This is a genomic window from Maricaulis sp. D1M11 (assembly GCF_047308265.1).
Taxonomy (GTDB): Bacteria; Pseudomonadota; Alphaproteobacteria; order Caulobacterales; family Maricaulaceae; genus Maricaulis.
In genome coordinates this window covers 1-57,671 of the sequence record NZ_JBKQWY010000003.1, presented here as the reverse complement: position 1 = coordinate 57,671, position 57,671 = coordinate 1, and the positions used below count along the sequence as shown (strand labels likewise).

Genomic DNA, 57,671 nt, shown 5'->3' with positions numbered 1-57,671 from the left:
TCGTCCGCGCTACACCGCTCCAGAATACCGGGCGTTCACTCTGGTTCGCTTCGATCCTGCCAATTTCGCCCTGGATATCGAGATCGATGAATCCCTACTGCGCGACACCTATGATTATGAAGTCGAAAGCGGAGCCATTGGTACACCGGCCACGCGCAGCTTCGAACAGGTCACAGCGACAGATGAAGCCGAAGCCCGTGCCTTGGCCGCCCGAGCTGACGCCGGTGAGACCCTGACCGACCTGGCAGCGGAGGCTTCACTCGGCTTGCCACTGGAGCAATCCGAAGTCCAAGCCTACCAGATCCCTGATGAGGTCATTGCGGAGGCCGTCTTTGCAGCGCCTGCCGACGAGATTTTGGTCGTCGAAGGGAGTTTCGGAGGCTGGCAGGTCATCCGTATCACGGCCGCTGTAGAGCCCAGCACGCCGAGCTTCGAGGAGCGGGAAGACGAGCTACGGACCCAACTGGCGGAACAGGATGCGCAAAATGCCATGTACTCCGCTTGGTCAGAGTATGAAAATGCCCGGGCCCAAGGCATGAGCCTGGAAGAAGCCGCTTTTGAGGCGGGCATGTTTGTCGAGGTCTTCCCACCAGTCGATCCTCTGGGCGTGGATCAGAATGATCAGTGGACAGCCCACTACAACCGGTTGGGCCAACCCGAGGGCCTGCCGCAGGAAGTGCTGAGCACGCTGTTTGAACAGATCCCCGGCTTTGCAACCGAGAGCCTGGAATACGGCAATGGATCCTTCTTCGCACTGCGTGTTGACGAGGTCATCGCGTCCCGTCCACGCGAGCTGGACGAGGTCCGCGAGGTCGCAGAAGATGAGTGGCGCCGCGAGCAGGTGAATACGCTTTTGACCCAACGGCTCGCTGATGCGCGCGCCCGTGTCGAAGCTGGAGAAGATCTTGAGCTCGTGGCCGCGAGTAGTGGTGGCCGTGTCGAGCTGGCCTTCCTCACCCGTACCGAGACAGCCGGTCTGTTTGGCCGTCAAGCCGTGCAAACGGGTTTCGGCCTCGCACCAGGAGAGTGGACGGAAACACAGGCCGATGACGGGGTGTCTCAGATTCTTCTGACCGTGGATGAGATCATCGTCGTAGATCCAACGGCCCAGCCCGTCGACCAACGCGTCGCCATGGCCCAAACCCTCGAGCAAATGCTGATCAATGATCTGGCCGAACAGCTTCAATCCGCCCTGCTGGAGGAGTATGGCCCGATCAATATTGATGCGGAACTGCGCGCCACCGCTCTGGGTGAAGCTCAACCGAGCCTTCAGTGATGAAGGTTTCGCCAAGCTTTGAGGACGCCCGCACCCAGCTGAACGCGGGTGAAACGGTTATACTGACGGCCGTTCGTGCGGACGATCTTCTCACCCCGGTCGCAGCCTATCTCAAACTGGGTGGGCTAGATTCCCATACTTTCCTCCTGGAATCCGTAGAAGGTGGAGCCTGGCGCGGACGTTATTCGGCCGTGGGGCTTGATCCCGATCTGATCTGGCAATGCCGCGACGGCGAAGTTCGTGAAGCGCGCGGACCGGACGCCGTCGCCCAACGGACCTTCACGCCTGTGTCCACCGACCCGATGCAGGCCTTGCGCGACGTCATCGCGGATGCCCGCTGCCCTCTTCCCGAAGGCGCACCCTCTATCGCGTCTGGCCTGTTTGGATATCTGGGCTATGACATGGTGCGTTACCTCGAACGCCTGCCGGACGGGGCTGCAGCAGACCCTCAGGATGTTCCCGAAGCCTATCTCATGCGTCCTCGCACGATGGTGGTGTTCGATGCCCTGAAACAGGAGATCCAGATCTTCGCACCGGTCCGCCCGGGGGGTGAGGATACGGAAACCGCCTACAAGGCGGCCGTGGCCCGTATCGAAGCGGCGCTGGCGGCGCTGGACGGCGAACTGGCCGATATCGGCCCGGCCAATGGCGGGCTGGGTGAGATTCGTTCCAATCGTACGCCGGAAAACTATGGCGAGGCGGTGAATGCGGCCCGCGATTACATCCGGGCGGGCGATGCTTTCCAAGTCGTGCCCAGCCAGCGATTTACGGCCGATTATCCGGCAGATCCCTTTCATCTCTATCGCACCCTGCGCCGGTTAAACCCCTCGCCTTTCCTGTTTTTCTTCCGTCTCGACGGGTTTGCCATTGCAGGATCCAGCCCGGAAATCCTGGTCAGGCTTCGCGATGATGTGGTGACAGTTCGCCCCATCGCCGGCACGCGCAAGCGCGGCGCAACACCCGCCGAGGATGATGCCCTTGAAGCCGATCTTCTGGCCGATCCCAAGGAGCGCTCCGAACACCTCATGCTGCTCGATCTGGGCCGCAATGATGTGGGTCGTGTTGCGGCACCGGGCTCCGTTCGCATTACGCAGCGCGAGATCGTCGAGCGCTACAGCCATGTGATGCATATCGTGTCCAATGTCGAAGGCGATCTGGCCGAGGACGAGGATGCGGTCTCTGCCCTGTTTGCCGGTTTCCCGGCCGGTACAGTCTCCGGCGCACCCAAAGTACGCGCGATGGAGATTATTGACGAGCTGGAACCGCATCGTCGCGGCATCTATGCGGGGTGTGTGGGCTATTTCTCTGCCGATGGCGGTATGGACACCTGTATCGCGTTGCGCACTGCGGTGATCAAGGACGGAAAAATGAACGTCCAGGCCGGCGCCGGCGTGGTGCTCGATAGCGATCCAGTCGCGGAACACGATGAATGCGTCAACAAGGCCGCAGCCCTCTTTCGTGCCGCCGATGTCTCGCTGGGTGGTGAGCGCTAGGGCGGTTTACTCGGCCAGGGCCGCGTTCAGCCAGCTCGGCTCAGGGTCGGGCGTATCCACAGCTGTGCGGGCCGTCACAAACTCGAAACCGCGTTCACGGGCCTCGTCGATCCAGGTTTCGAGTACGTCCAACGTCACCGTGTGTGGATGGCCGATCATGACCGCCAGCCCGTCACGACGCGCCAGAGCTTCGGCATCATCCAGTCGCTCGCGAATAGCCGTTTCCGTCTGGACATTATCTAGGAAGACATGGCGGCGCAGCACAGGCAGGCCCAGCCCGTCGGCCACGGCACCGGCCCGACTGTCGGCAATCGTCACGCTGTCGAGAAAATACATGTCATGATTGACCAGAGGCAGTAATGCCCGGCGCAGCGCACCGGCATCGCGTGTGAACCGGCTGCCCATATGATTATTGAGACCGGACGCCCCGGGCACACGCTGGATGGCCCATTGCACCCGCGCCGATAACTCCTCTGCACTGAGTCCGAGGCGCAGCGCGTGAGGACCGGGATCTTCCAGACCCAAAGGCTCCATCGGCATGTGGATGATGACATCCTGACCCGCCTCACGTGCCATCTCGGCGATCTCCGGTGCTGCGGTCGCATAGGGTAGAACAGCCAAGGTCACCGGCGCATCCAGCGCGATTGCGCGCTCGGCGCGGGTCCGATCCAGCCCGATATCGTCCAGCACAATGACCAGGCGCGGTGCGCCAGAGGATGTGGCTGTGAAGGCTTGGTTCGATGAGCCGGAGACGAGCTGAGCTTCGCGCTCGGCACGCCCATCCCCTGCCCGGGCGGTAATGGCCCGACTTTCGGGCGCGGGCCCAATATCTTCCACATACGCCAAACCGGACACGCTTTCGCGTTGCGAAACCGCCCGATCGACCAGACCTTGTGCGCGTGCAAGATCAAGATCCGATACGTGGTCGGCACTTGCCGGTTCCGACATGTTCGCTGTCAGAATCATGTTCGATGGGTCCTGAGGTGGTCCGGACACGTCATGGCTCGACGCAGCGTTTGACGGTTCAGCAGAGGCCGACATCATGATCGCTCCGACCATAAACACTAGCGCTCCGGCCGCTCCAGACAGGGCCGTGACGACCGGATGCGGTCCGCGAATCAGCGAAGGTCGATCAGTGTTCATGCTCACAGGAGGCTCTGAAAGGGTTAACACGCGTTAAACCCTGATTCCGCCTGCGCGAACCGCATTGGCTCCGGCCTATCAACAGTCTATTTTCCCGCCATACGGAGGAGCTCATGCTGCTGATCATCGATAACTACGACAGTTTCACCTTCAATCTCGTGCATTACGTCCAGGAGTTGGGCGCCGATACACGTGTGGTGCGCAATGATGCGCTGACTGTCGACGAGGTCTGGCGAATGAACCCTTCCGGCATTCTGCTGTCCCCCGGACCGTGTGACCCGGATCGCGCCGGCATCTGTCTGGACCTTCTCCGATCTGCGCCCGAGGACATGCCCATTCTGGGTGTGTGTCTGGGACATCAGTCCATTGGTCAGGTGTTCGGCGGAACCGTGATCCAGGCCAAGGACATCATGCACGGCAAAACCAGCCCGATTGAGCACACCGGAACGGGCGTGTTTTCCGGCCTGCCCTCGCCGTTTACAGCGACGCGCTATCACAGCCTGTCGGTTCGTCGGGAGGATTTGCCCGAAGACCTCACGGTGACCGCCTGGACAGAGGATGGCGAGATCATGGGCCTGTCCCATGCCCATCGCCCCATTCACGGCGTTCAATTCCACCCCGAATCGATCGCGTCTGAACATGGTCATGCCCTGCTGGCGAATTTCCTCGCCCTTACGGGTCTCGACACGCAAGCGGCCGCCTGAGCCTTCCGGAGATCGTCATGTCCGCATTGAATGCCTGCCTGCAGGCCTTTTCCCGTGCCGAACGCCCGGCCGCCACCGATATCGAGGCCGCCTTTGGCGAGCTGATGGATGGCGCCGCTAGTAACATCCAGATCTCTGGCTTCCTTATGGGGCTCGCCGCCCAGGGTGAACAACCGGAAGATATTGCAGCCGGAGCGCGCGTCATGCGCAGCCGCATGACATCGATCACGGCACCCGAAAACGCCATTGACACCTGCGGAACCGGCGGGGATGGCAAAGGGGCGTATAACATCTCGACCGCAGCTGCGATCGTTGCGGCAGGCGGTGGCGCCAAGGTCGCCAAACATGGCAACCGGGCGGCCTCGTCAAAATCGGGCTCGTCCGATGTTCTGGCCAGTCTGGGGGTCAATCTCGATGCCGGTCCCGACCTCGTGCAACGTTCGCTCGAGGAAGCGGGAGCCGGATTCCTGTTCGCACCCGCCCATCATTCCGCCGTCCGTCACGTCGGAGAAGCGCGCAAGACGCTCGGCGTGCGCACCGTGTTCAACCTTCTCGGTCCGCTGTCCAATCCGGCCGGAACCCGACGTCAATTGCTGGGCGTCTATCACAAGCGCTGGCTCGTTCCCATGGCCCGGGCCCTGGAGGCGCTGGGATGTGAACACGCCCTTGTCGTGTGCGGCCAGGACGGAATGGACGAGATCACCACCACGACCCAGACAGATGTGGTGGAACTCAAGTCAGGTGAAATTCGCGAATACATCATTGATCCGGGCCAGTTCGGGATTTCGCTGGTCGAGGAAGCGGACCTGAAGGGCGGTGATGCTGACTACAATGCGGCCGCCATCCGCCGCTTGCTGGACGGCGAACACTCCGCCTATCGCGATATTGTTCGCCTCAATGCGGGTGCAGCCCTGTATCTGGGTGGTCTCGCCGAGGACCTCGCGGCCGGGATTGAGGGAGCCACAACCGCCATCGACAGCGGCGGCGCCCGCACTGTCCTCGATCAGATGATCGCCATTTCCAACGCCTGAGACCGGGAGAATACCATGTCCGACACCCTGACCCGTATCGGTGCGTACAAGCTGGACCATATTGCCGCCTGCAAGGCGCGCCGCAGTTATGATGACGTCGCCGCGGCCGCGCGCGATGTTGCGCCCGTGCGAGGTTTCCGCCAGGCCCTGATCGACTCTTCCAAAAACGGCAAGATGGGGCTCATCGCCGAAATCAAGAAAGCCAGCCCGTCTAAAGGATTGATCCGCGAAGATTTCAATCCGCCGGAACTGGCCAAGGCCTATGAGGCCGGGGGTGCGACATGTCTCTCTGTCCTCACTGACGGCCCCAGTTTTCAAGGCGCCGATGAATTCCTGACAATGGCACGTGATGCGGTCGCCCTGCCCGCCCTGCGCAAGGATTTCATGTATGACATCTATCAGGTCGCCGAGGCCCGGGCCCTGGGGGCGGACGCCATTCTTCTCATCCTGGCCGCCATTAATGATGACTGCGCCCGCACCCTGACCGATGAGGCTGAAAAATGGGGTATGGACGTTCTGGTTGAAGTGCATGACGGTCCGGAGCTGGATCGTGCCATTGCCCTCAATGCCCCGCTCGTGGGCATTAACAACCGTAATCTGCGCACGTTCGAAACAAGCCTGCAGACCTTCGAAAACCTGGCGCCACGCGTTCCGGAAGATCGCCTTCTAGTCGCGGAGAGCGGTATTTTCACTCCCGCCGACGTCGCCCGCCTCAAGGATGCCGGAGCTGAAGCTCTGCTGGTCGGCGAAAGCCTGATGCGTCAGGATGATGTCACGGCCGCGACTCGGCGCCTGCTGGGCTAAAACACGCCTGCTAGACCATGGCATTCGCCGGACGTGCCCCGCCGCGCGCCGGACCAAAAGCCCCTCGCTTGACCGATGTGCGGAACACTTGTAGAACACAGGTGATTCCTGCTTTGTTCCGTGCGCTTCGGCACTGATGCGCACAGGCTGAGCAGGGTCTGACAGGACAATCCCTGATGGCGCAAGGGTTTGGGGCATGCCCACTCCCATGGCACCAGGGTCCGGCTGGAAGGAATGCGCCATGCTGACGCGGAAACAACACGAGCTTCTTCTGTTCATTCACGAGCGGATTCGAGATACGGGCGTGTCTCCCTCTTTTGACGAGATGAAAGGCGCCTTGAACCTCGCCTCGAAATCAGGGGTTCACCGCCTGATCACGGCTCTGGAAGAGCGCGGCTTTATCCGGCGCCTGGCTCATCGCGCTCGCGCGCTTGAAGTCATCAAGCTTCCCGAAGATGCTGTTCGTGGGGCCCAGAAGACCGAACAGGTCGAGGATACCCGCAATGTGGTTCGCCCGGACTTCCAGCGCAAAACCGTTGATGAGCCCGGATCTGATGCGAGTGTGGACATCCCGATCCTGGGCCGGATTGCCGCCGGTGTGCCCATCGCGGCCATTCAGCATGAAACGGACCGCCTTCCCGTTCCCGCCGACATGATCCAGGGCGGCGAGCATTTCGCGCTCGAGGTCAAGGGCGATTCCATGATCGAGGCCGGCATTCTCGATGGTGATCTGGTCCTGATCAAAAAGGCCCAGTCCGCCGAGAATGGCACGATTGTCGTGGCTCTGGTTGATGATGAAGAGGCCACGCTCAAACGTCTGCGCAAGAAGGGCGGATCCATCGCCCTGGAGGCCGCCAATCCGGAGTATGAAACCCGCATTTTCGGCCCGGAACGTGTAAAGGTTCAGGGCACGCTGGTGGGGCTGATCCGCAAATATCACTGAGCGGAGTGTCGTCCTCGCTCTTCAGCTCCAGCCCAGATCCGGTATCGCCGGGTGTCTTCGACCCAGACGTGATCGCGGATGTCGTCATTGCGGATCCACAGGGCCAGACTGCCCTGCGTCACACGTTCCTCCACGCCGATAATTCGGGCTGAACAGGACTGCCGCCGCCAGTCCGGCAAGGATTGGGGCAGGACCAGAATGTCGGCCCGTTCACAGTCCTCGAACCAGACAGACATATCGCTCGGCCGTGCAATCCGGATTTGGCCGAGGAAATAAACGCAGCCTGAAGCGTCACACCTCTGGGGCGCCGGACTGAGGGTCTCTGACACCGCAGCGCGCTCGGCAAAAACCCGGCGCGCAAAACGGCCCTGACGAGGGTGTGAGGTCCACAGATTTCCATCCTCCTGCGCCACAATAACGCCCTCTTCCGTAATCACCAGGTGGGGAGGAGTGCTGGCGAACCAGATGATCACACTCACGAGAAAGACCAGGCTTGGCGCAATCAGGGCGCGTAGCCCCCGTACGACGAGAAACCAGACCACAGATGCGGACAAACCGGCCAATAGCCAGGGAGGCGCGGCTGCGATGGGAATGAGAACGCCCTCCCCCCCTGAGGTCCATCGCGCGAACGACAGGCACAGCCGCAAGCCAAACCCCATCACCTCGAATACAGGGCCATCCCATCCCAACGGGATCAAGACGAGGGCGAGAAACCCGACCGGCATCACAATCAGGGAAAAGATCGGCATGACTAGCACATTGGCAAAAAAGCCGGTCTTGGCGAGGTGATGAAAATGAAAGGCCGAAAAGACGGATGTTGCACTCCCGGCTATGGCGCTGGTGAAGGCGACACCGCCGGGAAGTGTCACGATAATCGGCCAGCGACGGGCCTGAACAACCGGGCGTGCCAGTTCATAGGCCCGGATCAGGGCACCGGTGGCCGCAAAACTCATTTGGAAACCGACTGACAGCACACTGTGCGGCGCCAGGATCAGGATCATCACACACGCTAGGCCCAGAGCATTCATGGACAAAGCCCGCCGGGAGACCAGAACAGCGCCCAGTAAACAGGCGGTCATGATAACCGCCCGCTGTGTCGGCAGGCTGGCTCCGGTCAGCACGAGATAGGCCAGGGCAGCGACAAGTGCGCAGAGGATGGCCGGATAACGTGCATCAAAGGCGCGTCCAAAGGGCCGTATAGCAGCACCGACCAGGCGCGCGACGCCATAGACGGTGCCGGCCAGCAGGGCCATGTGAAGCCCCGATATCGCCAGGATATGGCCCAGTCCACCGGATCTGAGAATCTCGATCACATCGCGATCAAGGGCCGATCTGTCGCCCGTCAGGAGCGCGGCGGCAATCCCGCCCGTTTCATCAGGTAATCGGCGCTGAATATGAGCCGAAAGACCATAACGCAGACGCACAAGATCAGCCGCAAACCCGGTTTCACGTCCGGTTATCGCGCTTTCAAGCCGAAACCCGGAAGCCTGAAGACCGGAAAACCGGGCATGGAAGGCTGAATCATAGGCTCCGGGTACAACGGGTCGTCCCGGTGTGAACAAAACGGCCCTCACCCGTACCCGGTCGCCCGGTTCCGCCACTCCCTCGGAGGCCAGAACCCGGATCCAGCCTGTGTCGGTGCGCACATGCCAGCGCAAACGCCCATTGGCCGACCGGCTCAGACCTTCGATCCAGCCCGTCACCTCGATGGACTGCCCCTCCCGAAATCGAAGATTGGAGACGTCAGGAATCCGGCTCTGGGCCCACATTATCCAGACCAACACCATGGCCATAAAGACGATGACCGCCCGAGGCTTCCGGCTAGGCCAGCTGGCATGCAGCACGGCGAGCAGTGCCAGACTGGACACCACCACGCCCCAGCCCCACATGCCGGTTATGTCGACGGGCAGGATATGGGCCAGGCTACAGCCCAGCAATCCGGCACAGGCCAGTCCGACAAATGGTCTGCCTACGCCAAAAGCATGAGATCGAAAACGGGAGAACAGATTGACACCCGACAGGACGCGGGGTTTGTGTAACGCCGATTCCGGTGTGTTCACAGGGCCCTCCAGCGTGTGACATACGGGCCTCTGGCGTTTGACAACGCATTCATGTTAACACCGCCCATCCTTCTGCACTGCAGCAAAAATTCGCAATCGCAATAGAGACTGATGATCCGCACTCGCTTCGCACCTTCGCCGACCGGCTTCCTTCATATTGGAGGCGCTCGCACAGCCCTGTTTTCCTGGCTGTTTGCCCGTCACCATGGCGGTGAATTCCGTCTGCGGATCGAAGATACAGACCGGGCACGCTCGACCGATGCCGCCATTGATGCGATCAAGGACGGGCTGGACTGGCTGGGCCTGGACTGTGATGGCGAGATTGTCTCGCAACACGCCAATGCGCCGCGCCATGTTGAGATTGCCCAGCATCTTCTGGACACCGGCAAGGCGTTCAAATGTTTTCTGACAGCAGACGAAACCGAGGCGCTGCGCGATGACGCGTTCAAGGCCGGCCGTGCCTTGCGCTCACCCTGGCGCGACCGGGATGCTTCCGAGGCTCCGGAGAATGCCCCGTTTACCGTGCGGTTCCGCGCCAGTGATGATGACATGATCCTCTCCGACGCGGTTCAGGGCGACGTGCGCTGGGCGGCCAAGGATTTCGACGATCTGATCCTGCTGCGCAGTGATTCTAGCCCGACCTATAACCTTGCTGTCGTTGTCGATGATCACGACATGGAAATTTCACACATCATTCGCGGCGATGACCACCTCGTGAATGCCGGTCGGCAGTGCCAGATCTATGACGCCTTGGGCTGGGAGCGTCCGGTCTTTGCCCACATCCCGCTTATTCATGGTGATGATGGCAAGAAACTGTCGAAACGCCATGGCGCACTGGGTGTCGAGGCCTATCGCGATATGGGCTATCTGCCCGAAGGTCTTCGCAATTACCTGTTGCGACTGGGCTGGTCCCATGGCGACCAGGAGTTTTTCACCGATGATCAAGCCCAGGCCGCATTTGGACTGGGCGGTCTCAACAAGGCCCCGGCACGCCTCGATTTTTCCAAGATGGCGCACGTGAATGCCCATCATATTGAAGCGGCTGATGATGAGCGCCTTCTGGAATTGGCAAGCCCGTTCATCGAAGCATTCGAAAACCGCGAAACTGACGCAGAATTGATCCGCAATCGGTATCTCGCGGCCATGCCCGTGCTCAAAACGCGCGCGTCCACACTGGAAGAGATCGCCGCACAGGGCTATTTTCTGATCAAATCCCGTCCTTTCCTGATTGAAGGAAAACCGGCCAAGGCTCTCAATGACGAGGCGCGAGACCGCCTCACCCGCCTGCACACCCTCTTGCAAGGGCTGGCAGAGTGGACCGAGCCCCTTTTGGCTGAGGCCTTGAAAGCATTCGCGGAAACCGAAGAGGTCGGTTTCGGCAAAATCGGTCAGCCCCTGCGTGCGGCGCTGACTGGCGGAGCCCAGGCTCCGGATCTGGCACACGTCATGGCTTTCCTGGGCCGTGATGAATCGCTGGCACGTATTCAGGACCAATTCCCGCCGGCTCACTGACCGGCAATGCCTCATGGGGAGACATGATGGAAAATAAAGCAAAGCCGAATGGTACGGCTCAACTGACGTATAACGGTAAGACGGTCGATCTTCCGGTGTATTCCGGTGAACTCGGTCCGGACGTGATGGACATCCGCGCGCTCTACAAAGAGACCGGCATGTTCACCTATGATCCGGGGTTCACTTCCACCGGCAGCTGTGAAAGCCAGATCACCTATATCGATGGTGATGAAGGCACGCTTCTCTATCGCGGCTATCCGATTGACCAGCTGGCCGAGAAATCCAACTTCATCGAGGTCTGCTACCTCCTGCTGCACGGTGAACTGCCGTCTGCGAAAGATTTCGAAGAGTTTGACTGGACGATCCGTCGGCACTCCATGCTGCACGATCAGTTTGACCAGTTTTTCCGCGGTTTCCGCCGCGACGCCCATCCTATGGCGATCATGGTCGGAACCGTCGGCGCCCTGTCGGCCTTCTACCATGACTCCACGGACATCAATGATCCGGTGGCACGCACGGTGGCCAGCCACCGCATGATCGCGAAAATGCCGACCATCGCGGCCCGGGCCTTCAAATACGCGATCGGACAGCCCTTCATCACGCCGCGCAACGAGCTGGATTATGCCTCCAACTTCCTGCGCATGTGTTTTGCCGTTCCGGCCGAGGACTACAAGGACAATCCGGTTCTGGCCAAGGCCATGGACAAGATCTTCATCCTGCACGCCGATCACGAGCAAAACGCCTCGACCTCCACGGTCCGCCTGGCAGGGTCTTCCGGTGCCAATCCGTTTGCCTGTATCGCAGCGGGCATCGCCTCGCTGTGGGGCCCGGCCCATGGTGGCGCCAATGAAGCGGCCCTCACCATGCTGCAGGAGATCGGTTCCGTGGATCGCATCCCGGAATTTGTCGCCCGCGCGAAAGACAAGTCCGACCCGTTCCGCCTGATGGGTTTTGGTCACCGGGTCTACAAGAATTACGATCCGCGCGCCAAAGTCATGCGCGAGACCTGCCACCAGGTGCTCGACGAGCTGGACGTTCGCGACGAGCCGCTGCTGCAGGTGGCCATGGAGCTGGAGCGCATTGCTCTGGAAGACGAGTATTTCGTCGAGAAAAAGCTCTACCCGAACATCGATTTCTATTCGGGCATTACGCTCAAAGCGATGGGTTTCCCGACAGAGATGTTCACGGTGCTCTTCGCACTGGCGCGTACCGTCGGCTGGATCGCCCAGTGGTCCGAGATGATCGAGGATCCGTCCCAGAAGATTGGCCGTCCGCGCCAGCTCTTCACAGGGGCACAATCGCGCGATTATGTGGATCTGTCGGCACGCTGATTTTGCGTCACAGCTCGCGAACAAGGCCGCCCTTTGGGCGGCCTTTTTTGTGGAGATGAAACGCTGTGTAACCTAATCCGAAACAGTTCAGGCGGTCAGGCATTGAGCAAGTCTATGACGGTCCGGGCTGCCCGCTCGCTGGCCTGACCTGCCCCGCGCATACCGTCTGTTGTCTCAATAAGGCGGCGTGACAGATTGGCCCGGCGTTCTTTATCTGAAACCAGCGCGCTGAGTGCGGGTACCAAATCGGAGGGTTCCGCGGCTGATTGCAGAAATTCACCGATCAATTCCTCATCCGCAGCGATGTTGACCATTGAAATATAGGGCGCCTTGAACACTTTGAACGTGTCCAGGATGAAATAGGTCACGGGTTCCAGCTTGTAGGCGGCCAGATGAGGAACCCCTGCCATGGCCAGTTCAGTGGTTACCGTGCCCGAACAGGCCAATGCTAGATCGCTGGCGGAAAACGCGTCGCGTTTTTCATCTTCATCGACAACCAGGAGATGGGCCAGGCGTTCATCCTGTTCCAGTCTCTCACGGGCAGTGTGTTCGATGGTTCCCGCCAGAATGGTGATGTGTCGAACCTCAGGATGGAGGGCCTTCATCTCACTCAGGGTTTGGGCAAAACTCTCATACATTCTCGAGAGTTCTGACGGCCGGCTACCAAACAGGGTGAGCATGACCGTGTCGTTGGCATCCAGCCCGTGGCGTTGACGAAACGCGGCACCATCTCCGGTTACGTCGCGTTCAAACGTGGGATTACCGACAAAGGTTGTGGGCAGCCCGGCCTTTTCGAAATAAGGCGCATCGAAGGAGTGGATACTCATCAGATGATCTACAGCGGCGGCCAGTGTCCGGGCACGCCCGGGCCGCGTCGCCCACACCTGCGGTCCGACATATTTGACCAGCTTGATCTCAGGCGCCAGCTTGCGAACACGTTGAGCCACTCTGAGCGTAAAGCCCCAACTATCGATCAGGACGACCATGTCGGGGCGTTTATCGAGTATATCGGCGACGGTTTGTTTCACGCGTCGAATGACACGGTTATAGGCTTTCACACCTTCCACGAGGCCGATGATCGACAGATCTGATATGTCAAAGGGGCTCTCCACCCCTTCGTCCGCCATGGAGGGTCCGCCGACCCCGGCAAAATTGAACACATAGCCGGGCGACTGCTTGAGCGCCTTGATCAGGCCGCCGCCCAACAAGTCACCGGACCGTTCGGCGGCGACAAGATATAGTCCAAACCGTTTCGGATCGGCCGGATCAGACATCCGTTTCGCGCTCCACACCCACTAGAAACAAACCGGCTTCGTCCAGGGCCTGACGAACGCGCTCGCGTCCCACGACCAGAGCCCCTCCCGCTTCAATCGCAATGCCCGCAAGACCAGCAGCCTCGACCCGACGAACCGTTTCCAGCCCGACCGTCGGCAGATCGACACGACGCTCCTGGATCGGTTTGGACATTTTGGCGATCACGCCGGCCTTTTGCCCTTCAGCCGTACCACGCAGTACCGGATCGAGTGTTGCAACACGATCCAGCATGGCATTCGTGCCTTCCTGTGCTTCGAGTGCCAGCACCAGACCGCCAGACACGACAGCTCCTTGTCCGATATCCAGCGCCCCGATGGTCTGGGCCACATGCACGGCCTTGCGCACATCTTCCCAGACCTCGTCAGTGGGTTGGATCGCCCCAAACACACCCGCATCCACCTTGAGCGGGGCCAGCACCTCATCGGCACCATGGACTGGCAGATCATGCTTGTCGAACGCATCCAGAATCACGCGCAGCAAGGCATCATCACCCTTGCGCGCCGCCAGGAGGACTTTGGGCATCAGTCGTGCGCCAACACCGTCCACACGCAGGGTTTTCAGATTGGGACGCGTGACATAGCCCGCAAAACACACACCGTCGCACCCCGCCTCCTTGAAGGCCTTGATGGCTTTGCCAATCTCGCCAATCGAAACAGTGATACCGTCGAACTCGGCGAAATCATCATCGGCGGCACCGTTGATCCGCAGCACAAAGGGACGGGTATCCGCAATGGCATTCACGATCTCCCGGGGCAGATGTCCTCCCCCGGCGATAATGCCCAGACGTGTCCATCCTGTTGGTTGTGCGCTCATGATCAATCCGGCATGCAGATCGGGCGATTGGCCGCCTGTCGGATGAACTCGACAATCTCCATCACCGGTTCATTCTCACCATAAAGAGACGCGGCATCGGAAATCCGCTCCTGGAACGTGCCTTCCTGGGCAAACAGGAGGCGATAGGCCGAACGCAGATCCCGAATGGTGGTGCGAGGCATGCCACGGCGTTTCAGTCCGATCACATTGAGGCCGGCCAGCTTGGCCTCATTCCCGTTGACTGAACCATAGGGAATGACGTCCGTCACCACTTTGGCCATGCCACCGAGGAAGGCATGTCGGCCTACGCGCACATATTGATGGACACCGGCATATCCACCCAGAATGACGTGATCTCCGATCTCGACCATGCCAGCGGCCGCCGCCTGATTGGAGAAGACGACCCGGTTTCCAACGATGCAGTCATGAGCCACATGCGTATTGCACATGAAATAACAATCATCGCCCACAACCGTTGTGCCGCGGCCCTTGCCCGTACCCGGGTGCATGGTCACGCCCTCACGCAGGATATTGCGCTGTCCCAGCACGAGCGTGGTTTCCTCACCCTGATACTTGAAATCCTGGGGCGGATGGCCAATCGATACATTAGGATAGAGCACACAATCTTCACCGACAGTGGTGTGACCATCGATCGAAACGTTGGAAATCAGGCGAACACGGTCCTTGAGGACCACATGCTCACCCACCGTACAGAACGGACCGATCTCGACCCCGTCACCAAGCTGGGCGGACGGATGGACAACGGCGTGCGGGTGGATCTTGATCGTGCTCATTCGTGGAAAACCGCCTTGGCAGAAAATTCGGCCTGAACTGCACGAACACCGTCAGCCAGGACTTCACCGCTAAATTTGAAAACCCCGTGACGGGCCAGCACGACCCGGACCGGCATGCGCAGCAACATGCCCGGACGAACGGGCGCGCGGAATTTGACCTTCTCACACCCCATAAAGAAAATCGTCACCTTGGCTGGGTCGGCTTGCAGGGTCTTGGACATCAAGATCGCGCCGGTTTGGGCCAGAGCTTCCAGCATCAACACGCCCGGCATCACGGGATTATTCGGGAAATGACCTGGAAAGAAGGGCTCATCATAGGTCACTGCCTTAATGCCCGTGATGGATTCATGTTCGACATAGTCTTCCGCCGCATCCACCAGCAAGAAGGGATGGCGGTGCGGGATCAAATTCATGATCTCCGGCGTTTCAATACGATCGCTCATAGGCGTGACTGCCCCATTTGATAGTCCGATTTCCAGGCCCACACGCGCCCCCGATGGCTGACCCTGTCAGCTCCTCTTTCCGCGATTCTTCGCAAGGCGTCGAACCGCAGAGACTTCCTTCATCCAGTCCCGCAGAGGTTGCCCGGGGGTGCCGCCCCAGGTCTCTCCTGCCGGTATGTCTCTCATAATGGCGCAGCCCGCTGCCAACTGGGCGCCATCACCAATCTTAAGATGATCTGCAATCCCGACACGCCCGCCACAGGCCACATTCTTGCCGATCGTCACACTGCCTGAGATACCGCCAAACGCGGCCATCATGAAATTCTCGCCAATCGTGCAGTTGTGTCCGACATGGCAGTGATTGTCGAACCGGCATCCATGACTGATTAGCGTGTCTCCAAATACCGATCTATCGACCGTCGAGTGCGCGCCCAGAGTGACATGATCGCCCAGGCGCACACCGCCTAGATGAGGCACTTCAATGGCACCACGCTCAGAGACTGCAATACCGAAGCCGCTTTCGCCAATCACGGCTCCTGCCAGAATATTGCAATCTTGACCGATACTTGCACAGTAAATGGTCACATTGGGTCCGATCCGGGTACGCGCGCCGATCGACACGCCCGGCCCGATCACCGCACCGGGTTCGATCACCACATCCGCACCGATCTGCGCACCCTCACCGATCGCGACATGCGCACACACCTGCGCGGAGGCATCAATGCGAGCCGTATCGTGAATAGGCGGTCCGGCATGAAGAGATTTCTTGCGATACAGCGCACCTGCCGACAGGGCAAAACTGGCGCGCGGCCGTTTGCAAACGAGGGCCACACCGCCCAGTTCAGCCACACGCGGTGCGGCCTCTTCCGAGCAGAGCACAAAGGCACTCGTCAATGCGCCGTCCGGCGCACTTCGCAAGGCGTCAAGCTTCTCCGCATAGACAAGAACGCCAGCGGCCGCCTCATCGAGAGGCGCAACATGGGTGACATGAAGGCTCGCCGCATCCGGATGCAAAATCGCCGCGCTTGAAAGCGCGGCGATCTGCGTCAGGGGAAGCGGGCCAAGCGGTTCAAAGAAACGCGGATCGGCCACTTCATTTCTCCCGAGGGCTTGCGCCCGTCTTACTGAGCCTGTTGCGGTGCCGCTTCACGCGGGATCCGCACGCGACTGACTGTAACAGACGGCAGCTCAGCATTGAGACGCTGGATAATGGTGTCGGAGATGTCGACGCTCTCACCGGCGAAGCGCACGGCGCGACGCTCAAGCAGAATGTCCACATTTTGCTCTTCGAGGATGGCCGGAATGATGACATTCAAGCGTTCCTGAACCGGACGCAGGGCCTGAGCCCGGGTCTGGTCCATCTCCTGGCTCGCATATTGTTCGGCCTGGCGAATGACACCCATGCCCTGAACAATCTGGTTATAGCGTTGCATCAGGTCCGGGCGAGCCTGGATGGCTTCCTCTGTCATGGAGGCCGTTTCAGCATTCCAGCGCTCACGTTCTTGCTGAACCGGAGCCGCAACCGCTTGCAGTTCGGTCTGCATTTCAGTGGCGATCTCGGTCAGGCGACCAGCGACATGCTGACCAACCTGGCTTTCAGACAGGACACGGTCCTCGCTGAACACAGCCACGCGCTGAGCCATGGCCGGAGCCGCAAAGCTCACAACGAGCAGCGGCAGAAGAAGGAAGGATTTGATCAGTTTCATTGGATTAGAATCCTGTACGCGTGGAGAAACGGAAGAATTCAGCGCGATCATACGTTTCACGCTGGAAGGCTTCGGCAAAGTCAAAGCGAACCGGGCCAAACGGGCTGTCCCAGAAGATACTCACACCCGCAGAAGCGCGCAGTGAGAAGTCATCGACCGTGAACGGAGAGGTCCCCGTTTCATCGATCAGATCATTGTCGTCCAGAATGCCCAGCGAGCCAAACTCGGTGAAGACACTGCCCGACACACCATATTGTTCGGGAAGTCCCAGCGGGAATGTCACTTCCAGGGCGCCGATGGCGTAGAGCTTGCCGCCCAACGCATCGCCCGCAATCAGTTCACCTGTATCCTGATCGCGTTGGACCACCCGAGGACCGAGACCGGCTGTTTCAAAGCCGCGGAACGTATTCCCGCCCTTGAAGAAGCGATCATTAATACGAACTGTGTCGCCACCCCAGGGTTGGGTAAATCCAGTCCGCATGGACAAGCTTGCAACAATCCCGGGATAGAGGCCGCGATAGAAGGTCGATTCCAGCTCGGAGCGCAGATAGCGCACGTCACCGCCGATACCGGCGAAGTCCTGGCTGAGCGAGACACGGAAACCACGGGTCGGTTCGATCGGGTCATTCACCCGGTTCCAGTTCAGGGAGTAACCGGCAACAGAGGTGGTACGAAGCCCGGAATTGCTCCGAAGCGCGGAAGATGCCGCCGTGAACACCTGAACATCATCACGACGCAAAGTGTAGCGCAGCTGGAGATTGGTCGAGCGGGTCAGCGGGAAACCGAGGCGCAGCGATCCCCCCGTACTCTCGGTCCGGAAGGAGGCTTCCTCGAGATAATCGGACACCACGCGGAAAATGTCGAAACCAGCCGCCAGGTTCCGGTCAAGGAAACGCGGTTCGGTGAAACGGATATCCACCTGTTCCTGACGGGAACTCGCTGAGACACGGAAACGCAGGAACTGTCCCCGACCACGCAGATTGCGCTGGGAGATCGAGAAATCGACGAGGAAACTGTCGGTCGAGGAGAAACCGGCACCAAACGCCAGCTCACCTGTCGGCTGTTCCGTGACAGCCACCTGGACACGCGCCCGGTCGGGAGCCGATCCAGGGACCTGTTCCACTTCAACATCTTCGAAGAAGCCCAGGCGGCGCAGATTATTCCGCGAGCGATCGAGAAGCGGCTGGCTGAACGCATCGCCTTCCACCGTTTCAATCTCCCGACGGATCACACGGTCCAGCGTGGATGTATTTCCGACAATATCAATGCGCTCGATATAGACCCGCGGGCTTTCATCGATGACAAAATTGATATCGACCGTCCGGGATTCGCGATTGCGCTGAACCTGGGGACGCACATTCACAAAGGCATAACCGGACGCGCCCGCCGCAAAGGTCAGACTGTCCACACTGTTCTCGATCAGCTCACCAACATACAGGTCGCCCGACTGAACCGGAACGATCGCTTCGAGGAATTCCTCGGACAGGTCCGCAATCTCCGTCGTGACGTCGATCTCACCGAAGGTATAGACCTCACCCTCATCGATCGTGAACGTGATGTAGAAGGCATCCTGGTCGGGCGTCAGCTCTGCAACGGCGTTGATCACCCGGAAATTGGCGTAACCCTGGTTCTGGTAAAACTGACGCAGCAGCTCGCGGTCATACTCCAGACGATCCGGGTCGTAGTTGTCGTTTGAGGAGAAGAAGCTCCACCAGCGCGATTGACGCGTTACGATTTCACGGGCCAGACGGCGGTCAGAGAACCGCTCATTACCGATAAAGTTAATCCGTCGAACGCCCGTTTGCGGACCTTCGGAGATTTCAAAGATCAGATCCACGCGGTTTTGCGGCAGCTCGATGATCTTCGGTGTCACAGTCGCAGCGAAACGACCGGAGCGCCGATAGACCTCGATAATCCGCTGGACATCAGACTGGGCCCGTGCGCGCGTGAAGATGGCGCGAGGCTGAGCCTGGATTTCATCGGTGATCTTGTCTTCCTTGATCGCGGAATTACCCTCGATCACAACGCGGTTAATGATCGGGTTTTCCTGAAGACGCACGGTCACGACGCCCAGGTTTTCCTCGATCTGCACATCTGCGAACAAACCGGTGGCGAACAGCGTTTGAATCGACAGGTTGATCAGGCGCGCATCAAGCGGCTGACCCTGCTGAAACACCAAATAAGACAAAACGGTATCGACTTCGACACGTTGATTGCCTTCCACCAGGATCTGACGGACCACCGTTTGTGCCGGAGCCACAGGCTGTGCTTGAGCCACAGGCTGGACTGCAGGAGCTGCGGGAGCCCCCTCCTGTGCCAAGACAGCCGCCGGTGCCACTAGAAGCAGAAGGGCCGACGCGAACGCACGCAAAACTCTCACCATCGAAGATCGCCGCTTTCTGAGCCCGTCAGAAAAACTGACTGAGCTTGTAATTAAGGTCATTCAGTGACGCTACAAGCATCATTCCGAGCACAAGTGCAAGACCTACTCGGAAACCAATTGCCTGTACCCCCGCGCTCAACGGCCGACCGACGACCGCTTCATAGGCGTAATACATCAGATGTCCGCCGTCGAGGATGGGTAACGGCAAAAGATTCACCAAACCCAGCCCAACGGAGAGCACAGCGCAGAAGTGGATCAACTGCACAAGAACATAGTAGGCGCTCTCGGCTGCATTCTCCCCTACCTCAGCCCCGGTCTGGGCGCGTTGCCCTGCCATTTCAACGATTCCGAGCGGTCCGTTGAGCAATTCCGGCGAGGTCCGCCCCGTGACGATGCGGCTTACATAACGCACGGTCATGGAGATGATTTCACCGGTTTGGGAGACGCCATAGCCAATGGCCGTGACGGGATTGTAATGATCCTGAAAGCGCTCTCCGCTCGGACGAATGCCCAGAACCCCCATAGGGCGCTCGCCGCCAAACTGATCTTCAATCAGGGTGCGACGCGGTGTGATCGGCAGAACAAGACGCTCGCCACCGCGTTCAATCCCGACCTGGAGCTCTTCGCCAGGGCGCCAGACCACCTCGGCCATGATCTCTTCAAAGGCTTCGATCTGCGAATCATTGATGCTGAGCACCCGGTCACCCGCCAGAACCCCGGCCTCCTCGGCTGCACTGTCAGCGATCACCTCGCCCACGATCGGTTCGTACCGCGTCGCGCCAAAGGCAAAGGCCAGAACAGCAAAGATCGTGATGGACAGGATGAAATTGGCAACCGGACCTGCGCCGGTGATTATGGCGCGCTGCCAGACCGGTTTGAAGTGGAAACACTTATTGGCATCCTCACCCATCTGTTTGCGCAGAACAGCGAGTTTTTCCTGATCCGGTTCACTGGCTGCACCCGCATCCCCCAGAAAGCGCACATACCCGCCCAATGGAAAGGCCGCCACGCGCCAAACGGTGCCGTTTTTGTCCCGGCGAGAAAACAGTGTCGGACCAAAACCCATGGAAAAGGCCTCGGCATGCACCCCGCACCACCGGCCCGCCCAGTAGTGACCGAGCTCGTGAAAGACCACGACCACGGAGATCACAAACACGAAGGCAAACGCCGTCAGCAGAAAATCGCCAATTAATTCCATGTCCTAAACCCTTGGTGTTCAGGCTTTAACGCGGCTGACAAAACGCTCCGCCACATCCCGGGCCAGCCGGTCGATGACAAAAACGTCCTCAAAGGCCGCAACGGATTGCGGCATGCCATCTTCATTCAAACTCTGCGCCAAAGCCTCTTCAACGCACGAGGATATGTCAAGAAAACCAATCTGTTCCCTTAAGAAGGCTGCAACAGCAACTTCATTGGCGGCGTTCAGCACAGCCGGTGCTATCCCGCCGGCCTCAATAGCCTGGCGGGCCAGTCTCAAAGCGGGAAAACGGTCCGGGTCCGGTAGCTCGAAATCGAGACGCGCCATCCGGGCGAGATCCAGGCGCTCAACCGGTGCCGTCATCCGGTCCGGCCAGGCCAAGGCACTGGCAATCGGAGTGCGCATATCCGGCGAGCCGAGCTGGGCCAGCACGCTGCCATCAGCGTATTCAACCAGGCCATGAATAATAGACTGTTTGTGGACCACCACATCGACTTTGGTGTGCGGCAGATCAAACAGCCAGCAGGCCTCGATGATTTCGAGCCCCTTGTTCATCATGCTCGCACTGTCGATCGTGATCTTGGCGCCCATCTCCCAGGTCGGATGAGCCAGGGCGTCCGAGCGGCGTGCGCGTGCCATACGCTCTGCGGACCAATCTCGAAAGGGACCGCCGGATGCGGTCAGGGTGATGGAGCGGATATGGTCGCGCCGCGCTGTATCAAAGACCTGGAACACCGCATTATGCTCACTGTCGACTGGCAATAGACGTGTGCCATGCCGACGCGCGGCGTCCATGAAAAGCGAACCGGAACACACCAGGCATTCCTTGTTCGCGAAGGCCAGGTGCGTGCCCTGCTCCAGAGCCGCCAGTGTCGGTTTCAGGCCCGCTGCGCCGACAATTGCCGCCATGATCCAGTCTGCCTCACGACAGGCGGCGTCGATGATCGCCGCCTCACCCACACCGATCTTGATATCGGGGTGAGCCTGCAAACTCTCCCGCAATTCCGCTTCAGCAGAGGCGTCGAGGATCGCGACAAAATCGGCGCTGTGTGCAATGGCCAATTCGGCCAGACGCCGTGCATTGGATTTGGCCGTCAACGCCACCACGTCATAGCGCCCCGGTTCGGCACGGGCGATCAGGTCCAGCGTCGCTTCGCCCACCGAGCCTGTCGCGCCCAGGACACTGATGCGTCGTGCGGAAGGTGAAATCATGCCCGTCATCCTGCGAGGCCTTCGCCCGACCAGGTCAGCGGGGCAAATCGGTTGAGAATGACCGCAATAATCACAGCCAGCATCAAGGCGTCTACCCGGTCCAGCACGCCGCCATGTCCGGGAATCAGCTTGCCACTGTCCTTGACGCCAAATCCGCGCTTGAAGATCGACATCGTCAGGTCCCCTCCGATCGCAGCGAGAGCGATCAAGGCTGACACCCAGATGGTCTGTTGCCAGGCCGCGCCCATCACATGGCCGGCCACCACACCGCCTGCGGTCCCCGCAGCAAGCCCGGCCAGGAGCCCGGACCAGGTCTTCTTGGGGCTGGCCTGGGGTAGAAGTTTGGGACCGCCGAGCCAGGTCCCGACCAGATAGGCGGCGCTATCCGTCAGCCAGACAATGGTGAACAGCAAAATCAGACTGGGCAGACCGTAATCGGGCCAGGCCCGCATCGCCGCCAGGAGGCTGGCAGACAGGGCGACATACAAAATGCCCAGGACATCCAGAGACCAGCCACGACGCCAGCGCTCTGCGCCCATGGCCAGCGTGCCAGCGGAGCCCCAGAACAGCGCATCGCTGACGCCGGTCTGCCCGGCCAGGAGCACCGCGCCCGACGCTGTGGCGCACGCGATCGCATAGGCCACAGGCGGGGCCTTGGGGTCAGACATCTGCAGCCATTCCCACGCCATCGCCGCGGCAAACGCCGCCACCCAGGCCGAGAAATAGATATCACCCAGAAACAAAAGGCCCGCGGCGCTGGGCCCGAGGATCAATGCCGAAATGAGTCGCCGCCTGAGGACCGGATCACGCGGCTCCGGCATCCAGGCCTCCATAACGCCGATTACGCGAGGAGAATTCTTCCAGCGCCTTGCGCAGGTGATCGCCATCAAAATCAGGCCACAACACATCCATGAAGATCATCTCGGCATAGGCTGCCTGCCACAGCAGGAAGTTGGAAATGCGCATCTCGCCACTGGTCCGGATCAAAAGGTCCACATCATCCAGATCGTGCGTATCCAGGGCCTGACTGAACACGTCTTCATCAATGACCTCTGGATCGAGTTGTCCGCAGCGGATCTTCTCGCCCAGTGTCCGCGTTGCCCGAACGATCTCGTCCCGGCCCCCGTAATTGAACGCGATATTGAGCTGGAATGCGGTATTGTCCTGGGTGCGTGTTTCCGCATCCTCGATAATACGCAACAGATCATCATTGAGGCCGTCCCGGCGTCCCAGTATGCGGATGCGCACGCCTTTCTTGTCGAGAGAGGCGAGATCTGCCCGGACATAACGCCCCATCAGATCAAACAGGGCGCCGACTTCTTCGGCCGGACGGTTCCAGTTTTCAGTCGAGAAACTGAAGACGGTGAGCTGAGTGATGCCCATATCGCCGGCGGCCTGGACAGTGGCCCGCACGGCTTCGACCCCGCGCGAATGGCCAAAGGCACGCGGCCGTCCTCGGGACTGGGCCCAGCGACCATTGCCGTCCATGATAATCGCAACATGGCGCGGGATCCGGAGATCCCCGCCTGTCGTGTCACTTGCAGAGTTGGCAGACGTCATGAGGTCGATTGCCCCCTGCCTGTTGGAGAAAAGATCAGACCTGCATGATCTCTTCTTGTTTGACCTTCAGCGCATCATCGATACGGGAAATCGCCCCGTCCGTCAGCTTCTGAACATCTTCTGCATAGGATTTGTGTTCGTCTTCGGACAAAACCCCGTCTTTTTCGAGCTTTTTCAGGCTGTCCATCCCATCGCGGCGAACATTGCGAACTGCCACACGGGCGTTCTCCGCATAGGTGCCGGCCAGTTTGGCCAGCTCGGCCCGGCGTTCCTCGTTGAGCGGCGGGATGGGAAGACGTAGCAGCTGCCCTTCTACCACCGGGTTGAGACCGAGGGGGGAATTGCGAATGGCACTGTCGACCGCCGAAACCATGCCCTTGTCCCAGACATTCACGGAAATCATGCGTGGCTCAGGCACAGACACCGTCGCCACCTGGGCGATCGGAGTCAGGGCGCCATACGCGTCGACCTTGATACTGTCCAGCAAGTTGGGAGAGGCCCGTCCGGTCCGAAGACCGCCAAATTCCTTTTTCAGGGAATCAAACGCACCGTCCATGCGGCGCTTGAGGTCGTCCTCGTCAAAATCGATCTCGTCACTCATGGCAAAGGCCTTTCTTTTGATATCCCGGCGTCAGGCGCCCGGTTTAGACGGTATCCGAAGGAGCATTCCCGATGACCGTGCGAACACCTTCACCGGCGAGCACGCGGGCCAGACCACCCCCTTCATGGATATTGAACACCACGATCGGAATGTCATTCTCGCGCATCAGCGTCACAGCCGATGCATCCATCACGCGCAGATCCTGCGTCAGAATGTCGAGGTAATTGAGATGGTCATAGCGTTTCGCGTTCGGGTTCACCCGCGGATCGTCGGAATACACCCCGTCAACCTGCGTTCCCTTGAACAGCGCGTCACAGCCCATCTCGGCCGCGCGCAAGGCAGCCGCCGTGTCTGTGGTGAAAAACGGATTGCCGCTGCCGGCTGCAAAAATGACCACCCGGCCCTTTTCCATATGGCGCACAGCCTTGCGGCGAATATAGGGTTCGCACACTGACATCATGGGAATAGCCGACTGAACCCGTGTCGGAATGCCCACCTGTTCCAAGGCGGATTGCATCGCCAGCGCGTTCATGACGGTGGCCAGCATGCCCATATAGTCGGCCGCGGCCCGGTCCATGCCCTTGGCCGCGCCAGACAGGCCGCGGAAAATATTTCCACCGCCAATCACAAGGCACATTTCGGTGCCGGCATTGACCGCCTGGGCCACCTCCCCGGCAATGCGATTGGCGACCTCCAGGTCAATGCCATAATTTTGAGACCCCATCAGGGCCTCACCGGATACTTTCAACAAAACCCGCTTGTATACGAGCGGGCTTGTCGGGCCATCCGGCATTGCCGGGGCAGGATCAATCAGGGAATCGGTCACAGCAAGCGCAGCATATACGAAGCCCCGGCACTTGAAAGTACCGGGGCTCCAACAAACTGTCCAAATCAGACTTAGGACTGGCCGGTTGCGGCCGCGACTTCAGCAGCGAAGTCTTCTTCTTTTTTCTCGACACCTTCACCCAGGGCCATCCGGACAAAACCGGTCAGCTCAACGGACGTGCCCAGCTCCTTGGACGCATTGGCCAGGACCTGTTCGATGGTGTTGTCCGGGTCCATGACGAAAGCCTGTTTCAGCAGCACAACTTCTTCGTAGAATTTGCGCATACGGCCTTCGACCATCTTCTCGATGATCTGTTCCGGCTTGCCGGACTGGCGAGCCTGGTCGGCGAACACTTCGCGTTCCTTGTTGGCAATCTCGGCGTCCACACCATCCACATCGATGGCCACAGCCACAGCCGGGGACCCGGCCGCCACGTGCATGGCAATCTTGCGGCCCAGCTCGGCCAGCTTACCGGCATCACCTTCAGACTTCAGGCCGACGAGAACGCCGATGGCGCCCAGACCGTCTGCAGCCGGATTGTGGACATAGGATGAGACCACACCCGGATTGGCTTCGACCGTAGCGGCACGACGCAGGGACATGTTCTCACCGATGGTGGCGATGAGATTGGTCAGACCGGATTCCACCGTTTCGCCAGACGCCATGGTCGCGGCCTTGATGGTTTCGACGTCAGACCCGGCGGTCATGGTCAGCGTGGCGATCTCCGCCACAGCGGCCTGGAAAGTTTCGTTGCGTGCGACGAAGTCCGTTTCGGAATTCACTTCAACAACGGCGCCCTTGCCACCGTCGGTGGCGACAGCCACCAGGCCTTCAGCCGCAACGCGGTCAGCCTTCTTCGCAGCCTTGGACAGGCCTTTTTTACGCAGCCAATCCACCGCGGCTTCAAAATCGCCATCGGTTTCAGCCAGGGCCTTTTTACAGTCCATCATGCCTACGCCAGTTTTCTCGCGCAGTTCCTTGACCAGTGCGGCAGTGATCGCAGCCATCGGTGTTCTCCTTGGGGAATCGATTACGTGTGACGAGTCTACGCGTCGGTTTTGTCAGAATTATCAGCGTCGTCAGCAGATGCTTCCGGTGCTGCGTCTTCAGAAGCCTCAACAGCCTCTTCACCGTCCGGCAGATCGATCAGGGTTTCGACCAGCTCGTCGCTTTCACCCAGATCCACGCCCAGCGCCATCTGGCCTTCAGCCATGCCATCGAGCACGGCATCGGCAACCAGGTCGCAGTACAGGCTGATGGCGCGCGAGGCGTCATCATTGCCCGGGATCGGCATGTCAACGACATCCGGGTCACAATTGGTGTCGACAACGGCAACCACCGGGATACCCAGCTTGCGAGCTTCCTGGATGGCGATGCCTTCCTTGTTGGTGTCGATCACGAACATCAGGTCCGGCGTACCGCCCATGTCCTTGATACCACCGAGAGAGCGCTCGAGCTTGTCCTTTTCACGGGTCAGCATCAGCTGCTCTTTTTTGGTGAGACCGGCCAGGCCGTTTTCACCATCGAATTTCTCTTCCAGCTCACGCAGGCGCGCGATGGAGTTGGAAATCGTCCGCCAGTTGGTCAGCGTACCACCGAGCCAGCGGTGATTGACATAGTACTGGGCGCAACGCGACGCAGCTTCAGCCAGCGGCTCGGAGGCCTGGCGCTTGGTACCCACAAACAGGACACGACCACCCTTGGCAGCGGTTTCGCGCACTTTCACCAGAGCCTGGTGCAGCAGCGGGACCGTCTGGGACAGGTCGATGATGTGAATGTTGGAACGCTCACCAAAGATGAAGTCCTTCATCTTGGGGTTCCAACGGTGGGTCTGGTGACCGAAGTGACAGCCAGCTTCGAGCAGCTGACGCATGCTGAATTCAGGGAGAGCCATAATGTATCCTTTTCCGGTTGGCCTCCACGGGGCGGAGCTGCCTGTTTTCACAAGGAAATTTCCAGGTTCCACAGAGCAACACCGGAGCGGACAGTCTTCCAGTCAAACCGGAACACAGACCGAAGCCCCGTGTGCGTGATCGCGCGGCTTATAGGCGTCTTGTTTTGTCTTGGCAAGCACCCGCCCTCAGCTGTTGCATATCAAGGAGTTTCACCCGGTCACGCAGGGCCAGTTCGCCTAGCTCAGACTGGGGTCACACGGGCGAGGAGACCGAGGCTCGAAGAGAGGTTCACAGGGAGGTTCAAAGGGTGTTTCTGAGGGAGGGTAAATCTCAAATCTGCCGCCCCCGCCCAAGCCTCCGATCCGGTCAGCACGATGCCCCGGACGCGTCTTATCCAGCGTCGACTGTTTCCACGCCCGGCACCGTTTTCAGCGCAGCCTGCAGCGCCGCATCCGCACTATGACGTCCGGGCAGACGCAATTGCGCCTCTCCGCCCTCACCCAAGGCGATAATCAGCTCCACGACCGAAGCGCGCTTGGCCTGTGTGCGACCATTGGCCCGATCCAGCTGGGCCTTCAGTCCGGCAACCGCCTCCGAACCGGCCAGTCGCACGGTCAGGGTCTGCGCTACAATCTGGGTATCCAGAACATCCACATGATCGGCAAAAAAACTGATCTGCTCTTCGCGCTCATCCACCCGGCAATTGCAGATCACGGTCTGGCCGGGCTCAAGGAGGTCGCGTGAGGTGCGCAGGATTTCCGGAGTGATGAAGACCTCAAACTCACCGGTGGGATCAGACAGGGTCAACCAGGCAAACCGCTCCCCGGACTTGTTGGACACGCGCTCCTGACGATGACGTACGACGCCAGCCATGCGAAGTGCGCTGGCACCGTCTGCCACACGCGAGGCCGCTTCGGCATGATAAACCACACCGCGCCCGGCCAGGTGTTCGCCCAGATCATCAAGAGGATGGCCGGAGAGGTAAAACCCGATCGCGGATAATTCCTCATCGAGACGTTTTGTGGCTTGCCAGGGTTCGACCATCGGTAGATCCGGTCGGCTGAGCTCTACTGTATCCCCGCCTCCGCCAAATAGGCTGGCCTGGGCGCTTTCGCGCTGGGCCGCTGCATGTTGGGCCATGGACAACAACATGTCCGCCGAAGCGAGAACCCGGGCCCGGTCACTGTCCAGTCCGTCAAACGCGCCTGCCTTCGCCAGATTCTCGAAGGTCCGGCGATTTACCTGTTTGGGGTCGATGCGTTCCGCGAAATCATAGAGCGAGGCAAAGGCTCCGTTCTGGCGGCGCTCCTCAACAATATGCTCCATCGCCGTGAAACCCACATTGCGAATAGCGCCCAGTGCAAAACGCACAGCCCCGTCTTCAACCGAAAAATCCGCCTCGGACGCATTCACGTCCGGCGGCAGAACCTCCAGCCCCATACGCCGGGTCTCCTGAAAGAAAACTGACAGCTTGTCCGTATTTGCGCGGTCAAGCGACATCAGAGCCGCCATCAGTGCGACCGGATGATTGGCTTTCAGGAAGGCCGTGCGATAGGCGATGACGGCATAGGCTGCAGCGTGTGATTTGTTGAAGCCATAACCGGCGAACTCGGCCACCAGTTCAAAAATATAGCTGGACTTGGCGCGATCGACCCCGCGCTCCTCGGCACCATCCAGGAAACGGACCTTCTGCTTGTCCATCTCCTCCTTTTTCTTCTTGCCCATGGCGCGGCGCAACAAGTCGGCTTCACCCAGGGAATAGCCCGACAGGATTTGTGCGATCTGCATCACCTGTTCCTGGTAGATGATCACGCCATAGGTTTCCGACAAAACGCCTTCGAGATCAGGATGGAGGCAATCGACTTCGGCCCGACCGAATTTCCGGTCGACATACACATCGATGTTTTTCATCGGACCGGGACGGTAGAGGGAGATCAGGGCGATCAGATCCTCGATCATGTCCGGCTTCATTTTTTTGAGCGTGTCACGCATGCCCGAGCTTTCAAGCTGAAACACGCCGATCGCATGGCCAGAGGCTAGAAGCTCATAAGTGGGCCGGTCATCCAGCGGGACATGCTCGATATCGGGAACCGCCTTGCCTTCACTTTCAATGTATTCGAGCGCCCGGGCGATGACGGTCAGGGTTTTCAGGCCCAGAAAGTCGAACTTGACCAGGCCCGCGGGCTCGACCCATTTCATATTGAACTGGGTCGCAGGAAGATCCGAACGCGGGTCCTGGTAGAGCGGGACCAATTCCTGCAACGGCCGGTCACCGATCACGACACCGGCAGCGTGGGTCGAGGCATTCCGGAACAGGCCCTCAAGCTGCAGCGCAACGGACAACAAGGTGTCGACCGTGTGATCATCCCGGCGCATCTCCTGAAGTCGCGGCTCCAGATCAATGGCCTCGGCCAGCGTCACCGGATTGGCCGGATTGGACGGCACAAGCTTGGCCAGTTTGTCGACCAGGCCGAACGGCAATTGTAGCACACGCCCGACATCGCGCACCACGGCGCGCGCCTGGAGAGTACCGAACGTGATAATCTGCGCGACGCGATCATCGCCGTACTTGTCCTGTACATACCGGATCACTTCACCGCGCCGTTCCTGGCAGAAGTCGACGTCGAAATCGGGCATGGACACGCGTTCGGGGTTCAAAAACCGTTCGAACAGAAGCCCGAAGCGCAAGGGATCAAGATCGGTGATGGTCAGTGCGTAGGCTACGAGTGATCCCGCCCCCGACCCCCGCCCCGGCCCGACCGGAATATCATGCTCCTTCGCCCACTGAATGAAGTCGGAGACGATCAGGAAATAACCCGGAAAACCCATCTGCTTGATGATATTGAGCTCAAAATCCAGCCGCTCGCGATACTCCGTTTCGGAGAGTGTCGTTTCGGTGGTTTCGAGCCGCATGGTCAGGCCGTCATGGGCACGCGCCACCAGCTCCTCCGCCTCATCCCGACCGCCGCGGGTTTCAAAACTGGGCAGAATGGGAGGATGGGTGCGGACCCGGTATGCACACCGACGCGCAACCTCGAGCGTATTGGCCAGCGCTTCGGGCAAATCCGAGAAACGCTGCGCCATATCATCAGGCGAGGTCAGATAATGATCCGGCGTAACCTTGCGTCGATCCGTGACCGACACAAAGGTGGAATCGGCAATGCACAACAGAGCATCATGGGCTGAATGCATGCCGGAGCCGGGAAAATAGGCGTCATTGGTGGCAACCAGCGGCAAGTCGCGGGCATAGGCCTGATCCACAAGCCAGTCCTCGGCCTGTAATTCCTCAGCCCGGCCATGACGTTGCAATTCGACATATAGCCGGTCGCCAAAATGCGCCTGCAGATTAGATAAGGCCTGATCGGCCTCGCCAGCCCGGCCATCCACGACCAGCGAATTGAGAACCCCGTCCGGACCACCGGTCAGCAGGATCAGCCCCGCATTGCGCTCCAGCAATTGCTCAAACGGGATATGCGGCTCCTCGGTCGCTTCCACATCCAGGAAGGCCGAAGACGTGAGGGCCATGAGGTTTTCATACCCTTCACGGTTTTGCACAAAAACCGCGACCACGCCGTCCGCCTCGGCCCGCTCACCCGCATGCGGCTGGGCCAAACGCACAGACAGTGTACATCCGACGATCGGCTGAATGCCCGACCCGGCGAGTTTTTCTGAAAACTCCAGCGCTCCGAACAGATTATTTGTGTCGGTGAGCGCCATGGCCGGCATGCGGTGCGCCACACACGCATCAACCATCTGATTGATGCGGATCGCCCCTTCCAGAAGGGAGTAGGGCGAGCGAACACGGAGATGGATAAAGGGAGCGGTCATGGAACGGCCTTCGATAACACGGACCCCACAAAGGCACTCAACCCCCTACCCGGTCCGAATTCAGATGGCCCCTATTAAGCCCGCTCCACACGCACTCTCAAAGCAACGCCCTGCACTTACCTGTGGAAGACCGTTCAGAGCCGGAGCTCACGCCACCAGAATTCCGCTCCATACCACAACAATCCAGGTGAAGCCCAACAGGGCAATCGCCGACGACGCATCTTGGATCCACTGGCGCATATTGTCCTCCCGCACATTTCGTGTGTTCCGGGTTTGTTCTTTTCACGTTTTGTTCCGCTCGTCAACGCGAAAACGAAAAGGCAGGGTCCGCCTCAAATGGGGCTTTGACTTTATTGGCTAATTAGTCGTTCCAGGGGATGATGCGACCATGGTCAAGCGTCACGACCCGGTCCATCTTCCGCGCCAGATGATGATTGTGCGTGGCAATCAGGGCGGCAGCGCCCTCTTCGCGAACCGCACAGGTCAGCGTGTTGAACACTGCCTGGGAGGTATCGGGGTCCAGATTCCCCGTAGGCTCATCGGCCAGTAGAATACTGGGCTGGTTCGCCAAAGCCCGAGCGATGGCGACACGTTGCTGCTCGCCCCCGGATAATTCAGGTGGCTGATGATGGGCGCGTTCAGCCAATCCCATCAAGGCCAGCAACTCATCGGCCCGGATGTCCGCCTTGGACCGCGCAATACCAGCAATGACCTGGGGCAAGGCGATATTCTGCTGCGCGGTAAATTCAGGCAACAAATGGTGAAACTGGTAGACAAAACCAATCGCATTGCGGCGCAGCGCTGTGCGGTCCTTGTCGGTCAGGGTCGAGGTGGCCGCCCCGGCGACATGAACCTCTCCGGTATTGGGGGCCTCGAGCAGTCCGGCGACATGCAGGAGCGAGGACTTGCCCGATCCCGATGGTCCGATAAGTCCGACAATTTCGCCGGGATGAAGGTCGAAATCCGCTCCGTTGAGAACGGTCAGCTGGCCCGCTTCGGTGGTGTACTCCCGGCTGACATCGCGCAGGCTGAGAATGGGCTCACTCATAACGCAGCGCCTCCACCGGGTCGAGCAGCGCGGCCAGAATAGCGGGCGGCAGTGTGACGAGAACCGACATCACAAAACAGAAGATCGAGACATAGATCACCTCGCCCCAGTCGAGGCGAGCCGGGATGCGGTAAAGATAATAAACATCCGGATTCCAGACTTCGGCACCGGTGACCAGATTGATCACATCCTGGATGGGACCGATATTCGTGACGAACAGAAAGCCGAGCACAATCCCGACCAGGGTTCCGATCATCCCGATCAAAACACCGACAATGATAAACACCCGCATCACCGCCAGACGCGTGATGCCCATTGTGCGCAGAATGGCAATGTCCCGGGATTTGTTCTTCACCAGCATCACAAGGCCGGAAATGATGTTCATGGTGGCGATGACCACAATGAAGGACATGACCAGCCGCATCATCGTGCGTTCCATCTGAAGGGCGCCGAAAAAGGCCGGATCGCTCTGAGTGTAGTCGTAGACGAAACCCTGATTGCCCATCACCTGCTGGATCGGGAGCAGGAATTCGCTGATCCGGGTCGTATCCTCAACGCGAATATTCACCCGGTCATAGTTCTCACCGCGATTGAAAAAGAGCTGGGCCTGCTCCACAGGCAAAATGGCCAGTCCGTTATCGATGGTCGACACGCCTGACGACAGGATCGCCGTAACGGTATAGGCCTTGCGGCGCGGTGTGACCCCGAAGGGCGTTTGCGCACCCGACGCGGTTAAAAGCGTGAACTGATCACCGATATTCACCCGGTGAAAACGCGCGACGCCGGCACCGAGAACAATGGCATCGCCCCCGTTTCGGCCCTCGCCAAACGTGTCGATCGAGCCATGGGTAATGCCGGTCCGGCTGCCCGGACGATCGCCGTTAGCGACCACATCCAGCCGCTCCAGATCCATGGGGCGCATGGCCAGCACCTGGAGAAAGCTCTCCGCTCTTTGTGAGCGCGCCATCACCTGCCCCACCACAACGGGACCGGCTGTGGCCACGCCGTCGAGGGCCTCGATCTGTTCGACCAGGGCCTCGACCGTCTCGCCGGGCGTTTCCCGGACGTCAGCATAAAGATGGGGCTGAGAGCCAAGAAGCTGGGTCATCAATTCATGCCGAAACCCGTTCATCACCGACATCACGGCGATCAGGGCGAAGACGGCGAGCGCAATACCCACGGTCGAAATCACGGCGATGATGGCGACACCACCGTGTTTTCGCTTCGTTCGCAGATAGCGCAGAGCGATCTGGAATTCATAGGGGCTGAACGGAGCCGCCCCGCCCGCCATGGCATCCTGATCATGCATTCGAGAAGGCCTTTTCCGCGAGCCGTGCCACCGCGTCTTCCGGCGACAATTCATGCGTTTCGCCGGTCCGGCGAATTTTCACCTCGACCTTGCCCTCTTTCAGACCGCGCGGTCCAATGACAAGCTGGTAAGGCAGGCCAATCAGGTCCGCCGTCGCAAACTTGCCACCCGGACGCTCCGACGTGTCGTCATAGAGCGGGTCCAGACCGGCCTGGGCCAGGGCCGCATAGGCGGTCTCACACGCCGCATCGGCAGCCTCATCCCCGGCGCGCAGATTGAGCACACCCACGCCGAACGGAGCGACTTCCTCCGGCCAGATGCAACCACGCTCATCATGATGCGCCTCGATGATGGCACCGAGCAGACGCGAAACCCCCACACCATAGGAACCCATGTGTACGGGGCGGATTTCGCCATCCGCGTGCTGGACCACCGCCTTCATCGGTTCGGAATACTTGGTCCCGAAATAGAAGATATGGCCCACTTCAATGCCGCGTGCGGACACGCGACGCTCCTCCGGCACAGACTGGAACGCATCTGCATCATGCATTTCCTCAGTCGCGGCATAAAGCGCTGTGCGTTGATCCACCAGCGGCTGGAGATCACCATCAAAATCCACGTCCGGGCCCGGGGCTCCCATGTCCACAAGATCGGCGTGGCAGAACACCTCGCTCTCGCCGGTGTCGGCCAGCACGATGAATTCATGGCTCAGATCGCCGCCGATGGGACCGGTATCCGCCCGCATCGGAACCGCCTTGAGCCCCATGCGGGCGAAGGTGTTAAGATAGGCCACGAACATGCGGTTATAGGCCTGACGCGCCGTGGTTTCGTCGAGATCGAAGGAATACGTGTCCTTCATCAGGAATTCCCGACCCCGCATCACACCAAAGCGCGGACGACGTTCGTCCCGAAACTTCCACTGAATATGGTAGAGCAGTTTGGGCAGATCCTTGTAGGACCGACAATAGGAGCGGAAGATCTCAGTGATCATCTCCTCATTGGTCGGGCCAAACAGCATCTCGCGCTCATGTCGATCGGTGATGCGCAGCATCTCATCGCCATAATCGTCGTACCGCCCGCTCTCGCGCCACAAATCAGCCGTCTGGATGGTCGGCATCAGCAATTCAACAGCGCCCGCCCGGTTTTGTTCCTCGCGGACGATCTGACCCACCTTGTTGAGCACTTTCAGGCCTAGTGGCAGCCAGGAATAAATGCCGGCCGCCTGCTGGCGGATCATGCCGGCACGCAACATGAGCTGATGGGAAACGATCTCGGCATCCGAAGGGGTTTCCTTCAGAACCGGCAGGAAGAAGCGGGAAAGTCGCATGGGTGTACGTCCAGACTGGATGAGGCCTTCCACTTAGACGGCTTCTGCGTCGCCTTGCAAGGCATCTCGCTCCGCAGATGCACCCGAAGCCGCGAACATCAAGGCCACCCGGCATGGATCACAAGGATCGGGTGGCTGCCAGCCAAGCGAGACGGCACACAAGGCCGGTCACATCACGGGAGACATCTTCATGACCTATCACATCAACGGCCTGCAGCCCGAAGACTTCAAACCCCTTTTTGATCTTACAGACGAAGAACTGAACATGCGCGACATGGTCCGCGTGCGTGCCAGCGCCAAGCCCGGCTTTCCCTGCCGCATCAGCCTTGTGGACGCAGAACCCGGCGAGACCCTGATCCTGCTCAATTATGAGAGCCATGACGCCGCCACACCCTATCGCTCGCAGTATGCGATCTATGTGCGTGAAGCCGCGACACAAGCCGCTGAATATGCCGGCGCGGTACCGCCCGTCTTACAGGGTCGTCCCCTCGCCTTTCGACATTTCGATGTAAACGGCATGTTGCAAGGGGCGTCACTGGTTCTCGATGGCGAGGTAGACCGGGCGATCAACACAGCCTTCGCGCGTTCAGAGATCGCCTATATCCACGCCCACAACGCCGCACATGGATGTTTTGTCGCCCGGATCGACCGGGCCTGATGAACCCGCAGAGGCTGATCGTCTAGATCACGCGCTTGGCATAGCTGGACTTGTCGATATCCACGACTTCCACACTTGTGGATCCCGCCCGGTGGGGCAGGTCCAGCACGGCGTCCAGAACGCCCTGGCTAAGCGCCTGCTTCTGCTCTGTCGTGCGGCCGGGCATGATCCGCAACTGGATATGGATGACAGAAAACCCGTTCGTGCCATTGCGCTCGCCTTCGGCGGTGCGACGACGGACCTTGATATCATCATCGCTGAACAGACCACTCGCCTGCATGGCGTAAAACACGGCCTCAAGAAGGTCCGCGCTTGTCAGCTTCAGGGTCTGAAGATCGGAATGTTCGATCAGGGCATGGGGCATGAGCGAAACCTCAATATCCGCCAGAGCGTGGCAGGAAGGGCTCAATCGCGCCCGTTTCTGTAATGACAAAATAGATCAGCCAGACTACGGACGTACCCACGGTCGCCCACCAGGCTTTCTTTTTCAGGTTCGGAACAGTGGGCGCGCCCGGTTCCGTCCCAGCAACCACATCGCCGCTCTCATCCTGGCTGGTCACGCCAATGGGCAGGACCATGAAAAACACCAGCCACCAGACGATCAGGAAGACCACAATCCCGTTCACCACCCCAACGCCGCCATCACGCAGGAAAAAGCCGGAAACAATCCACAGGAGTCCGGTTAAGAGGACGGGCGCACGTTGCAACCAGGTTGTCATTTGCCAGGCTCCTGCATGAGTTCAATTAGCTGGCCGTTCGAATTCTTCGGATGGATGAAGATCACCGGCACGCCGTGAGCGCCGATATAGGGCTCTCCGGTACCCAGAACAGTGGCCCCGCGTTCAATCATCGCATCACGTGCGGCCAGGATATCCTCGACTTCAAAGCACAAATGGTGTTGTCCACCCTTGGGATTGCGTTCCAGGAATTTGTGCACCGGGCTGTCATCACCCAGGGGTTCGAGCAGTTCGATCTCGGAATTGTCCAGGTGAACGAAGGCGACCTTCACGCCCAGATGCGGAAACGCGCGCGTGTCCGTCGCATCGCTTGCGCCATAGAGGTCGGCATAGGTTGCCTTGGCCGCCTCAATGTCCGGCACGGCGACCCCTACATGGTTCAATCGTCCAATTTTCATGTCGCTCCCCTAGACTTCCATCACCAGAACATCGACAGCCGGTTTCTTGCCCCAGATCCGGGCGATTTCACGCCGAACACCCAGACGAACAGCTTCTTCCACGGCATCGGTATCGCGCCGGTCCTTGCCGGGCAATGCATCAAAGGCGGCCTCCCCGGCATCGGCCATGCGGTCCAGCAGGCGATCCATCGGGAATTCATCCGTTTCGGGGATGCCATTGACCCGGATATCGGGCCCGGACAGCAATTCACCCCGCTCACTGATGGTCAGTGCAACCATGACCTGACCCGCCCACGCGAGGCGGCGACGCTCACGCATAGACTCAGCCTGAGCCGAAACCAGAAACTGGCCATCCATGTGAAGACGACCGGCCGGCACTTCATCGATCACAGCCGCCTCACCGCTCGCATGCATCTCCACGAGATCACCATTGCGCACGGTCACGGCGTGAGGCACCTGGATGGAGCGCGCAAACGCGGCGTGTTCAATCAAATGACGGCGTTCGCCATGAACCGGAATGGCGATTTTCGGCTTGGCCCAGCCATACATCTGGGCCAGCTCGTCGCGACACGGGTGACCGGACACATGGATTGGCCGGTCCTTCTCGGTGATGATTTTCACACCCCGCTCGGCAAGACGGTTTTGCAGGTCGAAAATCCCGATCTCATTGCCCGGAATAATCCGGCTGGAGAAAATGACGGTATCGCCTGCCCCCAGTGTCACATGCCGGTGTGAGCCTTCGGCGATACGCGACAGGGCCGCCCGGGGTTCGCCCTGGCTACCGGTGCACAGATAGAGAATTTTCTCATCCGGGAAGAAACCGGCTTCTTCCACGTCGACAAAATCGCGGACCTTCTGGAGAAGGCCGACATGGCGTGCCGCAGATGTCATGCGGAACATGGACCGGCCGACCAGGCACACTCGCCGGTCATTGGCCTCTGCAGCCTCGATAATGGATTGCAGGCGCGCCACATTCGACGCAAATGCGGCCACGGCGACCTTGCCGGTCTGTTCCGCAATAACCTCAACCAGGGCATCGCGCACATCACCTTCAGACCCGGCTGAGCCCTTTGAGAAGACATTGGTGCTGTCACAGACCATGGCCAGCACGCCTTCATTGCCAAGCGCCTCCAGCGCCGACACATCGGTCTCCTCACCGATCACCGGATCGGGATCGATCTTCCAGTCACCGGTATGCAGGACCGTGCCCGCCGGCGTGCGAATGGCCAGTCCATTGGGTTCGGGAATCGAATGGGTCAGCGTCACAAGCTGAATATCGAACGGCCCCAGTTCGAAGCGGCTGTTCAGACCAATCTCGTGCAGCTCGACCTCTTCCGTCAGGCCGTGCTCGTGCAAGCGATCATTCACCAGCCAGGCTGTGAACGGCGTCGCATAGATGGGGCATTGCAGAGAGGGCCACAGCTGGGCCACGGCCCCCATATGGTCCTCATGGGCATGGGTCAGCACCATGCCGACAATCTTGTCGCGATATTCTTCGATGAATTGCGGATCCGGCATGATCAGCTCGACGCCGGGGGTTGAGAGATCGCCAAAGGTCACGCCGCAATCGACGATGATCCATTTGCGGTCATGTTCGGGACCATAACCATAAAGGTTGAAATTCATCCCGATTTCATTCGAGCCGCCAAGCGGCAGGAAATAGAGCTTTTCGCTCAAGCGTCACCTCCATTCATGCGCCAGATCTGCCAGAGACCGCGCATGGTCAGGTCAGGGTCATAATGGTCGATTGTTCGCGACGCGCCATCAAACAGGGAGACAACACCGCCGGTCGCGACCACGGTCATGGGTCTTGCGTATTCGGCTTTGAGGCGTTCGACCAGCCCGTCGATCAGGTCAATATATCCCCAGAACACTCCGGACTGCATCGCACTGACGGTATCATTGCCCATGACGCGCTGGGGTTTGGTGATCGCGACCCGTGGAAGTTTGGCAGCGGCGGCATGCAGGGCCTGCATCGAGAGATTAATGCCCGGGGCGATAATCCCGCCCTCGAACGCGCCATCCTCGGAGATCACGTCGAAGGTTGTCGCCGTCCCGCTATCGATAATGATCAGCGGCCCCTCATAAATCCCACGAGCCCCCAGGGCATTGACCAGCCGGTCCGCCCCCGCTTCTTGGGGACGAGCCAGACGGACCTCAATATCCAGATCAACCCCCGGCTCGCCAACAACCAGCGGTACGGTATCGAAATAGCGGCGAGCCAGATTGCGCAGATTGAACAGGGCCTGGGGGACAACGGTGGAAATGACACACGCATCGATGTCATCGAAACTCATGCCCTGAAGCGCCATCAGGGCCGACAACCAGACCGCATGTTCATCCGCGGTCCGCGTCGACACGGTACTGGAGCGCCACTGCGCCTTCCAGCCCTCACCATCATGAACCGCAAACAGGGTATTGGTATTGCCGCAATCAATCGCCAGAAGCATGTCGGGCCTCTTATTCCTGATCGGAGAAGAAGACTTCTCCTGCTGAAACAGTTTTGCTGGACCCATCGGCCAGGCTCAGTTGCAGTGCACCATTGCTCAGGAGATCGGTAAAGACGCCCGTAACAGTCACACCGTTCACACTCGCGCGACAGGACTCGCCCAGACTCCAGGCCCGGCTGAGCCAGGCGGTACGGATAGGATCAAAGCCATCCATTTCCCAGCGTCGACGATAGCGTTCAAACGCGTCAACGAGACGGGTCAGCCCGGCTTCCGGCGTCAGGTTCGAGCCGTGATCCGCCAGAGCTGTGACACGGCGGCCCTGGACGGGCGGCGCGATGGCCAGGTTCACACCAATCCCCACCGCCATCCACAATCCACCGGTCGGATGAGGTCCTGATTCCAGCAGGATACCAGCGACCTTGGCGCCCTGGATATAGACATCATTGGGCCATTTGAGCCGGGTCCCAGCGGGATCGGCACCCGCTGTGTCGCACAACTCCGCAACGGCTAGCGCCGCAATGAATGACCAGTTGGCCGCTTCAGAGGGCGCGCAGTCCAGTCGGTAGAGCCCGGTACAGTAGAGATTTCCGCTCGCCTCTTCCCACGTGCGCCCTAAACGACCGCGGCCCGCCGTTTGACGACGGGCTGCAATCCAGACAGGACCCTGTTCCCCGGCTTCCGCCAGGGCACGGGCATCCGTATTGGTCGAGGCGGTTTCGTCCCGCCAATCCAGGCGCGGCCCGAGCAAGACTTACGCCGGCAGGCCGACAGTCAATGCCCGGTGCAGCAACCAGCCCAGCGGCAGAAGAGCCACAACGGTTGCCAGACCGGCAACACGCGTCACCCAGAACACCGATGCCGGAGCGGAGACAAATTCCACGTCGGAATTGTCGAACCACATCACCTTGACCACACGCAGGTAATACGCCGCGCTGACCACGGAGAAGAGCACCGCCAGGACCGAGAGATAAATCAGGCCTGAGTCGACCGCGACATAGAGCAGGAAGAATTTCCCGAAAAAACCGACCAGGAAGGGCAGACCACCAATGGAGAACATCAGGGCGGTCATGGTCCAGCCCAGGCCCGGATTGCGCTGTGCCAGGCCGGCGAGATCCTCGATCTGTTCCACCATGCCTTCACGTGTCCGCATGGACAGGATGACACCAAACGCCCCGATCACACCGAGCATGTAGAGCGTCATGAAGACCAGAAGCGCCCACAGGCCCGTTTCCGACGCTGCTGCGATCGCGATCAGCGCATACCCCATATTGCCGATGGAGGAATACGCCATCAGACGCTTGATATTCTGCTGGGTCAGAGCGCCAAACGCCCCCACGCCCATAGACAGGACGGAGATGATCCAGACGACGTCGACCCATTGATCATGCATGGCCGCGAAGGGTTCGGTCAGAACACGGGCCAGAAGCACGACGGCGGCCATTTTCGGGGCCGTGGCGAAGAAAGCGGTCACCGGTGTGGGCGCACCTTCATACACATCCGGCGTCCACATGTGGAACGGCGCGGCGGAAATCTTGAACGCAAGCCCCGAGATGACAAACACAAGGCCCACAGTCAGGCCGATATTGGTCTCGCCGCTCGCGGCAATCGCTATTTCGGTGAAGCCCGTGGCCCCGGCAAAACCGTAGACCAGCGACGCACCGTAGAGCAGCAGGCCGGAGGACAGGGCGCCCAGAACGAAGTATTTCAGACCGGCCTCGGACGCGCGCAGGCTGTCGCGATTGAACGCGGCGAGCACGTACAGTGCCAGGGATTGCAGCTCGACACCCATATACATGGTGATCAGATCATTCGCGGAGATCATGATCATCATGCCCGTCACAGCCAGAAGGGCCAGGATCGGATATTCCGGCTTCATCAGGCCTTCCTTGTGCAGGTAGGGCCCGGCCAGTAGCAGGGTAATGCCCGCCGCCGCCAGCACCGCCACCTTGGCGAAGATGGACAGCGGACCCAGCACAAACGCACCATTGAAGGCGGTCCCGCCCTCACCCGTCAGCACGAGCGTGGCGATACCCGCCAGCAAGATGACAGCCAGAGAGAGCCATTCGATCAGCCGACCCGCCAGGTCTTCCTTCACGAACACGCCAAGCATCAGCAACGCCATGGCCCCGAGAGACAGGATCATTTCCGGCGCGATCAGCGACAATTGAGAGGACAGAAGTTCCGGTGTCATGACACGCGCCTCTTAGTGTGCCGATGTGGCCGGGGCCACATCGAAGCTCGACAGCAGGTTATCCGTATAGGCCGCCGTCATATCGGTGATCGGAGTGGAGAAGAAACCGAAATAGAGCGTGAAGAAGACCAGAATGCCGAGAATGGCACCTTCTCTCCACGTCACGTCGGAAATCGTTTCCAGCTTGGGATTGGTCATCTCGCCGAGCACGACCTTGCGGTAGAGCGTCAGCATATAGGCGGCCGAGAAGATCACACCCAGTGCGGCACCGGCGGCCACATGAGGAGCGACCTGGAAGGTGCCGACCATGGTCATGATCTCGCCAATGAAACCGGATGTGCCCGGCAAGCCCACATTGGCCATAGCGAAGAAGCCGAAAATGGCTGCAAACACCGGCATGCGGTTCACCAGACCTCCGTAGAAGGCGATCTCGCGTGTGTGCATGCGATCATAGATGACCCCCACACACAGGAAGAGTGCACCGGAAATCAGGCCGTGGGAGATCATCTGGAAGATCGCCCCCTGGACACCCAGCGGGGTCAGGGCAAACAGGCCCATGGTCACAAAACCCATATGAGCCACGGACGAATAGGCAATCAGCTTCTTGATGTCCTCCTGACGGAAGGCAATCAGCGAGGTCACCACGATCGCGATGATCGATAGGGTAAAGACCAGCGGCGAGAAAATGACCGAGGCTTCCGGGAACATCGGGATGGAGAAGCGCAGGAAGCCATAGCCCCCCATTTTCAGCAACACACCGGCCAGAATGACCGAACCCGCGGTCGGAGCCTGGACGTGAGCGTCGGGCAGCCAGGTATGAACCGGCCACATCGGCATCTTCACGGCAAAGGACGCGAAGAAGGCCAGCCACAACAGGGACTGAATGCCGCCAGGAATGTCCCACAGCCAGAGATTCACCGCCGTTTGCGGGAAATCATACTCCAGCAAAACCGTGATGTCGGTCGTACCGGCCTGCAGGAACATGAAGATCATCGCCACCAGCATCAGCACGGAGCCGAACAGGGTGTAGAGAAAGAATTTGAAGGCGGCATAGACGCGGTTCTGACCACCCCAGACCCCGATGATGATGAACATCGGGATCAGGCCCCCTTCGAAGAAGATGTAGAACAAGACCAGATCGAGCGAGGCGAAGACGCCGATCATCAGCGTTTCCAGCATCAGGAAGGCTGCGATGTATTCCGCGACACGCGTCTTGATGGCGCCTGACGCCAGAACGGCCAGCGGCATCAGGAAGGTCGTCAGAACGATCAGGAGGACAGACAGGCCATCAACGCCCAGACGATAGCCCAGGCCGATCTGCGCCAGCCAGGTCACCTCTTCCACAAACTGGAAGTCCGGATTGCTCGCATCAAACTCCAGCGCCATCAGCACGGAGATGATGAACGTCACCACGGTCGCAAACAGGGCGCCATAGCGCGCATTGCTCGCAAACTTGGCCTCATCCTCATTGCGTCCCATATAGCGGATCGCCAGGATCAGCACCGCTGCCACTGTGGGCAGGAAGGTGATCAGGGAAAGGATGGGATTGTCGCCGATCATCTTAATGGCCTCCAGCGCCGGCGACGATCCAGACCGTCAGGCCCAGCACGCCGATCAGCATGACAAATGCATAGTGGTAGAGGAAACCGGACTGGGCCTGGGCGATGCGACGCGCCGCGGCCAGCGTGGTTCCGGCAAACCCGTTCGGACCCAGACCGTCAATGATTTTCACATCGACGACTTTCCAGAAGAAATCCCCCAACGCGCGGGCACTCTTCACGAAGATCACGTCATACAGCTCATCGAAATACCATTTATTCGACAGGAAGCTGTTGATCGGACCACCGCGGGCCGCCATGCGCGCGCCCATGCCGGCATTATAGCCATAGGCCCACAAGGCGGCGAAAAAGCCGATCCAGGTCACGGTGAACGGTGACATGACCACCCAGGTCGGCAGGTGATGTCCGTCACCATGTCCGTCGTCGTGATGCTCGCCCTGCCCATCCTCAGCATGGGTGTCCTCAGCATGGGCGGCGTCGGCGGCGTGAGCCGTATCAGCCCCGTGCGTATCGACGGCATGATCATCCGTTGCGTGAGCGTCATGGCCCTCACCGTAACCGGCGTCACCATGTCCTGCATCGCCGTGGGCTTCCGCCACCAGAGCCTCACCCCAGAAATGATCCGAGCGGTCCCCGATAAAGTCGGGTTTGAAGGCCGCACCCGCGCCTACAGCACCCAGAGCCAGGATGAAGAGCGGAACCAGCATGACCGCCGGGCTTTCATGCGCATGTTCCAGCACATGTTTGTCACCCCGATACTCCCCATGGAAGGTCATCAGGATCAGGCGCCAGGAATAGAAGCTGGTCAGGAGAGCCGCAACCACACCGACCCAGAAGGCCAGGGTTCCAAACGGCTTGCCCGCCACGCCCATCGCATAGGCTCCCTCAATGATCGCATCCTTGGAGAAGAAGCCGGCAAAGCCGAAATCAGGCAAAGGATTATCGCCTATTGAGATCAAGTGCAGCGGAAGGCCCACACCGGTCAGCGCCAGCGTTCCGATGATCATCATCAGCCAGGTAATCGGCAGCATTTTGTAGATGCCACCCATCTTTCGCATGTCCTGCTCATCGGACAGCCCGTGGATCACAGAACCCGATCCCAGGAACAGAAGCGCCTTGAAGAAGGCGTGCGTGAACAGATGGAACATCGCTGCGCCATAGAGGCCCAGCCCGGCCGCGAAGAACATGTATCCCAGCTGCGAACAGGTCGAATAGGCGATCACGCGTTTGATGTCGTTCTGAGCAAGACCGATCGTCGCCGCGAAGAAGGCCGTCGTCAGACCAATAAACGTGATGAAGGCCGAGGTTCCGTCCGCCATTTCGAAGATCGGGAAACACCGACACACCAGGAACACACCCGCCGTCACCATGGTGGCCGCGTGGATCAGTGCCGAAACCGGTGTCGGGCCTTCCATCGCATCCGGCAGCCAGACGTGCAGGAAAAACTGCGCCGACTTACCCATGGCACCGATGAAGAGCAAAATGGCGATCAGCTCGATGGCCGCCCACTCAATACCCAGGAAGGTAAACGTCGTCATCGAATGGTCGGACAGGCTGGCGAACACATCGTCAAAGCTCAGTGTTCCAAAGAAGTAGAACACAGCCATGATGCCCAGAGCGAATCCGAAATCACCCACGCGATTGGTCACAAAGGCCTTGATCGCCGCGTCATTGGCCGAGCGCTTCTTGTACCAGAACCCGATCAGCAGATAGGACGCCAGCCCCACGCCTTCCCAGCCAAAGAAGAGCTGCAGGAAATTGTCTGCCGTCACCAGAGAGAGCATCGCAAAGGTGAAAAGCGAGAGATAAGCGAAGAAGCGGGCCCGGTGCGGATCGTGGGACATATAACCCCAGGAATAGATATGCACGAGCGAGGAAACCGAGGTCACCACAACCAGCATCACCGCTGACAGGGCGTCGAGACGGATATTCCAGGTGATGTCAAACGAGCCGACCGTCATCCAGGTCGCCAGTTCGTGGGTCTGGGTATTGCCGCCATAGGCGACATCAACCCACATCCAAACGGACAAGAGCGCCGACAGCACGACCATTGTTGTGGTGATGATCTGGGAGGCCCGGTGGCCGATATAATTGCCGAACAGACCGGCAATGGCCGCAGCGAAAAGCGGCCCGAAGACGATGAGGTGTGCCATATGCCCTAGCCCTTCATCATGTTGACGCCCTCAACCGAGATATCACCCCGGTTGCGGAAGTAGACGACGAGGATGGCGAGACCCACTGCCGCTTCGGCGGCCGCCACGGTCAACACAAACATTGCGAAGACCTGGCCGGCGAGATCGCCCAGAAAGCTGGAGAAGGCCACGAGATTGATATTGACGGAGAGCAGGATCAGCTCGACCGACATCAGAAGGATGATGACATTCTTCCGGTTCACGAAAATGCCGAAGACACCGATCGTGAAGATCATGGCCGCCACGGCCAGATAGTGTCCGAGTCCGATCTCCATCATTCGTCAATCCCCTGTCCCGGCTTGATGTCCACCATGGTGATGGCGTCCTTGCGGTCGCGGCCGACCTGTTCGGCGATATTCTGGCGACGCACACCCGGCTTGTGACGCAGGGTCAGTACGATGGCGCCGATCATGGCGACCAGGAGCACAAGCCCGGCCGTCTGGAAGAAGAAGACGTAATCGTCATAGAGCAACACGCCCAGCGCCTCGACATTGGTCATATCGGTCGGCGCGATCGCGGCCCGGAGGTTTTCCGCCTGGGGCGAGGCCTGCCAGGTCATGCCGATCATGGCGAGCTCTGCAGCCAGCACGATGCCGACCAGTCCGCCCAGCGGGAGATAGCTGAGAAAGCCCTGTTTCAGCTCGGTGAAATCCACATCGAGCATCATCACAACAAAGAGGAACAACACAGCCACGGCGCCCACATAGACAACAATGAGCAGCATGGCGAGGAATTCCGCCCCCAAGAGTACAAACAACCCGGCCGCCGAGAAGAAGGACAGGATGAGGAACAGAACAGACCTGACCGGGTTACGCGCGATGACGACCATCAAGGCCGACAGCACGGCAACGCCGGCAAAGGTCAGGAATGCGAAAGTAGACAGCATGATGCCCCCGTCTCTCTCAAGCGTCATGAACTGATGCGCACGCCCCTAACGGTACGGCGCATCGAGCTCCAGGTTTTTGGCAATTTCCCGTTCCCAGCGATCGCCGTTCTCGAGAAGCTTGGCCTTGTCATAGAAAAGTTCTTCGCGTGTCTCGGCGGCGAATTCGAAATTCGGGCCTTCGACAATGGCATCTACCGGACAGGCTTCCTGACAGAAACCGCAATAGATGCATTTGGTCATGTCGATGTCATAACGCGTGGTCCGGCGGGAGCCGTCATCACGCGGTTCGGCTTCGATCGTGATCGCCTGTGCCGGGCAGATCGCTTCGCACAGCTTGCAGGCAATACAGCGCTCTTCACCATTGGCATAGCGCCGCAGGGCGTGCTGTCCCCGGAAGCGCGGGCTCAGCGGACCCTTTTCAAACGGATAGTTCAGCGTCGCCTTCTTCTTGAAGAAGTAACGCATGCCCAGGCCAAACGCGCCCCAGAAATCCATCAAAAGAGCGCCGCGGAGAGTTTGTGCAAGACGGCTCATAACAACTCCTATCCGTAGACGACGGTGGCGCCGACAAGGGCCACGGCAACGAGGGAGGTCGGCAGGAAGATTTTCCAGCCCAGGCGCATCAGCTGGTCATAGCGATAACGCGGTACCAGCGCCTTCACCATGGCAAACATGAAGAAGAAGAAGACGACCTTGATCGCGAACCAGAAGAAATACCACAGGCTCGAGGCGAGATAGGGCCAGCCACTGACGTCCAGCGGGAATGGCGGCTGCCAGCCACCGAAGAATAGGATGGCAGTCATGGCACACATCAACACGATGTTGAGGTATTCGCCGATCATAAACAGCAGGTAGGGCGTGGAAGAGTATTCGACCTGATACCCGGCGACGAGTTCAGACTCCGCTTCGGGCAGATCGAAGGGTGGGCGATTGGTCTCGGCCAGGGCCGAGATAAAGAAGATCACCGCCATCGGGATCATGACCAGGAAGATCGGAACCGGCAGGGCGTGGAAAGCCAGGATATTCCAGTTCCAGAACCCGCCCGCCTGAAGCTCGATAATGTCCGACAGGCGCATGGATCCGGCGAACAGCAGCACCGTCACGATGATGAAGCCGATCGAGACCTCATAGGACACCATCTGGGCCGCCGAGCGCAGCGCGCCCAGGAAGGGGTATTTCGAGTTCGACGCCCAACCCCCGATAATAATGCCATAGACACCCAGTGAGGACATGGCGAACAGGTAGAGAATGCCGACATTGAGGTCGGCAATCACCCAGCCCGGTGCCGCAGGCACAACAGCCCAGGTCACAAAGGCCAGGATCAGCGTGAGCAGCGGCGCAAGCAGGTACAAGGATCTGTCAGCCCCGGCCGGAACGACAATTTCCTTGAACACGAATTTGAGAAAGTCCGCGAAGGATTGCAGCAGGCCAAAGGCGCCGACCACATTGGGGCCTTTGCGCATCTGCACCGCCGCCCAGACCTTGCGGTCCATCAGCAGAAGGAAAGCCAGCGACAACAGAAGCACGATCATGAACAGAAGGATCTGTCCGACCGCAGCCAGAGTGCCCCAGAGCGGGCCAAATTGTGTGACGAAATCGCCCATGACTTATTCCGCAGCCTCCTGCGCCGGGGCCTGACGCAGAGCAGAGCATTCCGCCAGCGTCTGGGAGGCCCGGACAATCGGGTTGGTGAAGTAGAAATTGGAGATCGCCGCCGTCAGATCGGTGTCGGCCACATCACCCTCGCCGCCAATCGCCTTGGCATCGAATTCAGAGGCGCCTTCAGCACCCGGCGCGTGATCAATCCCGCCCAGAACCGGCGTATCCTCAAACAGTTTGGCACGCAGCTCGGCCAGGCTGTCATAGGGCAGTGTCTTGCCCACACGCTCGGACAGCGCGCGGAAAATGGCCCAGTCTTCCTTGGCCTCGCCCTTGGGGAAGACCGAACGATAGCCCAGCTGCACCCGGCCCTCGGTATTCGCCCAGATACCGTCCTTTTCCGTCCAGGCCGCGCCCGGCAGGATCAGGTCGGCCCGGTGTGCACCGGCATCGCCATGACTGCCCACATAGATCACGAAGGCCTCGCCAAAGGCGCTCATGTCGAGCTCGTCAGCGCCCATCAACACCACAGTGTCGATTTCGCCCTCTGTCGCACCGGCTTGCAGGCCCGCAACATCACGTCCGCCCTCGCCCGGTACAAAGCCCAGATCGAGGCCTGCCACGCGCGACGCGGCATTGTGCAGGACATTGAACCCATTCCAGCCGTCTTCGATCGCACCGACGGCCACAGCCAGATCCCCTGCCGCGCGCAGGATGGCAGCCCCATCTTCACGTGCCAGGGCGCCAGAACCGATGATGATCATCGGGCGCTTGGCATCCTTGAGGGTCTTGATAAAGCCCGAACGCTTGCGCTTGAGACCTGCGAGATCGGCTGCAGACGTGCCGACATGCGTATACTCATAGCTCAGATCAGCGGCTTCACCGATCAGACCGATCTCGGTCTTGTTGTTGAGCCAGGTCTTGCGGATACGCGCATTGAGGATTGCGGCCTCTGTGCGCGGATTGGTGCCAACCAGCAAGATCGCGTCCGCATCTTCAATGCCGGCGATCGTGGAATTGAACAGGTAGGACTGGCGGACATCACCGCCCAGCTTGGCACCATCCTGGCGGCAATCGATAGAGGCGATGCCCAGAGCATCGGCCAGATCCTTGGCCGCTTTCATTTCCTCAGCCGAACACAGATCACCGGCAATCATGCCGATCCGGGAGGCGTCACCGGAAAGCTTGTCAGCGGCGATCGACAGGGCGTCCGACCAGTCGGTACGGCGCAGCTTGCCATTTTCACGCACATAAGGCGTGTCCAGACGCTGCTTGCCCAGACCTTCCCACGCATAACGGGTCTTGTCGGAAATCCACTCCTCATTGATGCCTTCATGGACCCGCGGCAGCACGCGCAACACGGCAGCACCACGATTATCCACGCGGATATTCGAGCCCACGGCGTCCATCACGTCGATGGTTTCCGTCTTGGACAATTCCCACGGGCGCGCATTGAAGGCGTAGGGCTTGGAGGTCAGCGCTCCTACCGGACACAGGTCGATGACATTGCCGGAAAGTTCCGACGTCACGGCTTCTTCCAGATACGTGGTGATCTCGGCGTCTTCACCCCGACCGATCATGCCGATTTCCGGCACGCCCGCGACTTCGGTGACAAAACGCACACAGCGCGTGCACTGGATGCACCGGGTCATCTCGGTTTTGATGATCGGACCCATATGCTTGTCTTCAACCGCGCGCTTGTTTTCGCCATACCGCGAGCCGGCCCGGCCATAGGCCAAAGACTGGTCCTGCAGATCGCATTCCCCGCCCTGGTCACAGATCGGGCAGTCGAGCGGGTGGTTGATGAGCAGGAATTCCATCACGCCTTCGCGGGCCTTTTTGACCAGCGGCGATGCGGTATTCATGGCGGGAGGCTCGCCATTGGGGCCGCCCCGCATATCGCGCACATTCATCGCACAGGAGGCCGCAGGCTTGGGCGCCCCGACCAGCTCAACCAGGCACATCCGGCAATTGCCCGCGACAGACAGACGTTCATGATAACAAAAGCGCGGGATTTCCCGGCCCGCCGCTTCAGCCGCCTGCAACAGCGTGTACGAGGTCGGAACCTCGATTTCTTCGCCGTCGATGATAATTTTGCGGAGATCTTCGCTCATCGGATGAAGCCCCTATTCCGCTGCAACAGCTTGACTGACGAAGACAGGCTTGCCCTCGCGATAATTATTGATGCGATCTTCGATCTCGTGGCGGAAATGGCGGATCAGTCCCTGGACCGGCCATGCCGCCGCATCACCCAGAGCACAGATCGTGTGACCTTCCACCTGACCGGCGACATCGAGCAGCATGTCGATCTCTTCGGTCGAGCTCTCGCCACGCGCCATGCGGGTCAGCACGCGCCACATCCAGCCGGTGCCTTCGCGGCACGGCGTACACTGACCGCAGCTTTCGTGTTTGTAGAAGTAGGAAATCCGCGCGATCGCCTTCACCACATCCGTGGACTTGTCCATCACGATGACAGCCGCCGTCCCCAGACCGGATTTGTGAGCGGACAGGGCGTCAAAATCCATCAGGACATCGTCACAGATATCCTTGGGCAGGAGAGAGACCGAGGAGCCGCCGGGAATGACGGCCTTGAGATTATCCCAGCCACCGCGAACACCGCCCGCATGGGTTTCGATCAGGGTCCGCATGGGAATGGACATCGCCTCTTCCACATTACACGGCTTGTTCACATGGCCGGAGATGGAGAAGATTTTTGTGCCGACATTGCGCTCGCGACCGAAGCTGGAAAACCACTCGGCGCCCCGGCGCAAAATCGTGCCGGCAACAGCGATCGATTCCACATTGTTCACGGTGGTCGGGCAGCCATACAGGCCGGCATTCGCCGGGAATGGCGGTTTGAGGCGCGGCTGACCCTTCTTGCCTTCCAGGCTTTCCAGGAGCGCGGTTTCCTCACCACAGATGTACGCACCGGCGCCATGGTGGACATAGACGTGGAAGTCCCAGCCATGGATATTGTCATCACCGATCAGCTTGGCCTCATAGGCCTCCTTGACGGCTTTTTCGAGCGCCAGGCGCTCGGTGACATATTCACCGCGCAGATAGATGTAACAGGCATGGGCCTGCATCGCGAAGGAGGCGATCAGGCAGCCCTCGATCAGCAGATGCGGATCATGACGCATGATCTCGCGGTCCTTACACGTGCCCGGTTCGGACTCGTCGGCATTGACCACCAGGTAATGCGGTCGATTGCCCACTTCGCGCGGCATGAAGGACCATTTGAGACCTGTCGGGAATCCGGCGCCGCCACGACCCCGTAGGCCCGACGCTTTCATCTGGTCGATAATCCAACCGCGACCCTGTTCCAGGATCTCTTTCGTCCCATTCCAGCAGCCACGAGTCTTGGCCCCTTCGAGGTCCGGGCTGTGATGGCCGAACAGATTGGTGAAGATACGGTCTTTATCCTGAAGCAGCTGGGTCATGGATCAGCCCTCCGCCTTTTCAGTGTTGGGAAGCGTCACAGGCTGGGCCTTGGAACCGTCATACAGGGACGGATCCGTCAGCACGTCCGTACCATGTGGTTCGGAGGCCTTGCGATCGGATTGCGGGCCGTATTCGACCTTGTTGCCGGCGGCCAAATTGTCGAGCAGCGTCTCGAAGGATACGGCGTCGAGATCCTCGATGTAGTGGTCACCATCACCATTGGCGAGCTGGATCATCGGCGCGTTGGCGCAGGCGCCCATACACTCGACCTCGACCCAGGTGAATTTTCCATCTGCCGAGATATCGCCCTTCTTGCCGATCCGTTTTTCACAGACCTCCATAAGGGCGTCGGACCCGCGCAGCCAGCATGGTGTTGTGCCGCAGACCTGAACCAGATGCTCACCGACCGGAGCCAGATTGAACATGGTATAGAAGGTCGCGACCTCATAAACGCGGATATACGGCATGGACAGGCGCGTCGCGATCTCGCGCAGGGCCGGTTCACAGACCCAGCCCTCCTGTTTCTGCGCAATCCACAGCATGGGGATCACAGCCGAAGCCTGTTTACCCTCGGGATACTTGCCCAGCCAGAACTTGATTTCGGTTTCGCTTGCCTTGGAGAAGGCAAAGCTGTCCGGCTGCTCTTTTGCGAGACGGCGAACGCTCATCGATCGATCTCCCCGAACACAACGTCCAACGAACCCAGAATGGCCGAGACGTCTGCCAGCATGTGGCCGCGATTCATGAAGTCCATGGCCGCCAGGTGTGCGAAACCCGGAGCGCGAATTTTCAGGCGGTAGGGTTTATTGGTGCCATCGGCCACGAGATAGACGCCGAATTCGCCCTTGGGCGCTTCAACGGCGGCATAGACCTCGCCTTCCTCGACATGCACACCTTCCGTGTAGAGTTTGAAGTGCTGGATCAGCGCTTCCATCGACTGTTTCATCTCTGCGCGACGAGGCGGCGAGAATTTGCTGTCAGTGGCCAGGACTTCGCCCTGGTTCTCATCCTTCAGGAGCCAGTCACAGCACTGGATCATGATCTTCATCGACTCGCGCATCTCTTCCATGCGGCACAGATAGCGATCGTAACAATCACCATTCTTGCCCACCGGAATGTCGAATTCGAGCTCGTTATAGACCTCATAGGGCTGCGAACGGCGCAGATCCCAGGCCAGGCCGGAACCCCGAACCATCACACCGGAAAAACCCCAGGCCAGAACGTCTTCCTTGGTGACCGTGCCGATATCCACATTGCGCTGTTTGAAGATACGGTTTTCCGTCAGCAGATCATCGATGTCATCCAGCGCCCTGGGAAACTCATCACACCAGTTGCGGATATCCTGGATCAGCTGCGGCGGCAGATCCTGGTGCACACCGCCCGGACGGAAATAGTGGGCGTGCATGCGCGCACCACACGCGCGCTCATAGAAGACCATGAGTTTTTCGCGCTCTTCAAAACCCCAGAGCGGCGGTGTCAGCGCGCCCACATCCATGGCCTGAGTGGTGACGTTGAGCAGGTGGTTGAGGATACGGCCAATCTCGCAGAACAGCACACGCACATACTGGCCACGACGCGGCACTTCGATACCGGCCAGTCGCTCCACGGCCATGCAGAATGCATGTTCCTGGTTCATCGGTGCGACGTAGTCGAGGCGGTCGAAATAGCCGATGCCTTGCAGATAAGTCTTGTGCTCCAGCAGTTTTTCCGTACCGCGGTGCAAAAGCCCGATATGCGGATCCACGCGCTCGACAACCTCACCATCCAGTTCGAGCACCAGACGCAGAACGCCGTGAGCCGCCGGGTGTTGCGGGCCGAAATTGATCGTGAAATTACGCGGCTGGGTGTCGGTCATATCGTCAGCCATGCCTTAGCCCTCTGCCTTCTCATCGCCCGGAAGCACGTATTTCGCGCCTTCCCAAGGGCTCATGAAATCGAAGTCGCGGAATTCCTGGACCAGCTGAACCGGTTCGTGAACCACACGCTTTTGTTCTTCATCCCAGCGAACCTCGACAAAACCGGTCAGCGGGAAATCCTTGCGCAGCGGATGGCCTTCAAAACCATAATCGGTCAGCAGGCGACGCAGATCGGGGTGATTGGCAAACGCAATACCATACATGTCGAAGGCTTCACGCTCGAACCAGTCCGCGACCGGGTAAAGCTCGATAATGCTGTCGACCGGTGTGTCTTCATCCGTCGTCAGCTTCACACGAATGCGCTGGTTCAGATGCATGGACAAGAGGTGGTAGACCACGTCGAAACGCTCGGCGCGCTGCGGGTAATCCACGCCACACAGATCGATCATCGTGGTGAAACGGCACGCGGCGTCATCACGCAGGAAACGAATGACATCCAGCACCTGGTCGCGGTGAATATCGACCGTCAGCTCGCCATGCTCCAGGCGCCAGCCGGTCACGGCGGACGGCAGGGCGGCAGCGATGTGTTCGCCGAGGGTTTTAAGGGCTTCGCTCATCATCAGCTCCTAACGCTCGATCGAACCTTCACGGCGGATTTTCTTCTGCAATTGCAGAATGCCGTAGACCAGGGCTTCCGCTGTCGGCGGGCAACCCGGGACATAGACGTCCACCGGAACGATGCGGTCACAACCGCGCACCACGGAGTAGGAATAGTGGTAATAGCCACCGCCGTTTGCGCACGATCCCATCGAGATCACATAACGCGGCTCGGGCATCTGGTCGTAAACCTTGCGCAGGGCCGGTGCCATTTTATTGGTGAGCGTGCCCGCGACGATCATCACGTCGGACTGACGCGGGGATGCGCGCGGCGCAAAACCGAAACGCTCCACATCATAGCGCGGCATGGAGGCCTGCATCATTTCAACGGCGCAACAGGCCAGACCAAAGGTCATCCACATCAGCGAACCGGTTCGTGCCCAGGTTACGAGGTCGTCGGCCGCGGCCACAACAAAACCCTTGTCGGCCAGCGCATCGCTGACACCGTCAAAGAAGGGATCATGCTTCTTCGGGTCGTAACCGGGAACCGTGGAGCGGCCACCCATGCCGGCGGGTTTGATCAGGTCAGAACTCATCGCTCTTACTCCCAGTCCAGCGCGCCTTTGCGCCACTCATAGATGAAGCCCACGGTCAGGACACCGAGGAAGACCATCATCGACCAGAATTCGAACGGGCCAAGATGCTCACCCAGGGTCACGGCCCAGGGGAACAGGAAGGCGACTTCCAAATCGAAGATGATGAACAAAATGGCCACCAGGTAGAAGCGCACATCAAACTTCATCCGCGCATCGTCGAACGCGTTGAACCCGCATTCATAGGTGGAGACCTTTTCCGGATCGGGATTGGACGGAGCCATTACAAAGGCCATGAGCATGAAGCCCAGACCTAATACGGCTGCAATGCCAAAAAAGATCAGGATAGGAAGATATTCGAGAAGGAGCGCGTCCATGGCCCAGACCCTCGCCGTCAACCGGTTGATAGCGAACAGGGTATTCCGGGTTGGCGTGTTTCGCGGGGAAGCGAATCAGAGTGCGCCAACGGGCCCCCTGCCCGAAGTTGGGCGGAAGCTAGATCGCGGCGAAGCTCCGGGCAAGGTCAAATGACCGCCTGAAACCAGTTCTTTTGCGTGTATTCACAAGGAGACGCATGAGTTTTTCCGCACTTGCGAGGCATTCTCATAGTAAAGCCTCTCAATAACCCGATTTTCGGCGGATCAGCGGTGTCCCAATACCCGTTTCCAGAAGCTGATGCGCAGGAAGGGCGAGTGAGTCGTGAACGCCCCGTCCGGGAAAACATGCCAGGGTCGATATCCCCACTGTTTTACAAGGGCGTGGGCCTCATGCCCCACTCCTTCAGCATAAGCTGCAGCAATCGCGGCCCGGCGCGTGCACCAGCTGGTGGAGGATGATTTGAGTTGCGTGCGCGCCGCACCGATCAAGGCGCCTGACCGCGCAATCCGGGCACGGATACGCCGATAATCCATAAAGCGCGCGCGAATATCAAAACTTAGAACAAGAACACCGAGTGCGGCGAGAAGACGCAGCGGCCAGACCGGCACAAAGACAGCAACACTGAGCGCCATCACCAGCAGAACCAGAGGCGGCCAGATGGCCCGCAAACCCCGGGTCTGGTGTGACAGGCTGGAAAGAAACCGCCGGTCCGTGTCTGGGGAGGGAGCCCACCTTCGGGGCGAAGGCGTGGAAGGCGCGGACCGGCGGAAACCTGTTTCAATGACCATGACCCCACCCTCGCCTGTTTCCGTGATGCGAAATAGCGGGACCGTTTTCCAGAGCGTCCCCCCTCGTCCCGCCTGCTCGCCCGTTCACCGGCTCCGTTTTCGCAATCCCGGGTTTCGGTAGCGCTATCTTGGCAAAGTGGTCGCGCTCCGACATTTTGGAGGTCACACATGACTGCAAAGAGATCGAGACCGTCCCGATGAGCGTGATCAGTGAATATTATGGTGTGTTGGGTTTTGCGGCGATTGCCGCGGGCTTCTCCGTGATCATCGATCACAGCCCCCTGAAAACCCGCACCCTCTCTCATGCCATGAATGAGGAGCGCCGACACTGGATGATCGCCATGGCGCATCGCGATGTGCGTATTGTCGACAGCCAGATCATCGCCGGGCTTCAGAACGGGATCGCCTTTTTTGCCTCAACTGCCCTGTTGGGCATTGGTGCGGCTTTCACCCTCCTGACGGCGCTCGACAGTATTCTCGCTGCCATGAATGACATTCCCGCGCTGGCCTCGGGCACGCGTACGCAATGGGAAGTCATGTCACTGGGGCTGTTGGTGATTTATGCCTATGCCTTCTTCAAGTTTGGCTGGGCCTATCGCCTCGTCAATTACAGCGCCATCCTGATGGGATCATGCCAGAACAATGGTCGGGGCGAACGCGCCTCCAAGACCACGTTGACGGTGGCAACCAAGGCCTGGCGCATGAATACCGCGGCCGCCACCCAGTTCAATCGAGGCCTGCGTGCCCTGTTTTTCTCGATCGGCTATCTGGCCTGGATTGCCGGTCCCCATGCCCAGATTCTCGGCACGGCTCTGGTCGCCAGCCTGCTGGCCTATCGTCAATTTGCCAGTGCGGCACGGCGGGCCCTTTTGGACGAGAGCGATCATTCCGAGCCCTGAAACCGCCGATTTCCGCATGTGAACAGTGTGCATGGTTTGCACTTCTGGCGCTTTTCTCCTTGAATGGTCCGTGAGGGATGACATCGCCCGACCCATAAGGGATGCGAGGGCGGTCTATTTTATTCTAGGGGAGAAGACGCGTGAAACTCGGCACGTCCTTGCTTAATGCCGTTGAACGGGCAGGCAATCGCCTACCCGATCCGGTGACCATTTTCCTGGTCCTGATCCTTGTGGTCATGATCGCTTCGGCCATCGCGGCCGGGTTCGGCCTGTCGGCCACCCACCCAATCAACGGATCTGAGATCGCGGCACAAAACCTGTTCTCCTCGGAGAATATCCAGCGACTGCTCACCTCCATGCCCGCCACACTGACAAGCTTCACCCCTCTGGGCATGGTGCTGGTCGTAATGCTGGGGGCCGGTGTGGCGGAACGGGCCGGCCTGTTTGGAGCGGGTCTGCGCAGCCTGGTCCGTGTGGTGCCGGCGGTCCTGCTGACGCCAACCCTGGCCTTTGCGGGCATTATGTCCAACCTGGCCGTCGATGCCGGTTATGTCGTACTGATCCCGCTGGGAGGGATCGTCTATGCGGCCGCCGGACGCCATCCGATCGCCGGCATGGCGACGACATTCGCCGGCGTCTCGGCCGGTTTCTCCGCCAATCTGGTGATCTCCTCACTTGATCCGCTGCTTCTGGGCATCACCCAACAATCGGCGCAATTCCTCGTCGAGGATTATCCGCTCAACATTGCGGGCAATTACTACTTCACCACGGCGGTCACGCCGGTCCTGGTGGTGGTGATCTCGCTGATCTCCTGGTTTGTCATTGAGCCCCGCCTTGGACAATGGACACCGCCGGAAGATTTCGCGCACGCTGACGGCGATGATACCGGCCTGTCTGACAAGGAGAAAAAGGGTCTGGGTTATGCCGGGATCGCTCTTTTGGCCTCAATCGTGGCGATTATCGCGCTTGTCTGGCCATCGGGTATTCTGGTCGATCCGGACAACGCCCTGAACACGCTGACCCCGTTTTTCAATTCCATCGTCAGCCTGACCTTTGTCGTCTTCCTGATCATCGGCATCGCCTATGGCGTGGGCGCTGGTACGATCCGGTCTGATCGTGACGCCGTCGGCATGGCCGCCAAGGGCATGCAGGATATGGGGCTCTATATCGTGCTGGCCTTTGCCATGGCCCATTTCATCACGCTGTTCTCCTGGTCCAATCTGGGGCTTTTGACGGCCATTGGCGGAGGTGACCTGCTGGGCATGCTCAACCTGCCCGCTCCCATCCTGATGGTGATCATGGTGTTGATGGTGGCCGTGCTGAACCTCTTTATCGGCTCCGCCTCGGCAAAATGGGCGCTGATCGGACCGGTACTGGTACCGATCCTGATGCTGCAGGGCATTTCACCCGAGGCCGCGACCCTCGCCTATCGCATGGGCGATCAGGCGACCAATATCATCACACCGCTGATGCCCTACATGCCGCTCGTTCTGGTCTTCGCCAAACGTTATGACCCTGAATTTGGCCTGGGCAGCCTCATTGCGACCATGCTGCCCTACTCACTGGGCATTCTGGTCAGCTCGCTGGCGCTGCTGGGGATCTGGTTTGCCCTGGGTCTGCCGATCGGACCGGATGTCAGCTTCTTCTATGACATGCCCGCAGGCATCACCGCCGAATAAACACGGCACGAGCATCACAAGAACGCCGCCCCAACGGGGCGGCGTTTTTCGTGTCAGGTGCTTGCCATTAAAGACAAAATCCACAGCCTTGAGCGCATTCCATGCGAGCATCGCCCCCAACACGGATCGGGGCATGAGGCTCGGGTCGAGCGGAACGGGAATAAGGAAAAATGGCGCGAGTGACGGGACTCGAACCCGCGACCTCCGGCGTGACAG

General features: G+C 59.5%; 53 protein-coding genes (1 of these 53 running past the window's edge). 11 read left to right on the top strand and 42 right to left on the bottom strand.

The genetic code is table 11. The features are described 5' to 3' along the window. On the top strand, nt 1-1,276 hold the 3' portion of the coding sequence (locus tag RMQ97_RS06630) for a SurA N-terminal domain-containing protein (RefSeq protein WP_413660070.1). Its footprint begins 677 nt before the window's first position; only the last 1,276 of its 1,953 coding nucleotides appear in the window; the start codon falls outside the window, past its left edge; it ends in the stop codon at nt 1,274-1,276. Next, entirely contained in the window at nt 1,276-2,769 is a 1,494-nt protein-coding gene (gene trpE / locus RMQ97_RS06625) for an anthranilate synthase component I (RefSeq protein ID WP_413660069.1), read from the top strand. The genes RMQ97_RS06630 and trpE overlap by 1 nt, the downstream gene beginning before the upstream one ends. 6 nt (nt 2,770-2,775) lie before the next feature. On the opposite strand, the gene RMQ97_RS06620 is transcribed toward trpE, so the two are convergent. After that, entirely contained in the window at nt 2,776-3,912 is a 1,137-nt protein-coding gene (locus RMQ97_RS06620; protein WP_413660068.1) for a divergent polysaccharide deacetylase family protein, read from the bottom strand. Between the two features lie 113 nt (nt 3,913-4,025). Between RMQ97_RS06620 and RMQ97_RS06615 the strand changes: the two genes are divergently transcribed. The 4 genes from RMQ97_RS06615 (at nt 4,026) to lexA (ending at nt 7,394) form a co-directional block, all read left to right on the top strand. Next, nucleotides 4,026-4,616, top strand: a complete 591-nt coding sequence (locus RMQ97_RS06615; RefSeq protein ID WP_413660067.1) for an anthranilate synthase component II — start codon at nt 4,026-4,028, stop codon at nt 4,614-4,616. 17 nt (nt 4,617-4,633) lie between these two features. After that, nucleotides 4,634-5,647, top strand: a complete 1,014-nt coding sequence (trpD, locus tag RMQ97_RS06610; protein ID WP_413660066.1) for an anthranilate phosphoribosyltransferase — start codon at nt 4,634-4,636, stop codon at nt 5,645-5,647. 15 nt (nt 5,648-5,662) lie between these two features. Next, nucleotides 5,663-6,451, top strand: coding sequence for an indole-3-glycerol phosphate synthase TrpC (gene trpC, locus RMQ97_RS06605; protein WP_413660065.1), 789 nt, complete (start codon nt 5,663-5,665; stop codon nt 6,449-6,451). Nucleotides 6,452-6,692: 241 nt separating this feature from the next. After that, entirely contained in the window at nt 6,693-7,394 is a 702-nt protein-coding gene (gene lexA, locus RMQ97_RS06600) for a transcriptional repressor LexA (protein WP_413660064.1), read from the top strand. Here lexA and RMQ97_RS06595 read toward each other — a convergent pair. Next, nucleotides 7,388-9,454, bottom strand: coding sequence for a ComEC/Rec2 family competence protein (locus RMQ97_RS06595; RefSeq protein ID WP_413660063.1), 2,067 nt, complete (start codon nt 9,452-9,454; stop codon nt 7,388-7,390). The genes lexA and RMQ97_RS06595 overlap by 7 nt on opposite strands. Nucleotides 9,455-9,565: 111 nt before the next feature. Here RMQ97_RS06595 and gltX point away from each other — a divergent pair, with 111 nt between their 5' ends. Both gltX and gltA read left to right on the top strand, forming a co-directional pair. Beyond that, entirely contained in the window at nt 9,566-10,966 is a 1,401-nt protein-coding gene (gene gltX / locus RMQ97_RS06590) for a glutamate--tRNA ligase (protein WP_413660062.1), read from the top strand. A gap of 26 nt (nt 10,967-10,992) precedes the next feature. Then, complete coding sequence (gene gltA, locus RMQ97_RS06585) at nt 10,993-12,297, top strand: citrate synthase (protein WP_413660061.1); 1,305 nt, start codon at nt 10,993-10,995, stop codon at nt 12,295-12,297. 95 nt (nt 12,298-12,392) lie between these two features. Here gltA and lpxB read toward each other — a convergent pair whose 3' ends face one another. The 19 genes from lpxB to proS form a co-directional block, all read right to left on the bottom strand. Continuing rightward, complete coding sequence (gene lpxB, locus RMQ97_RS06580) at nt 12,393-13,571, bottom strand: lipid-A-disaccharide synthase (protein ID WP_413660060.1); 1,179 nt, start codon at nt 13,569-13,571, stop codon at nt 12,393-12,395. Continuing rightward, nucleotides 13,564-14,424 carry an LpxI family protein gene (locus tag RMQ97_RS06575; protein ID WP_413660059.1) on the bottom strand — a complete coding sequence of 287 codons (861 nt, stop codon included), beginning with the start codon at nt 14,422-14,424 and terminating at the stop codon, nt 13,564-13,566. The genes lpxB and RMQ97_RS06575 overlap by 8 nt, the downstream gene beginning before the upstream one ends. A gap of 2 nt (nt 14,425-14,426) precedes the next feature. Next, complete coding sequence (gene lpxA / locus RMQ97_RS06570) at nt 14,427-15,209, bottom strand: acyl-ACP--UDP-N-acetylglucosamine O-acyltransferase (protein ID WP_413660442.1); 783 nt, start codon at nt 15,207-15,209, stop codon at nt 14,427-14,429. Between the two features lie 5 nt (nt 15,210-15,214). Beyond that, nucleotides 15,215-15,661, bottom strand: coding sequence for a 3-hydroxyacyl-ACP dehydratase FabZ (fabZ, locus tag RMQ97_RS06565; RefSeq protein ID WP_413660058.1), 447 nt, complete (start codon nt 15,659-15,661; stop codon nt 15,215-15,217). Nucleotides 15,662-15,727: 66 nt separating this feature from the next. Next, a complete protein-coding gene (lpxD, locus tag RMQ97_RS06560; protein ID WP_413660057.1) occupies nt 15,728-16,753 on the bottom strand; it encodes a UDP-3-O-(3-hydroxymyristoyl)glucosamine N-acyltransferase in 1,026 nt (341 codons plus the stop codon). A gap of 29 nt (nt 16,754-16,782) precedes the next feature. Next, nucleotides 16,783-17,367, bottom strand: coding sequence for an OmpH family outer membrane protein (locus tag RMQ97_RS06555; protein WP_413660056.1), 585 nt, complete (start codon nt 17,365-17,367; stop codon nt 16,783-16,785). A gap of 4 nt (nt 17,368-17,371) precedes the next feature. Continuing rightward, the gene (gene bamA, locus RMQ97_RS06550) at nt 17,372-19,750 is read right to left on the bottom strand and encodes an outer membrane protein assembly factor BamA (protein WP_413660055.1); all 2,379 of its coding nucleotides are present in this window, start codon (nt 19,748-19,750) and stop codon (nt 17,372-17,374) included. Between the two features lie 25 nt (nt 19,751-19,775). Next, nucleotides 19,776-20,948 carry an RIP metalloprotease RseP gene (gene rseP, locus RMQ97_RS06545; RefSeq protein WP_413660054.1) on the bottom strand — a complete coding sequence of 391 codons (1,173 nt, stop codon included), beginning with the start codon at nt 20,946-20,948 and terminating at the stop codon, nt 19,776-19,778. Between the two features lie 18 nt (nt 20,949-20,966). Next, nucleotides 20,967-22,169: a 1-deoxy-D-xylulose-5-phosphate reductoisomerase gene (locus tag RMQ97_RS06540; protein ID WP_413660053.1), complete on the bottom strand. Its 1,203-nt coding sequence runs from the start codon at nt 22,167-22,169 to the stop codon at nt 20,967-20,969. Continuing rightward, the gene (locus RMQ97_RS06535; protein ID WP_413660052.1) at nt 22,166-22,981 is read right to left on the bottom strand and encodes a phosphatidate cytidylyltransferase; all 816 of its coding nucleotides are present in this window, start codon (nt 22,979-22,981) and stop codon (nt 22,166-22,168) included. The genes RMQ97_RS06540 and RMQ97_RS06535 overlap by 4 nt, the downstream gene beginning before the upstream one ends. Next, a complete protein-coding gene (locus tag RMQ97_RS06530; protein ID WP_413660051.1) occupies nt 22,965-23,720 on the bottom strand; it encodes an isoprenyl transferase in 756 nt (251 codons plus the stop codon). Before RMQ97_RS06530 ends, RMQ97_RS06535 begins: the two co-directional genes overlap by 17 nt. A gap of 34 nt (nt 23,721-23,754) precedes the next feature. After that, nucleotides 23,755-24,321: a ribosome recycling factor gene (frr, locus tag RMQ97_RS06525; RefSeq protein ID WP_413660050.1), complete on the bottom strand. Its 567-nt coding sequence runs from the start codon at nt 24,319-24,321 to the stop codon at nt 23,755-23,757. A 43-nt stretch (nt 24,322-24,364) separates the two neighbouring features. After that, nucleotides 24,365-25,114, bottom strand: coding sequence for a UMP kinase (gene pyrH / locus RMQ97_RS06520; RefSeq protein WP_413660441.1), 750 nt, complete (start codon nt 25,112-25,114; stop codon nt 24,365-24,367). Between the two features lie 104 nt (nt 25,115-25,218). Beyond that, nucleotides 25,219-26,154, bottom strand: coding sequence for a translation elongation factor Ts (tsf, locus tag RMQ97_RS06515; RefSeq protein ID WP_413660049.1), 936 nt, complete (start codon nt 26,152-26,154; stop codon nt 25,219-25,221). Between the two features lie 38 nt (nt 26,155-26,192). Next, complete coding sequence (gene rpsB, locus RMQ97_RS06510; protein WP_413660048.1) at nt 26,193-27,041, bottom strand: 30S ribosomal protein S2; 849 nt, start codon at nt 27,039-27,041, stop codon at nt 26,193-26,195. Nucleotides 27,042-27,432: 391 nt separating this feature from the next. Further along, the gene (dnaE, locus tag RMQ97_RS06505) at nt 27,433-30,870 is read right to left on the bottom strand and encodes a DNA polymerase III subunit alpha (RefSeq protein ID WP_413660047.1); all 3,438 of its coding nucleotides are present in this window, start codon (nt 30,868-30,870) and stop codon (nt 27,433-27,435) included. A 361-nt stretch (nt 30,871-31,231) separates the two neighbouring features. Next, entirely contained in the window at nt 31,232-31,918 is a 687-nt protein-coding gene (locus tag RMQ97_RS06500) for an ABC transporter ATP-binding protein (RefSeq protein WP_413660046.1), read from the bottom strand. Further along, entirely contained in the window at nt 31,911-33,227 is a 1,317-nt protein-coding gene (locus RMQ97_RS06495; protein WP_413660045.1) for a lipoprotein-releasing ABC transporter permease subunit, read from the bottom strand. The genes RMQ97_RS06500 and RMQ97_RS06495 overlap by 8 nt, the downstream gene beginning before the upstream one ends. Further along, on the bottom strand, nt 33,220-34,554 hold the full coding sequence (gene proS / locus RMQ97_RS06490; protein ID WP_413660044.1) for a proline--tRNA ligase: 1,335 nt from the start codon (nt 34,552-34,554) through the stop codon (nt 33,220-33,222). The genes RMQ97_RS06495 and proS overlap by 8 nt, the downstream gene beginning before the upstream one ends. A gap of 190 nt (nt 34,555-34,744) precedes the next feature. On the opposite strand from proS, the gene RMQ97_RS06485 reads away from it, so the two are divergent. After that, nucleotides 34,745-35,212 (top strand): DUF1203 domain-containing protein, encoded by a 468-nt coding sequence (locus RMQ97_RS06485; RefSeq protein ID WP_413660043.1) that lies wholly within the window; start codon nt 34,745-34,747, stop codon nt 35,210-35,212. A 22-nt stretch (nt 35,213-35,234) separates the two neighbouring features. Here the strand turns inward: RMQ97_RS06485 and RMQ97_RS06480 are convergent, their stop codons facing one another. From RMQ97_RS06480 to RMQ97_RS06380, 21 genes are all read right to left on the bottom strand, one after another. Next, on the bottom strand, nt 35,235-35,576 hold the full coding sequence (locus RMQ97_RS06480; RefSeq protein ID WP_413660042.1) for a 5-carboxymethyl-2-hydroxymuconate Delta-isomerase: 342 nt from the start codon (nt 35,574-35,576) through the stop codon (nt 35,235-35,237). Nucleotides 35,577-35,586: 10 nt separating this feature from the next. Continuing rightward, nucleotides 35,587-35,931, bottom strand: coding sequence for a DUF1467 family protein (locus RMQ97_RS06475; protein WP_413660041.1), 345 nt, complete (start codon nt 35,929-35,931; stop codon nt 35,587-35,589). Next, nucleotides 35,928-36,347: a methylmalonyl-CoA epimerase gene (gene mce / locus RMQ97_RS06470; RefSeq protein WP_413660040.1), complete on the bottom strand. Its 420-nt coding sequence runs from the start codon at nt 36,345-36,347 to the stop codon at nt 35,928-35,930. Before mce ends, RMQ97_RS06475 begins: the two co-directional genes overlap by 4 nt. A gap of 9 nt (nt 36,348-36,356) precedes the next feature. Further along, nucleotides 36,357-37,973: a ribonuclease J gene (locus RMQ97_RS06465; RefSeq protein WP_413660440.1), complete on the bottom strand. Its 1,617-nt coding sequence runs from the start codon at nt 37,971-37,973 to the stop codon at nt 36,357-36,359. A 47-nt stretch (nt 37,974-38,020) separates the two neighbouring features. Further along, complete coding sequence (locus RMQ97_RS06460; protein WP_413660039.1) at nt 38,021-38,797, bottom strand: type III pantothenate kinase; 777 nt, start codon at nt 38,795-38,797, stop codon at nt 38,021-38,023. Nucleotides 38,798-38,807: 10 nt separating this feature from the next. Next, entirely contained in the window at nt 38,808-39,545 is a 738-nt protein-coding gene (locus tag RMQ97_RS06455) for a biotin--[acetyl-CoA-carboxylase] ligase (RefSeq protein ID WP_413660038.1), read from the bottom strand. Between the two features lie 3 nt (nt 39,546-39,548). Further along, nucleotides 39,549-40,988 (bottom strand): NADH-quinone oxidoreductase subunit NuoN, encoded by a 1,440-nt coding sequence (gene nuoN / locus RMQ97_RS06450; protein WP_413660037.1) that lies wholly within the window; start codon nt 40,986-40,988, stop codon nt 39,549-39,551. A 12-nt stretch (nt 40,989-41,000) separates the two neighbouring features. Further along, entirely contained in the window at nt 41,001-42,548 is a 1,548-nt protein-coding gene (locus RMQ97_RS06445; protein WP_413660036.1) for an NADH-quinone oxidoreductase subunit M, read from the bottom strand. 1 nt (nt 42,549) lies between these two features. After that, nucleotides 42,550-44,700, bottom strand: a complete 2,151-nt coding sequence (gene nuoL / locus RMQ97_RS06440) for an NADH-quinone oxidoreductase subunit L (RefSeq protein WP_413660035.1) — start codon at nt 44,698-44,700, stop codon at nt 42,550-42,552. Between the two features lie 5 nt (nt 44,701-44,705). Continuing rightward, complete coding sequence (gene nuoK, locus RMQ97_RS06435; protein ID WP_413660439.1) at nt 44,706-45,014, bottom strand: NADH-quinone oxidoreductase subunit NuoK; 309 nt, start codon at nt 45,012-45,014, stop codon at nt 44,706-44,708. Further along, entirely contained in the window at nt 45,014-45,625 is a 612-nt protein-coding gene (locus RMQ97_RS06430; protein WP_413660034.1) for an NADH-quinone oxidoreductase subunit J, read from the bottom strand. Before RMQ97_RS06430 ends, nuoK begins: the two co-directional genes overlap by 1 nt. A gap of 45 nt (nt 45,626-45,670) precedes the next feature. Continuing rightward, nucleotides 45,671-46,159 carry an NADH-quinone oxidoreductase subunit NuoI gene (nuoI, locus tag RMQ97_RS06425; RefSeq protein WP_413660033.1) on the bottom strand — a complete coding sequence of 163 codons (489 nt, stop codon included), beginning with the start codon at nt 46,157-46,159 and terminating at the stop codon, nt 45,671-45,673. A gap of 8 nt (nt 46,160-46,167) precedes the next feature. After that, complete coding sequence (gene nuoH, locus RMQ97_RS06420; protein ID WP_413660032.1) at nt 46,168-47,229, bottom strand: NADH-quinone oxidoreductase subunit NuoH; 1,062 nt, start codon at nt 47,227-47,229, stop codon at nt 46,168-46,170. A 3-nt stretch (nt 47,230-47,232) separates the two neighbouring features. Continuing rightward, nucleotides 47,233-49,338, bottom strand: coding sequence for an NADH-quinone oxidoreductase subunit NuoG (gene nuoG, locus RMQ97_RS06415; protein ID WP_413660031.1), 2,106 nt, complete (start codon nt 49,336-49,338; stop codon nt 47,233-47,235). A 12-nt stretch (nt 49,339-49,350) separates the two neighbouring features. Then, nucleotides 49,351-50,664, bottom strand: coding sequence for an NADH-quinone oxidoreductase subunit NuoF (gene nuoF, locus RMQ97_RS06410; RefSeq protein WP_413660030.1), 1,314 nt, complete (start codon nt 50,662-50,664; stop codon nt 49,351-49,353). Nucleotides 50,665-50,667: 3 nt separating this feature from the next. Further along, the gene (nuoE, locus tag RMQ97_RS06405; protein WP_413660029.1) at nt 50,668-51,333 is read right to left on the bottom strand and encodes an NADH-quinone oxidoreductase subunit NuoE; all 666 of its coding nucleotides are present in this window, start codon (nt 51,331-51,333) and stop codon (nt 50,668-50,670) included. After that, the gene (locus RMQ97_RS06400; protein ID WP_413660028.1) at nt 51,330-52,532 is read right to left on the bottom strand and encodes an NADH-quinone oxidoreductase subunit D; all 1,203 of its coding nucleotides are present in this window, start codon (nt 52,530-52,532) and stop codon (nt 51,330-51,332) included. The genes nuoE and RMQ97_RS06400 overlap by 4 nt, the downstream gene beginning before the upstream one ends. Nucleotides 52,533-52,535: 3 nt before the next feature. Further along, on the bottom strand, nt 52,536-53,138 hold the full coding sequence (locus RMQ97_RS06395) for an NADH-quinone oxidoreductase subunit C (RefSeq protein ID WP_413660027.1): 603 nt from the start codon (nt 53,136-53,138) through the stop codon (nt 52,536-52,538). Between the two features lie 9 nt (nt 53,139-53,147). Further along, nucleotides 53,148-53,714 (bottom strand): NuoB/complex I 20 kDa subunit family protein, encoded by a 567-nt coding sequence (locus RMQ97_RS06390; RefSeq protein WP_413660026.1) that lies wholly within the window; start codon nt 53,712-53,714, stop codon nt 53,148-53,150. Between the two features lie 5 nt (nt 53,715-53,719). After that, complete coding sequence (locus RMQ97_RS06385; RefSeq protein WP_413660025.1) at nt 53,720-54,088, bottom strand: NADH-quinone oxidoreductase subunit A; 369 nt, start codon at nt 54,086-54,088, stop codon at nt 53,720-53,722. 264 nt (nt 54,089-54,352) lie between these two features. Next, complete coding sequence (locus RMQ97_RS06380; protein ID WP_413660024.1) at nt 54,353-54,877, bottom strand: hypothetical protein; 525 nt, start codon at nt 54,875-54,877, stop codon at nt 54,353-54,355. A gap of 197 nt (nt 54,878-55,074) precedes the next feature. Here RMQ97_RS06380 and RMQ97_RS06375 point away from each other — a divergent pair, with 197 nt between their 5' ends. Together RMQ97_RS06375 and RMQ97_RS06370 are read left to right on the top strand one after the other, a co-directional pair. Then, nucleotides 55,075-55,776: a DUF599 domain-containing protein gene (locus tag RMQ97_RS06375; protein ID WP_413660023.1), complete on the top strand. Its 702-nt coding sequence runs from the start codon at nt 55,075-55,077 to the stop codon at nt 55,774-55,776. A 140-nt stretch (nt 55,777-55,916) separates the two neighbouring features. Beyond that, nucleotides 55,917-57,455, top strand: coding sequence for an AbgT family transporter (locus RMQ97_RS06370; protein ID WP_413660022.1), 1,539 nt, complete (start codon nt 55,917-55,919; stop codon nt 57,453-57,455). The last annotated feature ends 216 nt before the right edge of the window (nt 57,456-57,671 follow it).

What these genes read in the sequence shown, in the direction of transcription:
- trpE (WP_413660069.1), top strand. Translation starts at nt 1,276, where the DNA reads ATGAAGGTTTCGCCAAGCTTTGAGGACGCCCGCACCCAGCTGAACGCG.
- RMQ97_RS06620 (WP_413660068.1), bottom strand. Translation starts at nt 3,912, where the DNA reads ATGAACACTGATCGACCTTCGCTGATTCGCGGACCGCATCCGGTCGTC.
- RMQ97_RS06615 (WP_413660067.1), top strand. Translation starts at nt 4,026, where the DNA reads ATGCTGCTGATCATCGATAACTACGACAGTTTCACCTTCAATCTCGTG.
- trpD (WP_413660066.1), top strand. Translation starts at nt 4,634, where the DNA reads ATGTCCGCATTGAATGCCTGCCTGCAGGCCTTTTCCCGTGCCGAACGC.
- trpC (WP_413660065.1), top strand. Translation starts at nt 5,663, where the DNA reads ATGTCCGACACCCTGACCCGTATCGGTGCGTACAAGCTGGACCATATT.
- lexA (WP_413660064.1), top strand. Translation starts at nt 6,693, where the DNA reads ATGCTGACGCGGAAACAACACGAGCTTCTTCTGTTCATTCACGAGCGG.
- gltX (WP_413660062.1), top strand. Translation starts at nt 9,566, where the DNA reads ATGATCCGCACTCGCTTCGCACCTTCGCCGACCGGCTTCCTTCATATT.
- gltA (WP_413660061.1), top strand. Translation starts at nt 10,993, where the DNA reads ATGGAAAATAAAGCAAAGCCGAATGGTACGGCTCAACTGACGTATAAC.
- lpxB (WP_413660060.1), bottom strand. Translation starts at nt 13,571, where the DNA reads ATGTCTGATCCGGCCGATCCGAAACGGTTTGGACTATATCTTGTCGCC.
- RMQ97_RS06575 (WP_413660059.1), bottom strand. Translation starts at nt 14,424, where the DNA reads ATGAGCGCACAACCAACAGGATGGACACGTCTGGGCATTATCGCCGGG.
- fabZ (WP_413660058.1), bottom strand. Translation starts at nt 15,661, where the DNA reads ATGAGCGATCGTATTGAAACGCCGGAGATCATGAATTTGATCCCGCAC.
- RMQ97_RS06555 (WP_413660056.1), bottom strand. Translation starts at nt 17,367, where the DNA reads ATGAAACTGATCAAATCCTTCCTTCTTCTGCCGCTGCTCGTTGTGAGC.
- bamA (WP_413660055.1), bottom strand. Translation starts at nt 19,750, where the DNA reads ATGGTGAGAGTTTTGCGTGCGTTCGCGTCGGCCCTTCTGCTTCTAGTG.
- rseP (WP_413660054.1), bottom strand. Translation starts at nt 20,948, where the DNA reads ATGGAATTAATTGGCGATTTTCTGCTGACGGCGTTTGCCTTCGTGTTT.
- RMQ97_RS06540 (WP_413660053.1), bottom strand. Translation starts at nt 22,169, where the DNA reads ATGACGGGCATGATTTCACCTTCCGCACGACGCATCAGTGTCCTGGGC.
- RMQ97_RS06535 (WP_413660052.1), bottom strand. Translation starts at nt 22,981, where the DNA reads ATGCCGGAGCCGCGTGATCCGGTCCTCAGGCGGCGACTCATTTCGGCA.
- RMQ97_RS06530 (WP_413660051.1), bottom strand. Translation starts at nt 23,720, where the DNA reads ATGACGTCTGCCAACTCTGCAAGTGACACGACAGGCGGGGATCTCCGG.
- frr (WP_413660050.1), bottom strand. Translation starts at nt 24,321, where the DNA reads ATGAGTGACGAGATCGATTTTGACGAGGACGACCTCAAGCGCCGCATG.
- pyrH (WP_413660441.1), bottom strand. Translation starts at nt 25,114, where the DNA reads ATGCCGGATGGCCCGACAAGCCCGCTCGTATACAAGCGGGTTTTGTTG.
- tsf (WP_413660049.1), bottom strand. Translation starts at nt 26,154, where the DNA reads ATGGCTGCGATCACTGCCGCACTGGTCAAGGAACTGCGCGAGAAAACT.
- rpsB (WP_413660048.1), bottom strand. Translation starts at nt 27,041, where the DNA reads ATGGCTCTCCCTGAATTCAGCATGCGTCAGCTGCTCGAAGCTGGCTGT.
- dnaE (WP_413660047.1), bottom strand. Translation starts at nt 30,870, where the DNA reads ATGACCGCTCCCTTTATCCATCTCCGTGTTCGCTCGCCCTACTCCCTT.
- RMQ97_RS06500 (WP_413660046.1), bottom strand. Translation starts at nt 31,918, where the DNA reads ATGAGTGAGCCCATTCTCAGCCTGCGCGATGTCAGCCGGGAGTACACC.
- RMQ97_RS06495 (WP_413660045.1), bottom strand. Translation starts at nt 33,227, where the DNA reads ATGCATGATCAGGATGCCATGGCGGGCGGGGCGGCTCCGTTCAGCCCC.
- proS (WP_413660044.1), bottom strand. Translation starts at nt 34,554, where the DNA reads ATGCGACTTTCCCGCTTCTTCCTGCCGGTTCTGAAGGAAACCCCTTCG.
- RMQ97_RS06485 (WP_413660043.1), top strand. Translation starts at nt 34,745, where the DNA reads ATGACCTATCACATCAACGGCCTGCAGCCCGAAGACTTCAAACCCCTT.
- RMQ97_RS06480 (WP_413660042.1), bottom strand. Translation starts at nt 35,576, where the DNA reads ATGCCCCATGCCCTGATCGAACATTCCGATCTTCAGACCCTGAAGCTG.
- RMQ97_RS06475 (WP_413660041.1), bottom strand. Translation starts at nt 35,931, where the DNA reads ATGACAACCTGGTTGCAACGTGCGCCCGTCCTCTTAACCGGACTCCTG.
- mce (WP_413660040.1), bottom strand. Translation starts at nt 36,347, where the DNA reads ATGAAAATTGGACGATTGAACCATGTAGGGGTCGCCGTGCCGGACATT.
- RMQ97_RS06465 (WP_413660440.1), bottom strand. Translation starts at nt 37,973, where the DNA reads ATGAATTTCAACCTTTATGGTTATGGTCCCGAACATGACCGCAAATGG.
- RMQ97_RS06460 (WP_413660039.1), bottom strand. Translation starts at nt 38,797, where the DNA reads ATGCTTCTGGCGATTGATTGCGGCAATACCAATACCCTGTTTGCGGTT.
- nuoN (WP_413660037.1), bottom strand. Translation starts at nt 40,988, where the DNA reads ATGACACCGGAACTTCTGTCCTCTCAATTGTCGCTGATCGCGCCGGAA.
- RMQ97_RS06445 (WP_413660036.1), bottom strand. Translation starts at nt 42,548, where the DNA reads ATGATCGGCGACAATCCCATCCTTTCCCTGATCACCTTCCTGCCCACA.
- nuoL (WP_413660035.1), bottom strand. Translation starts at nt 44,700, where the DNA reads ATGGCACACCTCATCGTCTTCGGGCCGCTTTTCGCTGCGGCCATTGCC.
- nuoK (WP_413660439.1), bottom strand. Translation starts at nt 45,014, where the DNA reads ATGGAGATCGGACTCGGACACTATCTGGCCGTGGCGGCCATGATCTTC.
- RMQ97_RS06430 (WP_413660034.1), bottom strand. Translation starts at nt 45,625, where the DNA reads ATGCTGTCTACTTTCGCATTCCTGACCTTTGCCGGCGTTGCCGTGCTG.
- nuoI (WP_413660033.1), bottom strand. Translation starts at nt 46,159, where the DNA reads ATGAGCCGTCTTGCACAAACTCTCCGCGGCGCTCTTTTGATGGATTTC.
- nuoH (WP_413660032.1), bottom strand. Translation starts at nt 47,229, where the DNA reads ATGGGCGATTTCGTCACACAATTTGGCCCGCTCTGGGGCACTCTGGCT.
- nuoG (WP_413660031.1), bottom strand. Translation starts at nt 49,338, where the DNA reads ATGAGCGAAGATCTCCGCAAAATTATCATCGACGGCGAAGAAATCGAG.
- nuoF (WP_413660030.1), bottom strand. Translation starts at nt 50,664, where the DNA reads ATGACCCAGCTGCTTCAGGATAAAGACCGTATCTTCACCAATCTGTTC.
- nuoE (WP_413660029.1), bottom strand. Translation starts at nt 51,333, where the DNA reads ATGAGCGTTCGCCGTCTCGCAAAAGAGCAGCCGGACAGCTTTGCCTTC.
- RMQ97_RS06400 (WP_413660028.1), bottom strand. Translation starts at nt 52,532, where the DNA reads ATGGCTGACGATATGACCGACACCCAGCCGCGTAATTTCACGATCAAT.
- RMQ97_RS06395 (WP_413660027.1), bottom strand. Translation starts at nt 53,138, where the DNA reads ATGAGCGAAGCCCTTAAAACCCTCGGCGAACACATCGCTGCCGCCCTG.
- RMQ97_RS06390 (WP_413660026.1), bottom strand. Translation starts at nt 53,714, where the DNA reads ATGAGTTCTGACCTGATCAAACCCGCCGGCATGGGTGGCCGCTCCACG.
- RMQ97_RS06385 (WP_413660025.1), bottom strand. Translation starts at nt 54,088, where the DNA reads ATGGACGCGCTCCTTCTCGAATATCTTCCTATCCTGATCTTTTTTGGC.
- RMQ97_RS06380 (WP_413660024.1), bottom strand. Translation starts at nt 54,877, where the DNA reads ATGGTCATTGAAACAGGTTTCCGCCGGTCCGCGCCTTCCACGCCTTCG.
- RMQ97_RS06375 (WP_413660023.1), top strand. Translation starts at nt 55,075, where the DNA reads ATGAGCGTGATCAGTGAATATTATGGTGTGTTGGGTTTTGCGGCGATT.